Source organism: Hymenobacter jeongseonensis, assembly GCF_015694725.1.
Lineage (GTDB): Bacteria > Bacteroidota > Bacteroidia > Cytophagales > Hymenobacteraceae > Hymenobacter > Hymenobacter jeongseonensis.
Genome location: NZ_JADQDQ010000001.1, coordinates 459,478 through 517,148, shown reverse-complemented (window position 1 = coordinate 517,148; position 57,671 = coordinate 459,478). Strand labels below are relative to the sequence as shown.

The window sequence follows — 57,671 nt, the reverse complement described above, 5'->3', positions numbered from 1 at the left end:
CCGGGTCCTGGTAGGCGTCACTGCCCCATCGGCTCCGCTGTAGGTTCCACGGCGCGTTCGAAGCGCATGCGGCCGTCGGGGGCAAAGCCAACCATGGCAAATCCGTTGCGCAGCAATACCTGTTGCGAAGCCAGGTTATCGGCCGCGGTGTGGGCCACCAGATGGCGCACCATGCCGGTAGCGGCGGCCTGCTGCACCAGCCCGGCCACCAGCTCGGTAGCCAAGCCCTGCTGGCGCCAATCGGCGGCAATGGAGTAGCCAATTTCGGTTGAGCCGGCCGCGTCGGGCGGCCCCATAAAGCCACCGGCGCCGATGAGCGTGCGGGGCGTGTCGTCGGTGGCTTTGCGCAGGGCATACCAGCCGTACCAGCCGGCGGCGGTGCGCCCCCCGGCCGTGAGTTGGTCGAGAAAATAGAGCATAGCCTCGCGGTCATACTCGCCGGGTGGCCAGTCGGCGGGCAGGGCCGCGCCCAGTAGCACAGGGAAATACTGCGGCTTGTGCAGCTCGGCCGTCAGCAGCGCCCGGCTGGCGGCTAGTATCAGGAGGCGGGGCGTGTGGGTTATCAGCGGAATCATAGGGTGGGTATACGGCATTTGAGCCAGTATAAGGGGTTGGTTTGACGAAGCAAGCCTTTGCGGGCCTTGCTTCCAAAGGCAATCAGCCAATTACGTCTTTCGCATAGAAAGTTTTATAATTGTGATTTTACCATAAATAACTGAACACAAGGAGGCAATCCGTATATTTACTATTCACTCACACCTGTTGGTCCCCTGATGTCTCTTGACCTCTTGCTGACTTCTGAAGTCCTGGATGTGCACTACGATGCGGCAAAAGCGTGGCTTTACCTCGATTGGAAAGGGCCGCAAGACCTGGCCCTCGTGCAGGCGGCCTGCGCGCAATTGTCAGTACTCATCCAACAAACCGGCGCTCATAAAATCCTCAACGACAATACCCACATCACCGAAACGAGCTGGGAGCTGGCGAGATGGGTCGCCTACGACTACCTGCCGCAGGCCGCCGAAGTGGGCCTGGAGTACGTGGCCTGGGTGCACAGCCCCCTGCTCGGCTCCCGCAGCAATGTTGACCTGATGTCGGCCTTCGTTGACCGCAAGCCCCAGGTGGCCATTTTCGATGAGATGGCGGCGGCCTACGAGTGGCTCAGCAGCTTCGCCGTGCCACTCGACACCGAATCCGCCGCGGTGGACCCCGATTATATAGCCGCCACCGCGCTTCCGCTTCAGAAGTAGCTCTTCACCGCCCATGGGCTGTGAAGGGGCCCAAAGCAGCCCCGCGTTCCGCCAACCAGCGGGGCTGAAAAGCTCCTGCACCTTCTACCTTTATTGCCAGGTGCACCCCCTCGATTCAGGTTCATGTTTTCTGCCGCTCGCATTTCGGCCCTGCGCAAAAGCAAGGGCTTATCCCAGGAAGTCCTTGCCGAACAGTCCGGCGTAAGTCTGCGCACCATTCAGCGGGTGGAGCAGGGCGAAACCGTGCCGCGCGGCCACACCGTGCAGGCCCTGGCCGCCGCCCTGGAAGTGCCGCTCGAGGCCCTGCGCCACGAGCCCGAGCCAGCCGGGGCGGCGCTCCCGGCCCCGACCCCAGCCCTCGTCGTTGCCCCCGCCCTGCCCGACGACCCCGAGTTTTTGCAGCTGCTTAACCTGAGCGCGCTCAGCTTTCTCGTTCTGCCCTTCCTCAACCTGGTGGTGCCGTGGCTGCTGTGGCACGCCCGGCGCCACAGCACCGCGCACGTGGCCGCGCTGGGTCGCCGGGTGCTGGGCTTCCAGGTGCTGTGGCAGGTGGGCTGCTTCTTCGCCTTCATGCTGGCAATCGGCGCCCAGATGGTGGCCCGCCATTACTACCAAGTGGTACTGCCCGGGATGTTTCTGGGCGTGCTGGTACTGACGTATGCGGTCAATGTGCTCACCGTGGTGTACTACCAACGGCAGCTCCGCCAGGGCCGGCTTGATGTTTACCGGTTCCGGCTGTAGCGGGAAGAGTCAAATCAAATTCGCTTTCCATCAACGAGTTAAGCCAAGTGGCGGCAAAATGACGGGAAGATGACGCAGGGCTTTGGGGGAGTAGCCGGATACTTTTGGGCCATACCAAACCCCTCCGCTCCCCATCCCATGAGGCCCCTTTTCAAAGTTCTTTTTTCGGTGCTGGCGCTGTTCGTTGCCAGCGGCATTGGCGGCTATTTCTACATGCGCCAGAAGTTCATGCCGCCGCCCAATCAGCTGGTGGTAGCGGGGCTGCCTGCCTCCTGCCAGTTCACCTGGCTGGCCGATACCGCCCGGGGCCGGAACATGCCGCACGCAGTGCTACTGGTACCGGTGCAGCTGCCCGGCTGCCCGCGCACCTGCTACCTGCAGTTCGACACGGGGGCGCCCTACTCGGTGCTTTACGCCAACTCGCTGGCCGCGCTCCAGGGCCGCTACCCCGCCCTGCCTTTCGTCGGCGCCCCGCAGCTCGATACCGTGCGCAACGTCCGCTTTGCCCTGGGCCGGGGGCAGGTGCAGGCCCTCTGGATGCTGGTGCTGCCCCAGGGCCAAGCCCAACTGCCCGCCGACAGCACCGCGCCCTTCATCATCGGGACGCTGGGGGCCGATGTGCTGGCCGACCGGGCCCTGGTGATTGACTACGCCAGCCGCCGCTTCAGCCTGGCCAACGAGGTACCCGACAGCCTAGCGCGCCGGGCCATCTTCGGGCCGCTGGCGTTCACCAACCGCCGCGTGCTGCTGAACATGGGCTTGCAGGGCGAAGACCAGCAATTGCTCTTTGATTCGGGCGCCAGTGCCTTCAACCTGCTCACTAGCCAGGCCAGCTGGCAGGCCATGGCCCAGCCCGGCGCGCCCGCGCACACCGTGGGCGTCAACTCCTGGGGCAAAACCCTAACCTCGCACACGGTGGCCACGGCAGCGGCCCTGCAGCTGGGAGCCGAGGCCCTGCCGCTGCGTACCGTGACGTACATCGAGGGCACCAGCTTCATGCAAAACATGCTGATGCGCTTCTCGGGCATGGGCGGCATGCTGGGCAACGAGCCTTTCAGCGACCACACCGTCATTTTTGACGTGCGCGGCGGGCGGTTCGGCTTGGTACGGCGCTAGGGACCGGGGAAGTTCGGCCCCGCTTAAGCCTGGGAAAATACGCCCCCATTTTACCACGGCCGTCCTGGCCGCCGCGGCTACGGTTCTGGCCGCGGCGGCGGCGGCAAAGAAATCCGAGTTATAAATTTTGTGGCAGATATATTTACCCCTGTTCTCCTTATGTAGCTTTTTTCGATGCGCTCCACGCTCATTCTCTTCGCCGGTTTTCTGCTGGGTGCGGCCCAGGCCAGCGCCGCTCCTATTGGCACCATCCAAGGCACTGGCAATGAGGCCAAGGGCGGAACCCACACCATTGAGGCGGTGGTGACGGGCGTGTACGCGGGCCTGAACCCGGCCGGCTTTTATGTACAGGACGAGACGGCCACCGCCGACGGCAACCCTGCGACGTCGGATGCCATTTTTGTGGTGCAGAAGGACCCCACCGTGGCCGTGGGCGACAAAGTGCGCATCACCGGCACGGTGCGGGAAGACGCCGGCGCGCCCTCTTTCACCCAAGCCGTGCTTTTGGAGCCAGAGATTGTCGTGCTGTCGCAGGGCAATGCGCTGCCCGACTTCGTCACGCTCCAGAATGCCTCGTTTTCGGTTCGGGAGATGGAGCGCTACGAGGGCATGCGGGTGCAGTTTGCAGCGCCGCTCACCGTCACGGACAACTACAGCCTGAAGCAGCGCGGCGAACTCACGCTCTCGGCCGAGGGCGTGACGTACCAGCCCACGCAGTTCATCGACCCCAACGACGAGCCCGCCACCGGCACCAGCAGCACCGGCACCCGCAACCTGGCCGCCGTCACGGCTTACCAAACCGCCAACGACAGCCGCAGCCTCATTCTCGACGACGGCAGCGCCGCGTCCAACCCCACGCCCATCCCCTACCTGGACCCTAAATACGGCACGGTGCGGGTGGGCAGCACCGTGAGCAACCTGCGCGGCATTCTGGGCTACGGCTTTGGCAAGTGGCGTTTGCAGCCTCTGGCTGGCGCTCAGGCGCCCACGGTGCGCACGTCGCGGCCGCAGGCGCCGCCTGTTTTCGGGCCGTTGGATTTGAAACTGGCCAGCTTCAACGTGCTGAACTACTTCAACGGCGACGGCGAGGGCGGCGGCTTCCCCACCTCGCGCGGGGCCAAAACGCCGGCCGATTTTGCCCGCCAGCGCACCAAAATCATTACCGCCCTGCGCCAGATGAACGCCGACATCGTGGGCCTCACTGAAATTGAAAACGACGGCAACGGCTCCACCTCGGCCATTCAGGACCTGGTGAATGGCCTGAACGAGGCGATGGGCGCCAACACCTACATCTTCGTGAACGACGGCGACGCCAACAAGCAGCCCAACAACACCGACCAGATTCACAACGCCATCCTCTACAAGCCCGCGGCCGTGGCGCCGCTGGGCCCGCCCATGGTGGCCACGGTGCAGGGCGTGTTTGAGCGGCCGCCCCTGGCCCAGGTGTTCATCACCAAGCGCAAGGCCCGGCCCGATACGCTGGGCTTTGTGGTGAACCACTTTAAGTCCAAGGGCAGCGGCAGCGGCGACGATGCCGACCAGAATGACGGGCAGGGCGGCTCCAATGCCCGCCGCAAGGCCCAAGCCACGGCGCTGGTGCAGTTCATCAACAAAACAGTGATACCGGCCGGGGCCGTGCGCGTGGTGAGCGCCGGCGACTACAACGCCAACTACGAGGAAGACCCCATCGACATCATGCGGGCGGCCGGGCTGGTGCCCGCTACCCCGCCCACCAGCGCATCTTACGTATTCAAGGGCCTCACCGGCTCCCTCGACCACGCCGTGATTACATCCAACCTGGTGGGCTTTCTCGACGTACAGAAGTGGCACATTAACTCCGCCGAGCCCGTGATGCTGGAGTACGACCAGGCCGGCGAAGCCACCGACATAACCAACCCCTTCCGCTGCTCCGACCACGACCCGGTGCTCATCGGGGTGAATTTCGCCGGCATCAGCAACGCGGCGTCGGCGCGGGGCGGCACCCGCCTGTTTGTGTACCCCAACCCGGCGGCGGGTTCGGTGGCGTTTAGCCTCGATAAAATACCCGCTAGCGCCGGCCGGCTCACGCTGGATTTTTCGCTGCCGCAGGGTCCCCGGCTGCTGTCGCTGCAAGGGTCGGCCAGCATGCTGCAAGCCGAGCTCAACCGCTACACGACACACTTGGCGCCGGGCATCTACGTGCTGAAGCTGCAGGGCCAAGGCTTCCAGCAAACCCAGCGCGTGATGAAGGAATAAGCTCTTCCGCTTACTTTTTCGCGGCCAGCAACGCCGGCAGCACATATTTCGGCATCAGCTCGTTGGGTGGTGTGTCGCGCTCGGAGTTGTAGTTGCCGCCCGTGAACACCACCACCGCGTCGAGGGCCGGCAGCACGTAGAGCTTTTGGCCGCCGTTGCCGGAGGCCATGTGGGCCTCCACAGTTTGGCCATTTACTTGAAACTGCTGGTGCCACCACAAGTAGCCGTACGGCTTGCTGCCCAGCTGGCTGTACTTGCCAAACGACTTCGCGACCCAGGCGGCGGGCAGCACCTGCTGGCCCTGCCACTGGCCTTTTTGCAGGTACAGCACTCCGAACTTGAGGAAGTCGCGCGGGGCGAGGTAGAGCTGGGCCACGGTGGGGTTGGTATTGTCGAGGCGGTAATTCCACTGGTAGTGTTTGATGCCCAGGGGTTTGAACAGACTGGCTTCGGCAAACTGCGGCAGGGGCTGGCCAGTGGCATTTTCTACCGCCTTGCCCAATACCGCCACCGCGCCCGAGCAGTAGGAACCCTGCTTGCCAGCATCGCTGGTCAGGGGCAGGTCGAGCACGAACTTCACCCAGTCGGGCTGCGGGTACATCTTCTCCTCGTTGCCAGCCGACTTGCCCCCGTCGTTGTCGTTGCAGTCGAGGCCGGTGCGCATGGTCAGAAAATCCAGCACGGTCCAGTCCTGCTTGCGGGCGTCGGGGTGGGCGTAGCCGGGGTATTTGAAGTAGGGCAGCACCCGGTCCTGCTCGCTTTTGATGGCCCCGCGCTGCACCGCCGCCCCCACCAGCGCCGACACGAAGCTCTTCGAGGCCGAGCGCAGCTGCTGGAGCTTTTGCCGGTCGTAGCCATAGAAATACTCTTCCAGCACCAGCTTGCCGCGGTGCCAAATGAGCACGCTGTGCACGCCAGGGTATTGCCGCTCGTCAATCAGGGCCTGCACCATGTCGCGCAGCGGAACCGGGCTGAGGCCCACGCTGACGAGGCTGGCGGTGGGCAGGCCGTCGGCGGCCACGGCCGCGGGCGGCTGGTAGGTGTAGCGCGGGCGGCGGCCGTTGGGCAGGCGCCGGGCGTACATCGAGGCCGGTGCCTTGGCCGTGGTGCCAGAAAGCCGCTTGTAGAAGGTGCCGCGCTCCACAAAGCCCGCCACCGCTCCGGCCGCGTCGCGCCGAAACGGAATGGTGTCGCCCTGGCCGTTGAGAAACAGGTCCCGCCGCAGCCGGCGCAGCGGGTACTCGGCCTCGTCGATGACGGCTAGCAGCACGCTGTCGCGGGGCAGCAGTTGCAGCGTGCCGTACTGCCGCTGGTACTCGTAGGTGCCGAGGTAGTCATTGAGCGGATTGGCTGGGGCGCGGCGCGCAGTTGGCTGGGCGGCCGCGGCCGGAGCCAGCAGCAATACGCCCCCAAACCAAGCGTTGCGCAGGAGAGGTTTTAGGCGGTGAAGCAGTTTCGCAAGGGTTGGTTTCATGGGCAGCGCCTGAAGAGCAAGGCCCTAAGGTATTGGCTTCGCCCTAAAATTCTTCCCCATCGCTCTGGCACGGCACCGCCGCTAGTGAAGCGCCTTTTTGGCCACCGGCGGCTTGCCCAGCGGCCAGCGACTTCAGGCCGTAAGCTGCCGCAGGCGCAGGTGCTGCAGTAGCATAATGGTCTTGCCGTCCTGGATTTCGCCGGAAGCCACCATGGCCAACGCCTGAGCCAGGGGCAGTTCCAGCACCTCGATTTCCTCTTCCTCGATACCGCCCCCGGCCACGCGCTCGGTTTTGGGCGAGTATTCGGCTAGGTAGAAGTACAGGCGCTCGGTAACCGAGCCAGGGCTCATGTAGGCTTCCAGCACTTTCTCCACGGCGGTGAGGCGGTAGCCGGTTTCCTCCTCCGTTTCGCGAATGATGGCGGCGTCGGGATGCTCGTCGTCCAACAGCCCCGCGCAGGTTTCGATGAGCATGCCCGTGGGATTGCCGTTGACGAAGGTGGGTAGGCGGAACTGCCGGGTAAGTACCACCGTGTCGGCCGCCGGGTTGTGCAGCAGAATGGTGGCCCCGTTGCCGCGGTCGTAGGCCTCGCGCGACTGGGTTTCCCAAGTGCCATTTTTTCGCTGGTAGTCGAAAGTTATTTTGCGCAGGGTGTACCAGTTGTCGGATAAAACCTCCTGTTCGCGCAGGCGAATGTGTTCGTTGATCATGGGCACTTGTTCGTTTGTGTTCACCTCTGTTTATTTGTGATTACTTGAGGTAAGTAACACAAACAGAATGAATTTCCAATTGCGCAAGCAGCACCTGCTGGCTATTCTGGACGAGCACGGCAGCCTGGAAGTGGCCGACCTGGCCCGCCAGCTCCAGACCACGCCCATCACCATTCGGCGCGACTTGGCGCAGCTCGCCGCCAAGGGCTTGGTGGTGCGCACCCACGGCGGCGCCGTGCTACCCCGTGTGGCCAAAGACCCGGTGGCCTTCGCCCGCAAAGCCACGGCCCACTTGGCCCAGAAGGAGCACATTTGCCGGCTGGCCGCGGCCCAGATTGCCGACGGCGACACCCTTTTTATTGATTGCGGCAGCACCACGTTTCCGCTGTGCCGGCTCATTCGCCACCGCAAGCTGCGGGTGGTCACCAATTCCTTGCCCGTGCTTTTCGAGTTGGCGGGCTCCGCGGTGCAAGTGGTGGTGGCCGGGGGCGAAGTGGACGCCGAGCGGCAGGCCATGCACGGTCTGGTGGCCGCCGAGCAGCTCCGCCGTTACCAGGTCGACAAAGCTTTTCTGGGCGTCGATGGCCTCTCCCTCGCCCGGGGCCTCAGTGCCAACAGCGAGCAGGAAGCTTCCATCAGCCTCGCGGCGGCGGCGGCGGCCCGCCACGTGTACCTGCTCTGCGACTCCAGCAAACTGGAACAGGACAAATACTTTCAATTTGCACCCTTATCGCTGGTGGGCACGCTGGTCACGGACCCGGGCGCCCCCGCCGCGCTGCTGACTCAATACCGCAAAGCCGGCCTGCAGGTGCTCACCTAAACCGAATTCACCGCCACCCGTGCCCGGTGCAACGGCCGCCCCCCGGCAACTCCCGCGCCCCTACCCTGCAAACCTTGCCCGAGCCGCCGCAATAGCTGGTGTGTGCGCCGTGGCCCAATTTGTCAGTCCGATGACCACGCCGGTCAGGCTGTGGCCCAGGTCGGTGAGGCGATACTCTACCCGGGGTGGCACTTCGGCATATACCGTGCGGTCTACCAGGCCGTCGGCCTCCAGGTTGCGGAGCGTGACGGTGAGCATGCGTTGCGAAATGCCCGCCACCCGGCGCCGCAGCTCGTTGAAGCGCAGGTTTTCTTCGGCGCCCAGGTTCAGGATGATGAGCAGCGACCATTTGTCGCCGATGCGGTCCAGCACGTCGCGCACGGGGCAAATGCCCGCCCCGTTTGCTGGAAACAGCAATATTTCTTTCAGTACCTGGGCCATCGTATGCGGCTGAGGGTCAGCAATGGTTATGTTCATGTGCCTTAGGCAACTGGAGGTGCCTTCTTGTGGGTGGTAAACCGGGCCAATACTTTTGAGTTACCAAAAGTAACTACCCTTTAATTATCAACCCATGTTTGTTATCACTGGCGCCACCGGCCACCTTGGCCACGCCACCATCGAAGCCCTGCTCGCCGCCGGCGTAGCGCCCGCCAGCATTGTGGCCCTGGCCCGCACCCCCGAAAAGGCCGCCCCGCTCCACGCGCTGGGCGTGCAGGTTCGGCCCGGCAACTACGACGACCCCGCCTCCCTGGTGGCTGCCTTCCAGGGCGCCGACAAAGTGCTGCTTATTTCGAGCAGCGACCTGGAAGACCGCGCCGCGCAGCACCGCCGCGCCATCGACGCGGCGCAGCAGGCCGGCGTGAAGCACTTGCTCTACACCAGCATGCTGCGGCCTTCGCCTAGCTCGGCCTTTGCCGCCGCGGCCAGCCACTTCGAAACCGAAGCATACCTCAAGGCGTCGGGCCTCACCTACACCATTTTTGGCGTGAGCTTGTACCTCGATTTGGTGCCGATGCTGGTGGGTGACGCCGCGCAGAGTGGCCTCCTGTACTCGGCGGTGGGCGACGGCAAAGTGGCCTTCCCGCTGCGCGCCGACGTTGCCCAAGCCCTGGCCAACGCCCTCACCAGCCCCGGCCACGAAAACAAAACCTACGACATTGCCCCCGCCCCGGCCTACTCCATGGCCGACGTGGCCGCCGCCCTCGGCGCCGCCACCGGCCAGCCGGTGCGGTACGTGCCCGTTTCGCTCGAAGACATGGCTGCCGGCCTGCGCGCCCAGCACACGCCCGAACCCGTGATTCAGATGCTGGTGGGCATGACCGAAGCCATGCGCAACAACGAGTTCAACCACCCCAGCGACACCTTCCAGCAACTGCTGGGCCGGGCCCCTGTCACGCTGCCCGAGCACCTGGCCCGCGTGTATGCCCAGCCCGCTTAGCTCAACAGTAGCTCTGGCTATAGGCCGTTGTGCAATGCCTTGCGTTGCACGACGGCCTTTTTTGCGTTCGTCGCTTCCAAAACCAGATTGCCTCTAGGCCGCTCCCAGCGCAGCAGCGGCTGGTGATAATACCAAGCACGAGGCCTGCTGCCACCCGGGCGCGGTTTTGGCAGGAATGAGCTGCCCGTAGATTATGCCAAGTAGCTGCTGAGCGCGGGGATTTTCCAGAAAGGCATGTACTCTCTCCAACCCAGGAAGAAGGAAAACAGCACGTGGATAAACGGCGCGGATAAAAAGCTAAGCACCAAATAAGCCGCCGTTTTCTGCCTATTCATCTTCAACACCACGGGCGGTAGCAACACCGTGATGAGCATCGGGATGGGATAATACACCCACCAGGGCAGGCCGAAAGTGGCGCCATACTTCCCAAAGAGCATCCCAAAAACCACCACAACCAGGGCCAGCAGCCCAATCTGGGCTTGTTTGGCGCGGAACTCCTCTTGGGGCAGAATAAGCCGGACCATCAGCCAGAACACCAGCAGCGACACCAGTATCATGAAAGGGAAATGCCACGCGGTGTTCATACCAAATAAGAAAGTAGACGGCCGGGCGCACTACCTCCCGGCCGGCAAATATTGAATGGGCAGTGCGCCCCACTGCAGCTTCAGCAGCGGCTCGAAACTAAGCACGATTACGGCTGCCCCCACCCAACGCTGCCGCTCCCAACGCGGGACCAGCCACTTAAGGAATGCGAAAAGCCAGCCGGACACGCAGGTATTGCTGGAGCCACATCGGGTATAGATTATACCCAACGTTGGTGAGCACGAACAGCAAACACCAGCCCGCCTGCCCCTGGAGTGCCGCGTACAGGCTGGCAAACAGAAAAAACAGGAACAACACCAAATGGAACCGCTCCTGATGATAGGTATGGCGCTTCAACGATGCCAATGCGGCCCGGGAGCGCACATGCCGGTAGGCCGGGTAGCGGAATCGAAGGAGCCGATTCACGAAGTCGCCGTTCTGCGTTAGGCGGTTGGCCAGCGCCACCCCCAGCCGGCGGTACGGGGCCGCCCGGTGGCTCAGCTGCCAGTAGCCGAACCACGCCGTGGGCACTCCAAAAGCCAGCGCACTGACGGCCAGGCCGCCATACAGCCACGGCCGCGCCATGTGCTGGTAGCAATACACGCTGATGGGCACCAAACTCAGCGCCGACCACAGCACGTTGGGAACGGCATTGGCCAGGGCCAGCAGCGCGGGCGGTGGTTCCGCCGGATTCTTTCGGGAAGATGGCATGAACGCAACGGAGGCAAATGGAGGGCCCGGTTGCCAAAGTACGACCAGCCCCCCAAACACCCCAGCCGCTCCCGCAGGGGCAGCGACTGACTGACAGCTCCGTTTCTCAGGCCACATGCCACGTGATGGCACATTCCTCACCCCATCCCAAAACCTCTTCCTTCTAATTCAAACCGAGCCCGTGGCCTACTCGCACCCGTGGCGCTTGATGCGGTTCCAGTCGACGGGACGGGGGTGAAAACCAGAGCGCCGGAGGTAGGCGCGCCAGGCAGCATCCAGTTGCTCGGGCGTGAGGCCCGTGGCCGCGGCCGACGCGGCCAGCCCGCCGCGCCACAAGCACCGCACGGCCGCTATGCCGTAGGTGTCGTGCACGTATTGCACCACGCTGCCGCTCTGCAGGTACGCCACAATATCGTTCACGCCGTGAAAGTTGGTGGACAGCTCCCGGAGCGGCACGGCTCGGTGCTCGCGCAGCAAAGACGCAGCAGCTTCGTGCAGCGAATAGTGGGCGCAGTGGCCCGCGCCAAAGGTGGCCACGCCCTCCTTCAGCCAGAACTCGGGCTCCAGGCCCCACGTGGCCCGCGACACCCGGTGTATCAGCTCGTGGCGCAGCGCGGGCCTGGCCTCGGGGGTGGCCACGTAAAAGACGCCGTCGTTGTGCGGCGTCACAAACCCGCCCCAGGCGTAGCCGGTGAGCAACTTGAGCCGCGCCCGCGACCGCACGAAAAACAACGGCACCCGGTCGGACATGGGCGGCGCGCCCAGTAGGGCCAAATGGTCGCGCAAGGCGCGTTCGGCCCGCGCCCCCAGGCCCGGCATGTCCGCCGCCGTGTACCGGCTGGTTTCGGCATACAGGTCGAAGTGCGGCGTGCGGGTGTGCGCCCAGGCAAATGCCGGGTGGTTCGGCGCCGTGGCCACCACTTGAGTCAGGCGTCTGGCTTCCGCTTCCTCACGCGGGTCTTCCGGGCGGGACACAGGTTCGGGGTGGTGCGCAGGAACTGCCAGCAGGCTGAGCAGCAAGCACGCAACGCGAATTTCCATGACGCCACCGGTTTAGTTTGTCAGGCAAAGACCGTTGGCGCCAGCAACCGCTGCACCTGCCTTACTTACGCCCCAAGTAGCTGTCGGCTTCCACCAGCCGGTAGGCCGGGTCGGTGCTGAAAATGCCCTTGAGCGAGCCCACGTGCCGCACCCCAATTATCAGCAGCTGGCGGCGCTGGCGCGTGGCCAGCTGCGTGGTCACGATGTTGGAATAGATTTTCAGGTCGCGGTTGTAGAACACCGAAATGAACTCGGCGCCCACGTACTGGGGGTTGACGAAGGCCGCGTCCACCATGGCGTCGGGTTTGAGGGTGCCGTTGGTGACGCGGGCCGGCGTGCGGTACACCAAGGCGTGCAGCTGCTGCACCACGGCCGGGCTGTTCAGGCTACGCAGGTACTGCGGCACGGTGGAAGTACCGGCCAGCAAGTCCTTGTCGATGGGCGCCGCGAAGGTTCGCCAGCGGGTGGTGGCCTGCTCGTACAGCTCAATGTTCTGGCCCTGGTTCAGGATGCTTTGGGACGTGCCGCCCGGCGCGTTCACGCACTGAATGCGCGCCAGCCCCAGCCGCTTGCCCAGCGCAAACCCCAGCTGGTACACTTCGGAGCGCCCACCGGGCAGCGTGTTCAGGTCCAGCTTATCCTGCCGGTAGAGCTGGTACAGGCTGTCGACCTGGCCCTGGCGCTCGGGCAACTCCTCCACCAGAATGCCGTCGGGCTGGTACCGCTGCAGCTGGTCGAGGGCCGCGGCTATTTCGGCCTGGCGCTTGGCCGTGAGCATGTCCGAGTTCGGATTATCGACCTTGTAGAGGCCCGCCAAGTGGTTGCAGCCCAGCAGCAGTATCGAAGTCGGGGCCGGACTGGCCGCCAGGTCGGCGGCGGGTTGGTTTTTGGTGGCGGTGCAGGCCGTCAGGCCTAGTAGCAGCCCCAGCAGGCCAGTGAGGCAACGCGGGTGGTTGCGTCCAAATAGATTCATTCGGATAAAGCGAAGTAGTGCCGGTCAAAAGTAGCACGCTGGCCTAAAAGCAGAGCCCCAAAAACACACCAGCCGCTCCCGGGGCGGAAGCGGCTGGAGAAGCTTATAAGGAAACTATTCCTCAAAAATTATCTTGATTAATTGATACATTCCTTCCATATTTAAGAAAGTCATATAGCCCGACTGCTTTTATATAGGAAGTCCTATAAGGAGAGTTCTTCCCTTCAAGTACACTTATATTCTCTTGCAAAAAGCTGTGTAAGACATCAAGCTTAATCAGTTCTTTACCGATATACTCAATACCGTTAAGCACTTGGTTCATTGCGGTTGATGTCATCCATTCATTAAAGCCTTCACTATTTGTTGGCAATCGAGCCCTTTCCACCCTTGAGATATAATGCTCTGGCTGGTCAGTATGCAACTTAGAGAGGAAGGCAAAGGAATCCATTACTCGCTCATCAATAGCTACATCTTTCAAACAGCCATCATCCTCCAAAAAACCACCGCATCGCAGAAACCTAAAAATTGGTATGTGAGTGACGTTTTTGAGCAAAGTTGGCAATGTACCTTCTATAAGAGACTGGCAATGTTTAGTGTTAGTCGAAATTGCTTCGTCTACCATATACTCCTTTACCAATTCTGCTTGAGAATATGTCTGATAACCTCTAGCTGTTATTTCAGCTTCTTCAGCTTCTAACCCTTTTTTAAAAGTAGATACAGCACCTATCCCAATTACAATTTCTGTCTCCGAGAGGTCAGTATCGTCTTCGATATCCCTGACATATACCGTAGAAACAGCCTCAGTTGTCTTAACCAGCTCGTATACGCTTTCACGTAAGTGCCTTAATAACTTAGGGGGCATTTTCCTCTTGATTTGAGCCAGAGCCTCAAAAAGCCATAGAAAACTAGAACACTCTATCCTTTTGTAAGGAACGGCTTTACCGTTAAAAGAGAAACTATGACTGCTCAATATTGGGTCAGTAGCGTCTTGCTTCCACTGCACCATAATTAGACGATTCGACAATTTGTCCAATCCCACCTCATCCAAGCAGTAAACTATTGATTCTAAAATAGCTTGGACATTATCATCATTCACAGAGTACCCCATAAAGATTACTGGATGCTCTGTGAATATTGTTAGCATTTTAGCTGCTAAGTATGGATTGCGCCGATTAAAATCGGCATAATCTGCTTTAGTTAAAACCAGCGATTCTGGCTTTGAACAACAACCATGAATCTTATAAATTTCTCCTATCCCGAGCGGGTCTGAGAAAAGCAGGTCGCTTTGACCAATATAGGGCTTGAAATCCGGGAATATTCTTTCAAGAAATTGGTCATAGTTAGTGGTGATAATTCCATCAACTACAATTTTAGCAAAAGCCGCCATTTCAGCTTGAAGTGCTACATCTTCAACTTCTGCTGAACTGATTCCTTGCAAATGCTCTGCTATTTCAATCTTAAGACATGACTCTCGTTTTAAATTAGAACCTTCATACTTTTTCTTATGCTCTTCAAACTGAGCATCTTTCCACCAGGGGTCAAACATTTTATCAGCTAGCTCGCTAGCCACAGCAGGTAAAACCCCATTTGCAGAAGCCTTTAGCTGATTGTAGTTCTCACCTATCACTGTGCAGAACCTTTTGAGAAGTTCCTCCCAATTCTCCGCGTTGATATATCGACGGGATACTCCTGAACCTACAAATAGAAAAGGAGCCCTGTGAAGGGCTCCTAATTCTTGTAAAAAGTCTTCTTGAAACTTTGTCATAGTTACTAGTTCTCTATGACCCGCAGGCCTCGCAGCCCTCCGGGTTATCCAGCGAGCAGCTCATGTCGCTTTGGTTCTGCTCGACCAGGGCCATGGGCTCCAGGGTTTCGGCGGCTTGCTTTTCCACCGTGAACTTGATGGCGTCGGCGGCGGCTTTGGTGCGCAGGTAATACATGCCGGTTTTCAGGCCGCGCTTCCAGGCGTGGAAGTGCATGCTGGTGAGCTTGCCGAAGTTCACGTTTTGCACGTGCAGGTTCAGGCTCTGGCTCTGGCAGATGTAGGCGCCGCGGTCGGCGGCCTGGTCGATGATGCGGCGCTGCGAAATCTCCCACACCGTCTTGTACAGGTCCTTGATGTGCTGCGGAATGCGGGCAATGCCCTGCACCGAGCCGTTGGCCGCGATGATTTCCTGCTTCATCGCGTCGTTCCACAGGCCCAGGGCCACCAAGTCCTTCAGCAGGTGCTTGTTCACCACCATAAACTCGCCGCTGAGCACGCGCCGCACGTAAATGTTGCTCGTGTAAGGCTCAAACGACTCGTTGTTGCCCAGAATCTGGGCGGTGCTGGCGGTGGGCATGGGCGCCACCAGCAGGGAGTTGCGGGCGCCGTGCTTCACCACCTCGGCGCGCAGGCTTTCCCAGTCCCAGCGGCCCGAATCGGGCGTCACGCCCCAGAGGTCGAACTGGAATTTGCCCTGGCTCAGGGGCGAGCCGGGGAAGGTTTCGTAGTGCCCGTCCTTGATGGCGAGGTCCTTCGAAGCCGTCATGGCCGCGAAGTAGATGGTTTCGAAAATGTCCTTGTTCAGGCCCGAGGCTTCGTCGCTCTCGAAGGGCATGCGCAGGGCAATGAACGTATCGGCCAGGCCCTGTACGCCCAGCCCGATGGGGCGGTGGCGGAAGTTCGACTTCTGCGTTTCGGGCACCGGGTAGTAGTTCACGTCAATCACCTTGTTCAGGTTCAGCGTGGCCTGGTAGGTCACCTCGTACAGCTTGTCGTGGTCGAAGGTGGTGTTGCCCTTGGCATCGGTCACGAGGTAGCGGGGCAGCGCCAGCGAGGCCAGGTTGCACACCGCAATTTCGTCGGCGTCGGTGTACTCGATAATCTCGGTGCAGAGGTTCGAGCTCTTAATCGTGCCCAGGTTTTGCTGGTTCGACTTGCCGTTGGCCGCGTCCTTGAACAGCATGTAGGGCGTGCCCGTCTCCGTCTGGCTTTCCAGAATGGCAAACCACAGCTCCTGTGCCTTGATGGTCTTGCGGCCGCGGCCTTCGCGCTCGTACTTGGCGTAGAGCTTCTCGAACTCGGGGCCCCAGGTGGTGTCCAGGCCGGGGCATTCGTGGGGGCACATCAGCGTCCAGTCGCCGTTTTCCTCCACGCGCTTCATGAACAAATCGGGCGTCCACAGCGCGTAAAACAGGTCGCGGGCACGCATTTCCTCCTTGCCGTGGTTCTTCTTCAAATCCAGGAATTCGAAAATGTCGGCGTGCCAGGGCTCCAGGTAAATGGCGAAGGCGCCCTTGCGCTTGCCGCCGCCCTGGTCCACGTAGCGGGCCGTGTCGTTGAACACCTTCAGCATGGGCACCAAGCCGTTGGAGTTGCCATTCGTGCCCTTGATGTAGGAGCCTGTGGCCCGCACGTTGCTCACCGAAAGGCCGATGCCGCCGGCCGACTGCGAAATCAGCGCGCAGTTCTTCAGCGTGTCGTAAATGCCATCAATAGAGTCATCCTTCATCGTCAGCAGGAAGCAGCTCGACATCTGCGGCTTCGGCGTGCCCGCGTTGAACAGCGTGGGCGTGGCGTGCGTGAACCACCGCTCGCTCAGCAAGTTGTAGGTTTTGATAACCGAGTCAATGTCGTCCTTGTGGATGCCCACTGACACGCGCATCAGCATGTGCTGGGGCCGCTCCACCACCTTGCCCTCCAGGCGCAGCAGGTAGCTCCGCTCCAAAGTTTTGAAGCCGAAGAAGTCGTAGTTGTAGTCCCGGTCATAAATAATGGCCGAGTCCAAGGTAGCGGCGTTCTTATGAATCACCTCCCACACGTCGGTCGCCAGCAGCGAAGCGTTGTCGCCGTTCTTGGGGTCTTCGTAGGTGTAGAGCCGCTTCATCGTGCTCGAGAAGGACTTGCTGGTCACCTTGTGCAGGTTGCTCACCGCAATGCGGGCCGCCAGAATGGCGTAGTCCGGGTGCTTGGTGGTGAGCGAGGCCGCCGTCTCGGCGGCGAGGTTGTCCAGCTCGATGGTCGTCACGCCATCATAAATGCCGTCAATCACCTTCATGGCCACGGCAATCGGCGACACGAAATCCATGTGCAAGCCGTAGCACAGCTTCTCAATGCGCGCCGTGACTTTGTCAAACTTCACGGATTCGCGGCGGCCGTCGCGTTTAATTACTAGCATACCAGTAGTGTTTTGGTGTGAGTTTTTTCGTATAAAAAGAAGCCGGCTCCGGAGGGCACGGATACAAGTTGCTAAGTCAGATGTGAAAGAGTAGCGCAGAAGCCGCGGTAAACCGAGGCCTTCGTTTCATTCAATCCCGGAAATTACCGGTTGAGGTTTGGGGGGGCAAGGAAAAAATATAGAAGTTTTCCACATTGGGCCCGCATGCGTTGTTAGGCAGCTTTTCGGGACGCCCGAGCCACAAATGCGACATAGGGTATAGTAAGTATCTGATTTCAGGCGAGGGGCAAGTACCATGCCCGCCACTCAAGACGGCGGCAATAGCCCCTTGTGCGGCCGCGCCGTTCCACCGAGCTGCGCCATGGCCTGCTCTATGCGCGCGACCTTCTCCTCGTCCGCCTCGGCGTGGCTCACCCAAGCCAGCCACGCCTGCTGCTCCGCGGCGGTCAGTTGTTGGAAAGCCCCCAGCGCCGCGGGCACTTCGGCCAGGCACTCCGTGAAGTCCGCCAAAGACACAGCCAGCGCCGAAGGTGCTTCTATTGCAAACAGTTGCAGGTGCACCACGTCGCCGGCCTGCTTGCCCAGCCGCTTGCGCAGTTCGGCGTTCACGGGCAGCAACCGTAGGCCTTTGCCCATCGGCATCAGATGAGCCTCTGCCAGCACCACCTCGTCCAGTTGCCCCCTCACTTTCAGGTTCCCAAAATGCGTCTTGACCTTGAAGGGCAACTGGCCCACCGGCGCGTACGTCCAGCCGCCTTTGCCGGGAAATCGCTCCAGCGTCACCTCCGCATTGAACAGTTCCAGCATATGCCACCAGCAGAAATGGGTTGATGCACTCAAGGTAACAAAAGAGAAACCCATACAGTGTGGGCAGCGACCAATGAATTTGCCTTAAACGTCTTCTGAACGTCATGCTGAGCGCAGCCGAAGCATCTCTACCGCAGTAGTAATTCAATCGAAATGTCTAGTTGCGCAGTAGAGATGCTTCGGCTGCGCTCAGCATGACGTTCTTTTCATCCAAATATTCGCCGCTCCTAAGGCAATGTCGCCACCCGCTTAGTTGGGCGCCGCAACTGCCACAGCAGCCCGAGCGCCACCACGCTTACGCCCGCTGCCAACGCTGCAATAGTCACACTACGGCCGTGGTTGAGGCACGAGCAATCCGTAAAAATCGGCTGGCCGTTCCAACGCAGCCGACGGCGGCACGCCACGCAGGGCGAAGTGAATGCAAGGTCCGGATTCATGGAGAAGAATGAGTTAAAAAGAAGAGCCGAAGCTTAATGCTGCGGCTCTCACTTTGGTAACCTGAACCACTGCACCGCTGGCACTGCGTCGGGAACTCGTGGCTTAGAAGTCTTCGTCGAGCGAGAACATGTTGTCGTTGCGCTCGCTCATCACGCCGGCCTTCTGGTACTCGGCCACGCGCTTCTCGAAGAAGTTGGTTTTGCCCTGTACCGAAATCATTTCCATGAAGTCGAAGGGGTTGGTCGTGTTGTAAATCTTGCCGCAGCCCAACGATACCAGCAGGCGGTCGGCCACAAACTCGATATACTGCGCCATGGTCTTGGCGTTCATCCCAATCAGGCTCACCGGCAGCGCGTCGGTCACAAACTCCTGCTCGATGCGCACGGCATCGGCAATGATGGCTTGCACCCGCGCTTCGGGCAGCTTGTTTTGCAAGTAGCTGTAGAGCAGGCAAGCAAAATCGCAGTGCAGCCCTTCATCACGCGAAATCAGCTCGTTTGAGAACGTAAGGCCGGGCATCAGGCCGCGCTTCTTTAGCCAGAAGATGGAGCAGAACGAGCCCGAAAAGAAGATGCCCTCCACGGCGGCAAAAGCAATGAGGCGCTCAGCGAAGTTCTCGGAGTTAATCCACTTCAGGGCCCACTCGCCTTTCTTCTGCACGGCGGGCACGGTTTCGAGAGCATTGAAGAGGTAGTCCTTCTCCTTGGGGTCTTTGATGTAGGTGTCAATCAGCAGCGAATAGGTCTCGCTGTGAATGTTTTCCATCATAATCTGGAAGCCGTAGAAGCAGCGCGCCTCGGGCATCTGCACTTCCTGCATGAAGTTCACGGCCAGGTTCTCGTTCACGATGCCATCGGAGGCGGCGAAGAAGGCCAGCACGTGCTTGATGAAGTGGCGCTCGTTGTCGTTCAGGTTGTTCCAATCCTTCTGGTCCTGCGAGAGGTCAATTTCCTCGGCGGTCCAGAACGAGGCCTGCGACTTCTTGTAGTACTGCCACACCTCATCGTTTTGGATGGGAAATAGCACGAAGCGGTTGGGGTTTTCGGCGAGGAGCGGCTCCATAAATAATGCGGGACTTAGTGGCGGATTTCGGCGAGGAAAGTGGAAAGTCAACTGCGAAGAGTCGTCCGTTGTTTGGCTGACGGCGCAGAAAAGCTACTGGGCTTCCAGCACCAAATATAGCCCAGCCCGGCAGGGGGATTGCCACCCTTTTTAGCTTTTTTATTCGTTAATTTTTCGTTACGCCGTGCTGCCTTCGCCAGCGCCCATCCGAATTTTTACGCACCTCTACGGCCCAGCTATTCGCCCAAATCACCCTCTAAATCAGGCCCTTTTCTCTTAGTTATCCACATTTCATCTGTGGATAAGCGCGCTTGTCCCCAAAACCGAGGGCTGTACGTACGTATTCCCGAAATTTCTTAACCCAGCCGTAATCAGTCCGTCATCCACCTGAAGGCCGTTCTGAAGGGTGATATCGCAAACAGCCAATGACGATTAACAACTTAGGCTTGGAAATCCCAAACCAAAGTCGTACTTTTGCCTTCCCATTTCAGAAAAACCCGCGAAAGCTGATGTACGCAATTGTCAACATAGCTGGCCAGCAGACCAAGGTTGAGGCCAACAAATTCGTTTACGCTCACAAACTAGCCGGCAACGTCGGTGACGTCGTAACGCTGGGCAACGCCCTGCTGACCGATGACAACGGCACCATCACCATCGGCGCGCCCGAGTTGAAGGTGGCCGTAACCGGCACCATCCTCGCTCACGTGAAGGGTGACAAGGTTCTCGTCTTCAAGAAGAAGCGCCGCAAGGGCTACCAGAAGATGAACGGCCACCGCCAGTCGTTTACCAAAGTAATGATTAACAGCATCGGCTAGTTTGAGCTTTTGGCTCACGCTACTGATTCCATCCTTAAACCAGCCGCTACAGGCCATTTGCCGGTAGCATTAGCTTAAATAACATGGCTCACAAGAAAGGTGTCGGCTCGTCCAACAACGGCCGCGAATCGCATTCCAAACGTCTCGGCGTAAAAATCTTCGGCGGCCAGGCCCTCGTAGCCGGCAACATCATCGTGCGTCAGCGCGGCACCAAGCACCACGCCGGCGAGAACGTAGGCATGGGCAAGGACCACACGCTGTTCGCTCTCGTTGATGGCGAAGTTCAGTTCAAGAAAGGCCGCAAGGACCGTTCTTTTGTAACGGTTCTGCCCCGCGAAGTATTCTCGGTACCAGTTTAATTGCTGCTACTCTAGCACAAAAAAGGCTGCTCCTCACGGGGCAGCCTTTTTCGCATTGTGGCTACCCCACGGCTATCGCCCGAAGTAAATGCCGAGGTTGAGTTGGGTGGTGACGGTGAGCGGCGACGGATTATAGCCGTTATAGCCAGACTTTTGCTGATTGGCGCCGATGCCCACGCCGGCATTTAAGTCAAAAAGGAAGTTGCTGCCCAGCCGCCGCTGCATCCCACAAATCAAGTTGAGCGTGGGATTGGCCCGGGTGTTCAGGCCGTAGGCTCGGCGCAGCTCCGTGTGAATTTCGGCCCCCAGGTAGTAGCCCTCAAACGGGTTGTGCACTTGGTTGCCGTAATAGCGCACCCCCACGCCAATGGCGCCGCTCGAAACCAGCGGGTTCCGCAGGCCGGGGTATGGCTCGCGTTCAAAAAAGTTAAAGTCCGTGTCGGCCTGGCCGAATATCGTGAACTTGGAGTTCAGTAGATATTCGGCGCCCACCGTCACGGGCAACCGAGAATTCAGTCCGAAAGCTCCGCCGGTTCGGAAGGCCCGGCCCGCGTTCAATCCCACCTTCAACAATACTTTACGGGCCGGGGCATCGGCTGGAGCAACGGTCAGGGCGGGCTGAGCCTCCGGAGTAGCGGAGGGGCCCGGAGCTGTTTGAGCCTTACTCAAGGTGACACTGGACAGGAGCAGCAGGCCAGACAGAAAGGAACCAGAAATGTGCATATAGCTGAAAGGATGAAGTGAAATTCATCCTCTAGATTCTCCCGTTGCGGCGACGGTTGCACGGCGGCATAAGGTCAGCCGGTAGGAAGCGCCCGCAGGGCGTAGAGCACGGGCTTGCTCGGGCTGGCATCCAGCTCAAGGCTAGTAATTTGAATATTGAGCAAATACAGTTCGTCGGGGACTTCGTCGGGCACAAAAATCAGCTCGGTGATGGTGGCGTTGTAGCGAGGCTGACTGGGGTATTGCCAAAAGGCGTGGTGGGCCAGCAGCTGCCCGGCATCTTCTTCGCGGTCTACGCTGGGCAGGTCGAGCAGAAAATGCTGGACGCCGTGCTCAACCAAAAACTCGGCTAGCGCGGGCTCAACGTACGTGGGGTTGGTGCCGGAGTAGTGACGGCGGCGCTTGGCGGGGTCGTTGGGCAGGGTGCGCAGAACGAGGGCTTCGGGAATGGAGCGGTCGGGCTGCGCGGCGAGGGCGGCTTGCACGTCGGCCAGCAGCACCACCAAGTCGCCGTTAGGCTGCGGGCGCGGGGCCACGCTCACCAGCCGGGCCACGAACATAAAGCGGCGCAGGCACTGGTTGAGGGTCACGGCCGGGTCGGGCGAGATGTGGCCGTAGCATTCGGTGTGGGTGCCATTGCCGTGGGGCGTGACGTGGATGCGCTGGTAGTTGGTGCTGCCGCCCAGCGCCACGCTGCCCACAAAACTGCCCACCCGGATGGTGTCGAATTGCACGGGCTCGGCCCAGAAGCAGTTTACTTGGTCATCGCCGGGGGCGAGGGGCAAGGAAATGTCAATGGGCGCGGCGGGGTCGAAGGCGTAGGTGCGGCCGGCGTAGGGATAGGTGGGATACAATGGACAGCGAGGAGTTAATAGAAGGCAACGCTCAACTTATTGGCGGCGGCGCAGCTTCTGCGGCAAGGCGGGTGAGAATGCGGCTAATTTCGGCGGCCTGGCTCACAATAATGAGGTGGCCGCCCGGCAGCCGGTGTTGGCTGTGCATGGGCCCGGCGGGCAGCAGGCGGTCGGCAGTGCCGTGGATGCGGACAACGGGCGCCCCGGGCCGGCCGGGCCACTGCACGAGCTGGGCGATGGCCCAGCGCGTAAAATCAGGGTCGGTATCGCGCAGAATCTGCCGCAGCAGCCGATACTCGCTTTCCTTCTTCACGCCAAAAAACCACTGCGCCACCCGCGGCAGGCGCGGCAACAGCTGCGGCGGCAGCAGGCGATGCAGGCCCGTGGCCCGCGCCAAACCCGCCACCCACGGCAACTCGCCGGGTCCCGCAAAGCTCGACACCAGCACGACCCGGGCCAGGGGGCGCAGTTGTGCGACTTCCAGCGCCAAAATCCCCCCAAACGAAACGCCCACCAGCCAGCACATTTGCTCCTCCGGCACGGCCGCCGCGAGGCGGGCAGCGTAGTGCGTCAGCGGCTCGCGCAGGGTTTGGGGAGGCAGCCAGCGCAGTACGTGCACCGCGCCCGGCAGGCGCAAAAACTGAAAGACCCGCTCGTCGGCCCCCAGCCCGGGAATCAGGTAAAATACGGCGGCGGACGGAGCCATGAGCAGGGCCTAAGTTGCAAACAAAGTAGCGCGGGCGGCTACGAATCGAGCCGCACAAACACGCCTTCCAGGTAAAAAATATTATGCGGCTGCGGGTCATCAGGGGCTTCCCCGTCGTCGGTTTCCTCGTCTTCCGTCACGGGGTAGGTTACCGATAATTTCAGGGCCACGCTGGGCAGCAGCACCGGCGGCTTTTCATCGGAATTGTACTCGAGCAAAGCGGGCCAGTCGGAGGCCGCCAAGGCATCGGCCACTTCCTCTTGGAGGTCTTCGGCACGGGTGTGTGCTAGGCCCAGCAGGGTATCCAAGGACTTGAACGGCAGGGCCAGGTGAAAGAAATGCGTGTCGTTGTCGAAAAACGTGGTGGCCCACACGGTCACGTCGTCGGTGTTGTCGAAGACAATGGCCACGAGGTGAATTTGCTCCACAAAAAAGTCGGCATCGTCGGCAATGCTGTCGCTCAGTAGCTTCATATATTACGGATTTAGACAGATTTTTCGAAATTCCGGCCCCCTCCTTCGGCCTTCAGCAAGGCGGGAAGGCCAAAGATGGCGAAACGAGCGGAGCACGCCAGCACTTGCGCTAAGGTATCCGTGAATTTCGGGTAATCGGTGCTTAATCCGTGGTAAAAAGCTCCAGGGTGATGTGGTCGGCGAGGAGCTTGCCGGCATCGGTCAGGGTTAGTACTTCGTGCTGGAGACGCGCCCAGCCGTTGGCTTGCAGTTCGGCGAGGTAGCCGGCGCGGGTGGCCAGCAAGTCGAGGCCGAGGTGGGTGCGCAGGTGGGCCAGGTCGCAGCCGCGCGCCGTGCGCAAGGTGGTGAGCAAGTACTCGTTGGCACGGTCAACGGCGCTGAGAGCATCAATCGTCACGGGCACTTCGCCGCGCTCGAGCACGGCGGCCACGTACTGCGGGTTGTTGGCCAGCGTGAACTGGCGGTTGTGGCCGTCGTAGCTGTGGGCGCTGGGGCCCAGGCCGAGGTAGGGCACGCCGCGCCAGTAGTTGCCATTGTGGCGCGACTCGCGGCCGGGCTGGCAGAAATTGCTGATTTCGTACTGCTCGTAGCCGTGGGCGCGCATGGCAGCCAGCAGCATTTCGAATTGCGTGGCCACAAACTCGTCGGGCGCCGCCTTGAAGGTGCCTTTTTGCAGGCGGTGGCCGAAAGCCGTGCCCGGTTCAATGGTTAGCGCATAAGCCGAGACGTGCGACACGCCCAGCGCAAAGGCATTGGCCAAGTCCGCCTCCCAAATGTGGTGGCCGGGCGCGGGCACGCCGTAAATCAAGTCGATGGAAAGGTTCTCGAATCCTGCGTCCTGCGCCCGGCGCACAGCCGTGGTCGATTCTTCGGCGGTATGGGCCCGGTTCATCATCCGCAGGTGCGGCTCATAAAAGCTTTGCAGGCCGATGCTGAGGCGGTTGACGGAAGCGGCGCGCAGTTCCTGCAGCTTGGCGGCGCTTAGGTCGTCGGGGTTGGCTTCGAGGGTGATTTCGGCCTGGGGCGCCACCGCAAAATGGCGGTGGATGGCCGCGAAAATCTGGTCTAACTCGCCGGCCGTGAGCAGCGACGGCGTGCCGCCGCCGAAGTAAATGGTTTCCAGCACCGTATCGACCCTGAGATAGTCACGGCGCAGCGCCACTTCGCGCACAATGGCCTCTACTAATTGGCTTTTCAGTCCCAGCGACGTGCTAAAGTGAAAGTCACAGTAATGACAGGCTTGCTTGCAAAACGGAATGTGGAGGTAAAGGCCAGCCATGATAACACCAACGCGGGAATGCTTGTCCTCGAACGCAGGACCACAGAACAACCATTCTATGCCGGCCGTGCAACGCCGGGCCCACAAAGATGGGGGCCTCAACAGAAACCGGCGCGCCGCAGTTGCTCGCGCATGGCGCCAGCTTGCATTTTTAACAGGCGCACATGAAGTGGCCACCAGGCAATTTCACCCGGTCATAATACCCTGACGCTATTGTCAAACGGCAATAGTGATACAGTTAAATACTGCCGGCGCTTTCGCCCATTGAATCTTCGTATTCAATCTACCAAAAGCCCTCCTTTTGTTTGGTTATTTGTGCAATAACTTCGGCGCCGACGTGCCGACGGCATTTCTTATTCGGACGCCCATTTTAGAATCCGCAGCTGCTTGAATACACTTTCTACCTCCATTTTTAGGCCGCGCATCCGGCCCTTATTCGTCCGCTTCACCCATTTTTTGCAGTGGAGCTGCCTACTGGCTTTTTCCGGGATGCTGCTCAGCGGAGCAGCCCAGGCACAAGTCACGGTTACGAGTCGGCAGCCGATGGGCAACGCCGTGAGCGCGCCCCGCAATGCGGCGGTTACGGTGGGCTTCTCTCAGCCCATATCGGCCGCTACGGCCCCCAACCTGCGGGTGTACGGCGCGCAACGCCGGGGCAAGCTCGCGGGCGGCGTGGCCGGCGGGGGCACCGCGGCCCTCACGTTCACGCCCGCCCATGCTTTCGCGCCCGGCGAAGTGCTGAGCGTGAGCCTCCCCGCCTCCCTCACCAGCACGGGCGGCACGGCACTGGCCCGGCACGTGTACCAGTTCACGGCCGCCACGGGCGGCAGCGGGCGCGGCTTTTTCGGCGACACCACCGTGGTGGGCAACACCGGCAACCGCGACCAAGTGCTGGGCGACCTCGACAACGACGGCGACCTGGATTTGGTCACGACCGGCGCGCTCTACGGCTGCCGCATTTTCCTGAATAATGGCGCCGGGCGCTACCGCTTTTACACCGGCCTGATAGCGGCCGAAACGCCCAGCGGCGTGGCCCTGGCCGATGTGGACGGCGACGGCGACCTCGACCTGCTGGTGGGCGATGCCGAAAATGCGCTGGTAGCCGTGTGCCTCAACGACGGAACAGCCAACTTCACCGGCTCGATAACGGGCGCACAGAATACGCCGGTGGGCGCCCGCCCCACAAGCATCGCAGCCGGCGACGTGGACGGCGACGGCGACCTGGATTTCGTGACGGCCAACAACGCCGGAAACTCGGCCACGGTGCGCTACAACAACGGCACGGTGCCGCTGCTTTACACCACGGCGGCGACGGTGAACGTCGGCGCCGGTCCCACGTCGGTGGCCCTGGCCGACATCGACAACGACGGCGACCTGGACCTGCTCACCGCCAACGCCGGCTCTTACACCAGCCCCGTTGGCACGGTGAGCGTGAGCCGGAACTCCGGCGCCGGCTCATTTGGCGCGGCCGTCAGCATCGCGGTAGGGCTCCAGCCCGCAGAACTGGTGGTGGCGGACGTGGATGGCGACGGCGACCTGGACCTGCTCACGGCCGATGCCGGGGCCGCGTCCATCAGCCTGCGCACGAACAACGGCACCGGCACTTTTGGCACCCTTGCTACTTTTCCCCTGCCCCCGGGCAGCACGCCCAGCGGCCTGCGCACCGGCGACGTCGATGCCGACGGCGACCTAGACGTGCTAGTGGCCCAGGGCACAGGTGGCCGGGTCTTCACCTTTCTGAACACCGCGGGCACGTTTACCCCGCAGGACCGCCCCCTGCGGCTGAGCCGGAACGCAGCGAATCCCCTCACTTCGACGGGCGTCACGCTGGGCGACGTAGACGGCGACGGTGACCTCGACCTTATTACCTCGGATGGGCAGGGGCACGTGCTGCTGAGCCTGAACGTGGGCGCTTTGCCACCGCTGCCCATTCCCCTCATTGCCAGTCTCAACCCTGATACCGGCCCCAGCACCACAGCCATCACCATCACCGGCACCGCCCTGACGGAGGTAGTGGCCGTGTTTTTCAATGGAACGGCAGCCCCCGGTTTTGTGCTGAATGGCACCGGCACTGCCCTGGAAGTAACGGTGCCCACCGGCGCCACCAGCGGCCCGGTAACCGTGGTGACGGAAGAGGCCGGCACGGCCACATCGCCCGCGCCATTCACCGTCACCGCCCTGGTGCCGGTGCTGCTGACGGGCATTGCCCCATCACGCAACGCCGCCAGTGCCCCTCGCGCCAGCAACGTTGCGGCCACTTTCACGGTCCCGATTACGGCGGCCACGGCCGGCAACGTGCGGGTATTTGGCAGCCAGCGGCGGGGCAACCGGTCGGGGGTGCTCACGGGGGGCGGCACAACCACCCTCACATTCAACCCTGCTCAGGACTTCGCCCCCGGCGAGCTGGTGAGCGTGAGCCTGCCCGGCAGCCTGCGCGCCGCCGATGGCAACCGCGTGAGCAAGCAGGTGGTGCAGTTCACGGCCGCCGTGGGCGGTACGGGCCGTCACGATTTCATTACGAACGCCACCCTAACCATGGCCGGCAACGAGCGATTCCGCCTCGGCGACCTCGACAATGACGGCGACGTGGACCTGGCGGCGCCCGGTGGTTCGCAGGGCGTGCTGCTGCGCCTCAACAACGGCGCGGGCACCTTCAGCACCGGTCCGACGCTCACCGGCCCAAATAGTGCGGATTGGCTGGCGGTGGGCGACGTGGATGCCGATGGCGACCTGGATATTGTGAGCAGCAAGTTCGATGGCACTGCCACGGTATGGCTCAACAATGGCAGCGGGGCCTTTACCAATTCCAGCACCTTATCGGCCTCCGGCTCCAGCACCCTGACTATGCTGGCGCTAGCGGATGTGGATGCCGACGGCGACCTGGACTTGCTGGCCGTGAGCGACGGTCTGGCAAGCACCCTGTTCAACAACGGCAGCGGCTCTTTTGCCGGACCGCAATACTCTTACCTCGACGTGGCGGCGTTCGATACCGCCATTGGCGACGTGGACGGCGACGGCGACCTGGACTTGGTGATGACGGGCCGATACAGCGGCCCGGGTTACAGCGTGGTGGCTATCAAGCTCAACAACGGAGCAGGCGCCTTCGTCGACGCGCCCGCCCTGGCACTGACTTCGAACGCCGCCCCCAAAATAGCCCTGGGCGACCTCGACGGCGATGGCGACCTGGACATGGCGTTGACAACTACCTTGAGCGGCTTTGTTGATGGAATTATCATCCGGCTCAACGACGGCACGGGCCGCTATGGCAACGTGGTGGCGACGCTAACGATGGCCGGCCCCGGCCTGGCCCTGGCCGATACCGACGCCGATGGCGACCTCGACGTGGTAACGCACGCGGGCGTGGGCCTCAACGACGGCGCCGGCGGCTTCCCGGAAGTGACCACCGCCACGGGCGCAGGCACGTCTGCCTCCGTTGTCGCTCTGGCCGATGTGGACGGCGACCTGGACCTGGACTTGCTGACCAACGACCAAACCGGCGCGGTACGCGTGAAGCTCAACCGGCCCGGCCCGCCACCGGCCCTCACCGGCCTCACCCCCGGCAGTGGGCCCGTGGGCAGCCACGTGCTGCTGACGGGTTTGCATCTAAAAACGACGACCGGGGTCACGTTCAACGGGATGCCCGTTGTCACCTTTTCGGCTATTTCGAACACCCAACTGGTGGCGACCGTGCCCGCTGGCGCCACCAGCGGCGCGGTGGCGATGACCAGCCCCGCCGGCACGGCCACCGCCCCCACGGCCTTCACCGTGACCCAGTTGTTGGCGGCCACCGTGGTGAACCCAGCGCGCAACACCGCCAATGTGGCCCGCCCGGCCACGGCCAGCGTCACCTTTGCGCGGCCGGTGAGCGCGGCGACTGCCCGCGAGCTGCGGGTATTTAGCAACCGGCGGAGCGGCCCGGCCGCGGGCACCGTCACGGCCAACGGCAGCACGCTCACCTTCACCCCGGCCCGGCCTTTTGCGGCGGGCGAGCTGGTGAGCGTGAGCATTCCGGACCGCCTGGCCGGCACCGATGGCAGCCGGGCCCAGCGCCAGAGCTTCCAGTTTACGATGGCGGCGGGAGGCACCGGCACCGGCCTGCTGCTGCCCGTCACCAACGGGCAGCCATTTGCCACGTACCGTTCCGGCTACGGCTATGCCGTGGGCGATATCGACCAGGACGGCGACCTCGACGTGGTTTCGAATAGTGGAATGCTACGCTTCAACGACGGAGAAGGGGCCTTTCCGGACAGCACAAACACGGCCGAAGGCTTCCTGGCAGGCACTAACCCGCGTGAGGTTGCCCTCGCTGACCTCGATGCCGACGGCGACCTCGACCTAGTTTCTACGAATGGCCAGTTGTACCTGAACGCCGGCCAAGGCAGGTTCACAGAACAGCCGCTCATTCAAAAACTTGATGACGATACGCACGACCTGGCGCTGGGCGACCTGGATGGCGACGGGGACCTTGACGTGGTGGCTCCGAACTACGCCCTCGACAGCGTGCGTGTGCTGTTCAATGACGGCACGGGCCACTTTCCCCGCCGGCTATTGGTGGCCGTGGGCAGCCACCCCACCGGCATTGCCCTGGGAGATGTGGACAACGACGGCGACCTGGACTTCGTCACGGCCAATGCGGGCGACGTGGCCGGCGCGGGCAGCACCATCAGCGTGGGCCGGAACAACGGCATCGGCTGGTTTCCCAGCGTGCAGACCACGGCCGCGGGCACCGGCCTAACCCAGGCCGTGCTCGGCGACCTGGACGGGGACCACGACCTGGACCTCGTGACCAACAACGGATTCGTTCGGCTTAACAACGGGGCCGGAACCTTTGCCGGCAGCCAAACCACGCCGGCCGGCACCGGCGTTGCGCTGGGCGACCTGGATGGCGACGGCGACTTCGACCTGATAGTGAGCGGCGCGGGCACCGCCGCCGTGCGGCGCAACAACGGCTCGGGCCAGTTCAGCGGCACCGAAACGGTGAGCTTTGGCAGCACCAGCCAGGGCCACGACCCCGTGCTGGCCGACCTCGACAACGACGGCGACATGGACCTGCTCATGGCAAACAGCACCAACGAAGCAGTACACGTATCGCTCAACCAGCGCCTAGCCGCGCCGGCGCTGCTCAGCTTCACGCCCGCCAGCGGCTTACCAGGCGCTACCGTGGTGGTCACCGGCACCGACTTTGTGGGCACCACCGGCGTGACCTTCAACGGCACGGCGGCAACTGACTTCACCTTGCTCACGGCCTCGCGGCTGGAAGTGAAGGTGCCGGCCGGAGCCAGCTCGGGCTTGCTGCAGGTGGCGAATGCCAACGGCCGGGCCAGCTCTGCCACCGCATTCACCGTGTTGCAACCAATTGCCGTGACGACGACCAGCCCGGCGGCTAATGCCGTGGTGCTCCGCACCACACCGGTGGCAGTTGGTTTTGGGCAGCCCATCACCACCAATACCAGCGCCAACCTGGCCGTATTCAGCCAGCAGCGGGGCGGACGCCTGGCAGGCAGCCGCACGGGCGCGGGCAGCGCAACGCTAACCTTTACGCCCACTCTCCCCTACCTACCGGGCGAACAGCTGAGCGTGAGCATTCCGGCTTACACCACGGCCAATCAGAGCCGGGTGCAGAAGCGCGTGTATCAATTCCGCGCGGCCGTGGGCGGTACCGGACGGGGCATCATGAGTGCTCCAACCCCGATTCGGAACGGCGGACGACAAACCGCACTGGGCGACGTGGACGGCGACGGCGACCTCGACGTGCTCCAAATCGATGACTACAACGCCACGGTCATATTGCAGCGCAGCACCGGGGCGGGCACCTTCGCCACCGGTGTTGCGCTGCTAACGAGCAGTGGGGGCGACATCCTGAACTCCGTGGCGCTGGGCGACGTGGACGGCGACGGCGACCTCGACCTCGCCGTTACCAACTCCACTGATAACGTGGTGCAGCTGCTCGTTAATAACGGGACGGGCACGTTTGCCGCGGCGCCGGATGCCCCCGTGGGCGACTACCCGCAAGCGGTAACGCTGGCCGACTTCGACGGCGACGGCGACCAGGACCTGCTCACCGCAAACGCCGGCGAGTTTGCCTCCAGCACCAGCCTGCGCTACAACGACGGCAACGGTCATTTCAGCGGCACTACCAACGAAGTGCTGTACCCGGCCGGTTACCTTTCGGTTGGGGCCCTGCGAGTGGGCGACCTGGATGGCGACGGCGACCTGGACCTAGCGATGGCCTACAGCGGCTACAACGAAGTGCGACTCAACGACGGCCACGGCCATTTTTCAGCGACGGCCCGCCTGCCGTTCTCGCAGGATATTGGCTCAACATTTGAGCTGGCCGACGTGGACGGCGATGGTGACCTAGACGCGCTGGGCCTAAGCTGGCGCGACCCGACGGGCAACGTCGGCTTCGGCGCCTGGGTGAACGTGGCCCTGAACAACGGGGCCGGCGTGTTTGCTCCCGGCGGCTTCTGGAGCAGCCGGGGTGGCGACAGCCTGACCGCCGGCGACTTGGATGCCGACGGCGACGTGGACCTGGTACTCAGCAGCTCTAACTACAACTCGGGGCAAGTACTAATTAATAACGGCCAAGCCAATTTCGCCGCGCTGCAGGACTTAACCTTTCCCAGCAACCGACCCTTCCGGCCCACGCTGGGCGACATGGACGGCGACGGCGACCTCGACGTGGTGGCCACGTATCCGCATCTGTCGATATTTTTCAACAACCCGCTGCCGGTGCCGGTCATCAGCGGCTTCACCCCGGCCACCGGCCCCGAGGGCACCACGGTGCGCATCACCGGCACCGGTTTTAGTATCGGCTTTATTACGACCACGGCCGTGCGCTTCAACGGCACCAACGCGCCGGGCTTCGTCGTCAATTCGGCCACACGCATTACCGTGAACGTGCCCGCAGGAGCCACTACGGGAACCATTTCGGTGACGACTCCCACCGGCACGGCTACTTCGGCCACGGCCTTTACGGTGGCGCCGCAGGTGCTGCCCACGCAATTTACCCCAACCGCCAATGCCACGTCGGTGGCCCGCAATGCGGCCATCAACGTCACCTTTCCCACGGCCATCACGGCGGCTTCGGCGGGCAACATGCGGGTGTTTGGCAACCAGCTGCGGGGCCGGCGGGCGGGGGTGATGAGCGGAGGCGGCACGGCTTCCCTCAGCTTCGACCCCGCTCAGGATTTCGCGCCCGGCGAGCAAGTCAGCGTGACTTTGCCCCGCTCCATGCAGTCCACAACCGGCGCCTTGGCGGGGCCGCAGGTATATCAGTTCACGGCCGCCACGGGCGGCAGCGGGCGCGGCGGGTTTGTGCCAGGCCCCACCGTGGCCATGGGCCAGTACGCCTCCTCCCTGGTGCTGGGCGACGTGGACAACGATGGCGATTTGGACATGCTCACGGCCATTGAGTTCGGACAGTCGTATTCGCCGGCTCGGATTGGCGTGCGGCTCAATAACGGGCAGGGGCAATTCAGCGCCGGGGCCACCATCACGACCAACATATACGGAATAAACAAGTTGGTGCTGGCCGATGTGGACGCCGACGGCGACCTGGATGTGGTGGCAGGCGCGGGTAGCCGGGGCGTAAACGTGTGCCTCAACAACGGCAACGCGACGTTTGGCACCGGGCGCTATGTGGGCTTGATTGCCGACCGGCTGGCCGTGGGCGACATGGACGGCGACGGCGACCTCGACATCGTAGTGGGCGACAACTCAAACACCGGGCTGGTCACCATCGCCGAGAACGACGGGCAGGCCAACTTCATTTACACGTCGCCAAACTACAGCTACTACTACCCCATTACGGACCTGGTGCTGGGCGATGTGGACGGCGATGGCGACCTGGACGCCGTGACGGCCAACGACGACGATGGGGCCCGGATACTGCTCAACGTTGGCACCAACATCCTCACCCTGGGCACCACCATCCCAATCACCGATTACATCCCGAGCCTAGCTCTTGCTGACATTGACGGCGACGGCGACCTGGACCTGACCATCGGGATGTTGGATGCAACCCACGACTCCTGGGTGACCACCATGACCAACAATGGCACCGGCGTATTCACCAGCTCCGGCCCCCGGGTGCCGGTGGACAAAGGCCTCAAGCAGCTGACCCTGGGCGATGTGGACCACGACGGCGACCTCGACATAGTGGCCCTGAGCAACTACGACGTGTACACCTACCCCAGCGTCAACGTCCGGCTCAACAACGGCGCCGGCCGCTTTGCGCGCACCGCCAGCCTGATGTTGTTCGGCAACCCGTCGCAACCGACGCTGGGCGACGTGGACGGCGACGGCGACCTGGACCTCACCATGGTCCAGTTCAACGGGGTGAGTGCCTACATCGACGAGCGGCTGAACAACGGCTTGCTCTTGGCCGCCACGGCCGTCACGCCCACCGGCCCGCAAGTGACGCTGTATCCCAACCCCGCGCCCGGCCGCTTCGCCGTGGCCGTACCGGCCGAGCTGCGGCCCATTACCGCCCGCGCTCCGCTCCGCCTCTACAACGCGGTGGGGCAACTGGTGCTGGAGCAGCCCTGGCAGCTTTCGGCCAGCGGCGAGCTGACGGTGGATGCCACCCGCTTGCCGGCCGGCGTATACACGCTCCGGCTGGAGCTGAAAAATGGCCCGGCGAGCTACAAAGTCGTGTTGCAATAACTACCTGAGCGGCTTCAAGCGGCTGTTGGTTATTGCGGAAAAGTCCGCCCGGTTAGCCGGGCGGACTTTTTCAGTTCTGGCGGTGGGAGTCGTTTTCAGGACGCTGTACCCCGGCGTTTATCTTCGGGAAATTAAACGCCGCCTTTCGCGTTAAGGCTTCCGAATGACTACCCGGTTTCTGCTGTGCTTTTGGGGACTGTTGCTGCTGGCCGGACTGGCCGGGCTTCGGGCGGCCCGCGCCCAAACACCCACGCTGGACCCCAACGCGCCCAATCAGCCCGGCCTGGCTACCCCACCCCTGCCGCCCGCCGCGAGCCCGGCCCCGGCTCCCGCGCCGCGCCGGGTGCTGGCCCGGCCACGCATGCTGCTCTTCGATGCGGAAGCCGCCGACCGGACGGTGCTGCGGCGCTACAAAGTGCGGGCCACCGTGCCCGATTCCCTTAGCGCCCTGCGCGAGGTGCGCGAGCTGGTGCTGGCCCTGCAGGGCGCGGCCTACCTCACGGCCTCGGCCGACGAAATGCGCTGGAGCCGCGACACGGTGCGCGTGCGCCTCTACGTGGGCCAGCCGTTCCGCTGGGCCTACCTGCGCAACGGCAACCTCGGCGATGGGCTGCTCACGCGCGCTGGCTTCCGCGAAAAGCTGTTTCGCCAAACGCCTTTTTTACCGGCCGACTGGGCGAAACTGCAGGAGCGAATTTTGGTAGAAGCCGAAAACCAGGGCTTTCCCTTTGCTACCGTGGGCTTGGATTCCATTCAGCTGACCGACCAAGACATTGCGGGCCGGGTGGTGCTGAAACGCGGGCCCGCTGTGGTGTTCGATTCGCTGCAGATTGTGGGCAACACCAAAACCAAAAAGCGCTTCCTCACCAAGTACCTGCAGATTTTCCCCAACCAGCCTTTTAGCCAGCAGCGGGTGGCGGCGGCGGCCCAGCAGCTGCGCCAGTTGCCCTACCTGCGCCTGCGCGCCGAACCCGAAATCCGGTTTGCCAAAGGCACGGCGCGGGTGTACCTGCTGCTCGACGACCGGGCCTCCAACCAGTTCGACGCCATTGTGGGAATTTTGCCCAACGCCGACGCCAACAAAACCGGCGTGCAGTTTACCGGCGATGTTACCATCAACCTGCGCAACATCAAAGGCGGCGGCAAGCAGGTGGGCCTGCAATGGCGCAAAACCGATGCGCTTTCCCAGCTGCTTGATATCCAGTACGTGCACCCCAACTTCCTGGGCTCGCCGTTGGAAGTTTCGGGCACGTTCAATCTCTACAAGCAGACCAACGATTTCACCACCATCCGGCCCCGGCTGCAAGTGACGTACCCCACCATCCGCGCCGGGCGCATCAGCTTTTTTGCGGAGCAGCGCGGCTCGTTTATCGACGTCTTGCAGGATACCACGGTGCTGCCCCAGAACCTGGATTCGCAGTACAATTCCTACGGCCTGGGCTATGCGTTCAATAGCCTCGACGACCTGTTTTTTCCGCATCGCGGCACCTTGGTGAGTAGCCAGGGCGCGGTGGGCACCAAGAACATCACCCGAAATTCGCAGCTGCTGCCCGAACTCTACAACGGGCTGCAATTGCGCTCCACCCAATACACGTTTGGCCTGCGCGCCGAGCGTTACTTCCCGGTGAAGCGGGCGGGCGTGCTCATGCTGCGGCTGCGCGGCGAAGGCCTGGTGAATCCGCGCCTGTTCACCAACGACTTGCTGCGGCTGGGCGGGCTGAACTCGCTGCGGGGCTTCAACGAAAACCAGTTTTACACCAGCTCTTACGCGGTGGCCACGGCCGAATTCCGCCAATTCATCGGCGAGGATTCCTACGTGTTTGCGTTTGCCGACCAAGCCTACCTGCGCCACGACATCGTGGCCGACCGCTACGCCGACCAGCCCACCGGCACGGGCGCGGGCCTCAGCTTCCGCACGCCGGCCGGGCTGTTTCAGTTCGTGTATTCGGTGGGGCGCTCCCGCGACCAAGCATTTGAAATCAGGACGTCGAAAATCCACTTTGGCCTGACCAGCCGCTTTTAATCAAGCTCCCGCCTGCGGGCCATCTACCGGGCGGCCATGCGCCATTTCGTCTGCAATCCGGGGCCGTAAGAATGAGCTTGCGCCACACTGACCGAAAGCCTCGAAACCGGGCAAGAGACCGCGTCAATACGGCTGATATTCAGCGGAACTGGGACTTGATTCAGATTGGTACATCATTTGTCATAGAGGGAACGAAGCCGCTCATTAAACCGGCTCCCTGCCATGAAATTTATCAGCCCGAAATTCATCCGGACCATTGCCCCGCAGCTTGACTTGCTCAACACCATCGGCGGCGGCGTGGCCCAGCCCCAGCTGCGCGTCGACCAGCGTCCCAAAGGCGTAATTCTGCGCGTGGCCATGCCCACCGTGCCCGCCGACAGCTTCCGCGTGGTGCTTAATCAACAGAAACTAACTGTGTTTGGCGAGTACCGCCACCAGCCCGACGACCCGCTGGCCGCGCCCCTTTTCGTGCAAACCCTCGACCTGCCGAACAACCTTGACCTCGCGCGCATCGATGCCGTGCACGAAGGCAACGAGCTGCGCGTGCGCATCCCCTTCTTAAATCCCAGCGACCAGGAACGCGAAATCGACATTCGCCACAACTAATGCGGCAAGTTTCTGCTCGCTAATCCTATCCATTATTTAGTTTGATAACGCCGGGACCGACCGGCACCGCAGTCCATTAATAACGCCGGGGCCGACCGGCCGCTTCCCCCTTTGGATTTCACTCTTGAGCCACCGCCCACAGCGGTGGTTTTGTTTTTGTGCCTCTACCCAAACAGCGGAATAATGAGCACGAAACTCATCACCAGCGCCAGGTAGAACCAGCCCATGACTTGGCCCCGGTAGCGGCGCGGCATTTGGTTGCTGAGCACCAGCATGGCCGCAATCACCAGCACCAGGTGCGCCACAAAAAACACCATAGTCTTCACCCAATTGCTCACAATGGTGTTTTCCTCCTGGTATTGATTGGATTCGCCCAGGCCCGACGTGAGGTACTGCAGCCCGTAAAAGGCCACGGTTTCGAAGGCCACGAACAGCAGCAAGCCCGCCAGCAGCGCCGGTTTTGAAGACTTCTCGGATACGTCAGCCATGGGCGCTACGGGCGGGGACGGCCCTGCACCTCGGCGGTACGGGCCTTGATGTACAGTTCTTCGACCTTGGCGCGGGCCCAAGGCGTGCGGCGCAAAAAACTCAGGCTGGACTTGATGCTCGGGTTTTCGGCGAAGCAGTTCATGCGCAGGCGGGCATCCAGTTCGGGCCAGCCGTAGGCGGCCACGAGGTACTCGAGAATTTGGGCGAGCGTGACGCCGTGCAGCTCACGAATGAGGTGGCCGGCTTCGTCGCGGGCATCGGCGGCGCGGAGGAAAGACATAGGGAGAAAAGGCAGCTGAAAGTGTAAAGTTCGCGAAAACACCGGGCCCGACGCACGATGGGACCGGGCCCGGCGTTATTTTTGGGCCAGTCCGCCTTATGCCCGCTTCCCGCCTCACCCGTCAGCCAGCCAAACCAGCCCCGCGCTCCGTTCGCCGGCGGCAGTGGCGGCGCGGCGTGCTGGCGCTACTGCTCCTCGGGTTAGTGCTGGGCCTGACGTACTACCTGCGCCACCGCGTGCAGGTGAACCGCTACGCCCGCCGCACCTGGGCCACGCTTACCAAAGGCGGCCTGACCGGCCGCGAAAAAACGCCGCTGCTCGCGGGTTATTCGGTCCACGGCATCGACGTGTCGGCTTATCAGGGCCGCATCGACTGGCCCGAAGTGGCCCGCCACGGCGTCCGTTTTGCGTTCATAAAAGCGACGGAAGGCGGCACCATGCGCGATGCCCGCTTTGCGCGCAACTGGCGCGAGGCCCGCAAGGCCGGCGTGCTCTGCGGCGCTTACCACTACTTCCAACCCAAGCGCGACGGCAAGCTACAGGCCGACCTATTTGCCCGCACCGTCCCCATCGGCCCCGGCGATTTGCCGCCAGTGCTCGACATCGAAGCGCCAAATTTTCACGACGTGGCCGTGCTGCGGCGCGAAGTGGGGCGCTGGCTGCGCCTCATGGAGGCACATTACGGGGTACGGCCCATTCTCTATTCCAACTACAGCTACTACAAGCGCTACCTGGCGGGTCATTTCGACGACTACCCGCTCTGGCTGGCCCACTACGAAGTCGAACGCCCATCCATGCCGGCCAACAAGTGGATAATTTGGCAGCATTCCGACGAAGCCTACGTGCCGGGCATTCGCGGCGTGGTGGATTTTAACGTGTTTCAGGGCAACTTCAAAGCCTTGCAGGCCCTGCGTGTGCCCGCTGCCACTGCCCGCCAGCCCAAGGCAGCCAAGGTTCCACAGGGAAAGCCAACCAGCCCCAGCCGTTGATTTTCAGAGCCATTGCAGGCACACAGCGGCTGTGTACGCGCTGCCAACTAATTTCCCAAGAATGCAGGTTAAGACGGTCGCCAGCGTTTATTGCTAATTTTGAGGCCAATGGAAATGACTCTGAACGCCACTTTTTTGCGCGGCTACTGGTGGCGCACCTGGCTGCTGCCGCTGCTGGTGATGGGACTGCTGGCCTCGTGCAGCAGCAGCCGGAGCGTGAGCAAAGACGCCCCCGGCCGCAGCAAAAGCACTGCTGCTCCCCGAGGGGCCTCCACCCAAAAAGGCCTGGGCTCCTACTACGCCAATAAGTTTGCCGGCCGGGCCACGGCCAGCGGCACCATCTACCGGCCGGGCGAAATGACGGCCGCTCACAATACGCTTCCCTTTGGCACCCTCATCCGGGTGACCAACACCCGCAACGGCCGTTCGGTGGAAGTTACCGTGACCGACCGCGGGCCGCACACCAAGGGCTACATCGTGGACGTGTCGCGCCGCGCCGCCGTGCAGCTCGACATCATCGAGGCGGGCGTTGTGCCCGTTGTGGTCACCGTGCTTAAGGCGGCTAAATAACCATTCGAGTTAACTCAACAAGCCGCTTTTACTTCCCTTCTTATGAATATCCGCAAAAAAGTACGCTGGGCCCTGCCCCCCGGCACGGGCCGCTACGCCGCCATCGACCTATGGGTGCAAGCCGCCGAAGACGAGGGCTGGAGCGAAGCCGAAGTGCAATACGTCATCGACGAAGTAGTGGAAGCCGCCGATGACGCGGCCGGCCTGGAAGTGCTGGACTGGTATACGTACAAATAGCCGCCGCCAAGTCAGAAGGCAATTCCGTTTTTTGGCGCCTCAAACCGTTATTGGTTTCGTTGCAGGGCCGGTTGCAGGGCTTGGCGCAGCCAGGTTCCGGCCAGAGCTGCCATTCCTCCAACCAAGCCGGCAACCAGAGCCGTAACCAGCAGCAAGGCCACGGGCGAGCCCCCCAGCGGCAGCAGCTGCGCCACCCGCCCGGCCAAGAGGCCCTCGTTTTGATACGACAGCCACGCGGCGGGTAGCAGCCAGCTCAGGCCAGCGCCTCCAAAACCGGCCCCAAAAGCGACCCAGCCCGACGGAGCCAGCAGCAAGCCCACGCCAAACGCGACCACGGCCAGGCTCCACCACGGCAGGTCGAGCTGCACGGCCGCAGCCAGCACTAAAATAAGAAGCAACAAAAGCCAGGGGTTACGCCAATTCATGCGGGCAAAGTAACATGAACTGCCCCACTAAGCTGCCGCTAATACCTCGGCATCGTTGTTGGCGGGCGAGTTCACGCGTTTGCTGATGACGTATTCTCGCATGGCGGCCGCATCGTAAGGCACTAGGAGGTGCTGGTGGGCGGCCAGGCCCAGGTCATTGTCCAGCCAGGCTTGTTCGGCGCGGCGGGTGGGCAGAATGACGGGCATGCGGTTATGAAGCTTGGCCATCAGCGCATTGGGCTCTGTGGTGATGATGGTGAAGGTGGGCATTAGCTCGCCGGTACTGCGGTCGAGCCACTCGTCCCAGAGGCCGGCAAAGGCAAAGGGCTGCTCGTCGCGCAGCAGAATGCGGTGCGGCACCTTGCCAGCGGGCGTGGCCTCCCACTCGTAGAAACTATCGGCCAGCACCAGGCAGCGCCGCCGCCCCAGTAGTTGCCGAAACGAAGGCTTTTCGGCCAAGGTCTCGGCGCGGGCGTTGATGGGCTTGGGGCCGCCGGCCGGGTCTTTGCTCCAACTGGGCACGAGGCCCCAGCTCAGCAGTTGAATCTGGCCGGGGGCGGCGTTGGTAATCACGGGCAAGCGCTGCGAAGGCGCGGCGTTGTAGGTCGTCGGCGCGGGTTCGGCAAATTTGGCGTCGAAGCGCTGCTCTACCGCGGGCGCGGGGGCGATGAAAGTGTAGCGGCCACACATGGCAGAATGGGAATGAAGGAGGAGAACCAAAAACGTCTGCCATCCCGAACGCAGTGAAGGACCTTATCACGCTGGGACGACTCGTTAATACGACAATCGTTCAAACTTGATAAGGTCCTTCACTGCGTTCAGGATGGCAGACGACTAATTCTGGCCCATTTTTGCCACCTAAACCACGCCCTACTTATACAGCAGCTCGTAGTATTCTTTGGCCATGCGGCCCGACTCAAATTCGGGCTCTACGTCCTTCATGGCTGTTTTCACCACTTTCAGGAAGTGCTTGGGCTGGTCGTAGTACATCGGCACCACGGCCTTTTCCAAGACGTCGAGCAGGGCCGTGGCCTCTTGGTCGTCTTTCACATTTTCGGGCAAATGCTCGTCGGAATGCGGGATGAGGAAGCCGTTTTCGCCGTTGCGGCAGAATTCGGGAATCCAGCCGTCGGCAATGCTGAGGTTGACGCTGGCGTTCATAGCAGCGGTCATGCCGCTGGTGCCGCTGGCTTCGCGGGGGAAGCGCGGCGTGTTCAGCCAGATGTCAGAACCCTTTTTCAGGGCCGCCGACAAGCCCAGCTCGTAGCCGGTGAGCACGGCACAGTTTTTCAGATGGGCCGTGCGCTGGATGATTTCATTGAACATGTCAATCGCACCGAAATCCTTCGGATACGGCTTGCCGGCCCAAATCATTTGAATCGGCCGCTTGGCATCGGTGGCGAGCTGCACGAAGCGGTCGAAGTGGCGCAGAATGAGGTCGGCGCGCTTGTAGCCGGCGAAGCGGCGGGCCCACACGATGGTCAGCACTTCGGGGTCGAAAATGTTGCCGGTCTGGTCGGCTACGATTTTAAACAGGTCCTTTTTCAACTCCTGCTTGCGGGCCAGCAGGGCCGCATCGTCCTTGGCCTTGTGGGCGGCGGCCAGCGGCTGGTCGCGCCAGTACAGGCCGTTCTGGCTGTTGGTGATGGGAATGATGGGACAAATGCCTTCGTAGTGGCCCCACATTTCCAAGCTCACGATGCCGTGCACCTTGCTCACGGCGTTGGCCTTGCGGGCAAAGCGCAGGGCGGTGAGCGTGTAGTTCAGCGCATCGTTCTCGATGCGGGCCACGCGGCGCACTTCTTCTTCGGGCACGCTGCCGAAGAAGCTCATGTCGGTGAGCAGCTTCATGGGGCGCTCCTCGTTGCCGGCGAGCTCGGGGGTGTGGGTGGTGAACACCAAGCGTTTCTGCACCTCGGCCAGGTTGCGGCCGTGCTGCTCGTAGAGGTAGAAGGCCAGCGGCAGGCCGTGGCCTTCGTTGAGGTGGTACACGTCGGTTTTGCGGCCGAGCAAGTCGAGCATTTTGCCGCCGCCCACGCCCAGCAGGATGCTTTGGGCCACGCGGGCCGCCGCGTCCGGGTCGTAGAGGTGGTGGGAAATGGTGCGCGAGATGTAGTCATTCTCGGCGATGTCGGTGGTCAGGAAGAACATCGGCACCGTGCCAAACACTTCCGGGGCCAGGTACAGCACCTTCACAAACACATCGGCGCCGTGAATGGTGATGGGGAACAGCAGGCCAGTGTCTTCCAGAAAAGAGTAATGCTTCTGGCGGAAGTCGGCGCGCATGGTCTGGTCCTCGTTGCGGCCCTGGTCGTAGTAGCCAAAGCTCCACAGAATGCTGATGCCGACCAGGTTTTGCTTCAGCTCGTAGGCCGAGCGCATGTGGGAGCCGGCCAGAAAGCCCAGGCCGCCGGAATAGGTTTTCAGGGCTTGGTCGATGCCAAACTCCATGGAGAAGTACGCGGCGGCCGTCTTGAATTTGGCCGCGGGCGCGTAAGGTTTGAAGGTGAACGCCATAGAAATACAATGCACTGGCAATGGCCGGTGCTTTCGAGAAAAATCAAATTAAAAAGTACCCGTCAGCCTGAACAGTAGGCCAATAAGCGTGCAAGGTCCGACGCTTTTGGCCAATAATGCAAAAGGCTGCCCGGAGTGAGCGGGCATCGGAACGGCGCGGAACCCGGGTGTTAGCCCACGCTGGCCACAGCTTTGAGCTGCTGCAGCTTACGCAGGGTTTGCTGTGCGGCTTGGTGCTGGCGCTCCACGGCTTGGCGGGCGGCACCGGTCAGGTCCGCGGCGGCGAGGGCTTCGGCGTAGGCCTTGAGGGCCCATTCTTCGCCGTAAATGTTGGAATCGAGAATGCTGCTTTCGCTGCGGTTGGTCACGATGGCTTTGGCATCCATGAAGCCCCGGTAAAACTTGCCTTTGAGGGTGGTGCTGCTTTCGGCATTGCCTCCGGCGGCGCGGGCAAACCCATTCAGCTCGCTCACAAACTGCTCGCTCTGCTGCACCAACTCTTGGTAATACGCTTGGTTTTGCGGGTCCTTGGTTTCAGCGGCAGCGGTTTTATAACCCTCAATTCGGTCGTTAACAAATAGAGTTAATTCGTTGAGCGTGTCGGCAAGCTTGGAAGTATCGGCCATGGGATAATGAAGCTAAATGAGCTAAAAGGAGGAGGCTAGATGGATAGGCCCTGCAACTGCTGGCAGGTTACCAAAACGTAACGGTCAGGACACAGACCAGGTTGGGAATTGCCATTATTTATAAAATAAATTTAATTTATTCAGCAGTGCTTCCTAATTAGAAAATCTAAATGACACAATCTTATAACCTAAGCGGTGGCTACGTAAGTGGTTAATCAACCTAGCTTTGCCTCCTTCTTATCCACCTCACAACCTTAGTCGAAGCGTATGCGCATGTCGTTTTCTACCCGCTACCTAGTAGCCCCGCTGCTAGGTGCAGTACTATTTGTTAGTTGCTCAAAATCGGAATACCGCCCCGAAGTGCCGACCGCGGCCCCCGCGGCGCAGCAAGTAGCTGCCGCTGGCTTCCCCGAGGGCTTCGAAACCGGCACCAAAACAGCTTACACCACCGGCAGCGTGGCCTTGGGCTCGGGTTCCTGGACCCTGAACGACGCGCTGATTGGCAACACCACCGCCGACCGCAAAACCGGCGCGCAGTCGGTGCGGGTGCGCAACCTGGGCGTGGTGGGCATGAACTTTAACACCACCACCGGCGCCAGCACCGTGAGCGTGAGCCACGCCGCATACGGCACCGACGGCGCCAGTACCTGGGAGCTGTGGAAATCGGCCGACAGCGGCGCCTCTTACGCCAAAGTGGGCAGCACCGTCACGACTAGCAGCACCGCGCTGGCCACCGCCACCTTCACCGTGAACCAGAGCGGCAACCTGCGCTTCCAGCTGCGCAAGGTGTCGGGCGGCACCAACCGCATCAACTTCGATAACGTCGCCATTGAACAAAACGGCACCACGCCGCCCCCCACGGGCACCGGCAAGAAGTTCCTGTTTGACGCCTCGCACGCCGAAACCGCCGGCAACGCCGACTGGGTGCTGGACGTGGACGCCGGCGTAGTGCCGCGCTACCCCACCCCGGCCGCGTCGGGCATCACCAGCAGCACGCCCGAAACGTATTGGACGGCCGCCATCTCGGCCTGGGGCGTAGCCCTCGTGAAATTGGGCCACTCGGTGGAGCAGCTGCCCAATGGCACGGCCCTGACCTACGGCAACGCCTCGAACCCCCAGGACTTGGCCAACTACAGCGTATTTGTGGTTGATGAGCCCAACACGCTGTTCACGGCCAGCGAGAAAACGGCCATTGTGAACTTTGTAAAAAACGGCGGCGGTCTGTTCATGATTTCCGACCACGACATCTCGGACCGCAACAACGACGGTTACGACTCGCCCGACATCTGGAACGACCTGATGGCCAACAACTCGGTGCAGGCCAACCCGTTCGGCTTCAAGGTAAACCTCGACAACATCGTGGAAAACAGCACCAACGTGCGCACCGGCACCAACCCCATCATGAACGGCACGCAGGGCCAGGTAACGCAGCTCGCGTTCTACAACGGCGCCACGATGACTCTGAACCCCACCCAAAACAGCACGGTGCAAGGCCTGGTGTGGCGCAGCACGGCCACTCAGGGCAATAGCCTGGCCATGGCCGCCAGTTGCACCTACGGCACCGGCCGGGTGGTGATTATCGGCGACTCTTCGCCGGCCGACGACGGCACCGGCTCGCCTGGCAACACCGTGTACGACGGCTGGGGCGAAAACCTGAGCCACCCGCGCTTCCACCTCAACGCCTCGCTCTGGCTGGCCAAGCTGCAGTAAGGCCGGGCCCTGCGCCGGATTTTGTTTCCAAAAAGCCCCGTTGCGTAAGTAGCGGGGCTTTTTGCATTTGGCTTCGGCCACCTGTTCTTTTCGGCGGGGCCCGCCCCGAAATTCTTGGATGCCCCAACTGCCTAGGTTACCTTGCCGGTTCTCACCCACGCCGCTTCGTTCACCCATGAGAATTTTCCGCTTTTTTCCGCTGCTTGCGGTGTCCCTGCTGCCAGCGCCTTTGTTGACTAACACGGCCAGCGCCGCACCGACTGCCGTGGCCGAGCCCCTGGCTAAAACCGCCGCCATCAGCCGCATCGACCCCACGTTTTGGTGGGTGGGCATGAAGAATCCCAAGCTCCAGCTGCTGGTGCACGGCCCGGGCATCGGGAGCAGTACCGTGACGCTGAACTACGCCGGGGTGACGCTGGACGGCGTGCAGAAACTGGAAAGCCCGAACTATTTGCTGGTGAATCTGACCGTCTCGCCCGCGGCCAAGCCCGGCAAGCTGGCCTTGCAGTTCCAGGGAGCCAAAAAGGTGAAATATGAGTATGAGTTGCGGGCCCGCAACACCGACCCCGCCCGGGTGCAGGGCGTAACCAGCGCCGACTTTGTGTACCTGCTCATGCCGGACCGGTTTGCCAATGGCGACCCGAAGAACGACATCATCAAAAGCACCAACGTTTCCCGCATAGCCCGCGACTCGATGTACGCCCGCCACGGCGGCGACCTCAAGGGCATCGAGCAGCATTTTGATTACCTGAAGGAACTGGGCGTGACGGCCATCTGGCCCACGCCGGTAGTCGAGAACAACCAGCCCAAGGCCAGCTACCACGGCTACGCCCTCACCGACTATTATACCGTGGACCCGCGCTACGGCACCAACGCCGAGTACATCGGCTTTGTGAAAAACGCCCATGCCAAGGGCCTGAAGGTGATTCACGACGTGGTGCTCAACCACATGGGCTCGCAGAACTACCTATTCAAGGACCAGCCGGCCAAAGACTGGTTTCATCAGTGGCCGGGCTACACGCGCAGCAATTTCCGCGACGCGGCCTTCAACGACCCCTACGCCGCCACTCAGGACCGGAAGCTGTTCGGCGAGGGCTGGTTTGATAAGCACATGCCCGACCTGAACCAGACCAACCCGCTGGTGGCGACTTACCTGATTCAGAATTTCCTGTGGTGGGTGGAAAACACCGGCCTCGACGGCTACCGCATTGACACCTACAGCTATTCGGACCGCAGCTTCCTGATGCAGTGGGGCGCGGCTATTCTGGAAGAATATCCCAAAATCGGCATGTTTGGCGAAACCTGGGTGCAGGGCACGGCCCAGCAGGCGTATTTCGCCCAGAACATTTTTCCGGAGGTGCAGGGCTTCAAATCGAACCTGCCGGGCGTGACGGACTTCCAGATGTACTACGCCATCAACGAAACGCTGACCAAGGACGCGGGCTGGACCGAAGGCATCAGCAAACTCTACTACACCCTGCAGGCCGACTGGATGTACCAGGACCCCATGCGCAACGTGCTGTTTCTCGACAACCACGACCTGAGCCGCTTTTACTCGGTGATTGGTGAGGATTTTCAGAAGTACAAGATGGGCTTGGCGTGGCTGCTCACCAGCCGCGGCATTCCGCAGCTGTACTACGGTACCGAAGTGCTGATGAAGAACTTCACCGACCCCGACGGCAAGGTGCGCGAAGACTTCCCCGGCGGCTGGCCCGGCGACAAGAAAAACCTGTTTGTGGCCGCCGGCCGCAACCCGCAGGAGCAGGAAGCTTTCCGCTACGTGAGCACCCTGGCTACCTACCGCAAAAGCCACCCCGTGCTACACAGCGGCAAGCTCATGCAGTTTATCCCCGACGGGGGCGTGTACACTTACTTCCGCTACAACGACCAGGGCGAGGCGGTGATGGTGATGATGAATTCCAACAAAGACGAAAAAACCGTGGACACTGCCCGTTTTGCCGAGCGGATGGCCGGCTTTTCGTCGGGCCAGGAAGTGACGAGCGGCGCGCCGATTGCGGACCTGAAAACGCTGAAAATCCCGGGTCGGACCGCCTGGGTTGTAGAATTAAAGCGGTAACTTCCGCCTAGCACCTGTTTCTACCGCTATGACCGACCTCACCGACCAAGTTGCCATTGTGACCGGCGCAAGCCGTGGCATTGGCAAAGCCATTGCCATTATTCTGGCCTTGCAGGGAGTTAAAGTCGTGGCCGTGGCCCGCAACGAAGACGAGCTGGCCGAACTCACCCACAAAACCAAGGGCTTGAGCATCGTGGCCGACGTGACGATGGAGTCGGACGCCCAGCAGGTCATCGAGGGCACGCTGCTGCACTACGGCCGGCTGGACATTTTGGTGTGCAACGCGGGCGTGGGCTCGTTCAACGAGCTGGAAAATTTTACCAGCACCGAATGGGACCGGATATTCGACACCAACGTGAAGGGCACGTTTCTGCTTTGCAAGGCGGCAGTCCCGTACTTTAAAGCCCAGAAACGGGGCCACATCGTGGGCATTACCTCCGACGTGGCCAAGCGCACCTTTGCCCACGGCACGGCCTACGGAGCCAGCAAATTTGCCCAGGAAGCCCTGCTGGCCAGCCTGCGCAAGGAAGTGCGCCCGCACGGCATCAAGGTGACCTGCATTTACCCGGGGCTCGTTGATACCTACTTCAACGACACCAAGCCGGGCGGCGCGGAGGCCGAGAAAACCCACCTCCGCCCCAGCGACATTGCCCACGCCGTGCGCTATGTGCTCGAAGCCCCGCCCCACGTGGTGGTGGACGAGCTGATGCTGCACCCCCTCACCCAGGAATGGTAGGATTTGCGGCGTCCGGCGGCGGGCATTAGCAACTAAATAGCCTACTTATTTGGGAACGGCTGACTGATAACTGGTAACAGAACTATTATCTTGCCGCACCATGAAAAAACTGTTGCTGGCCGGCGGGCTCCTCACCTTGGCTGCTTTCTCTTTGCCCACCCCACCCGTGCACGACAAACGCACCACCGATAACGACCCCAATACCACCGCGGAAACCCCTCAGGACCACAAGCTGGTTATCTACCAGCTGCTGCCCCGGCTGTTCGGCAACAAAGTGGCCCTGAACAAGCCCTACGGCACCATTTCGGAGAACGGCTGCGGCAAATTCAACGACATTTCCGACAAAGCCCTCGCCGAAATCAAGAAGATGGGCGTGTCGCACGTGTGGTACACCGGCGTGCTCGAGCACGCCACCATGACGGACTACAGCTCCCAGGGCATTCCGGCCGACGACGCCGACGTGGTGAAAGGCCGCGCGGGCTCGCCCTACGCCATCAAGGACTACTACGACGTAGCCCCCGACCTAGCCGTGGTGGTGAAAAACCGCATGCCCGAGTACGAGGCCCTCATCAAGCGCACCCACGACCAGGGCCTGAAAGTTCTCATGGACTTCATTCCGAACCACGTGGCGCGGTCGTACCGGTCCGACGCCAAGCCCCAAGGCGTGGTGGACTTGGGCGCGATGGACGACAAAACCAAAGCGTTTGCGCCCAATAACAACTTCTACTATTTGCCGGGCAAAAGCTTCGTGGTGCCCGCCGACTACAACCCGCTCGGCCCGCTGAAAGGCCCGGCGGAAGACAAAAAATACGCCGAAATACCCGCCAAAGCCACCGGAAACGACGTTTTCTCGGAAGCGCCCAGCGTCAACGACTGGTTTGAAACCACCAAGCTCAACTACGGCGTGGACTACCAGAACGGCCGCAAGCCCTACTTCGCAACCGTGCCCGACACCTGGAAAAAGATGCGCGACATTCTCGTGTACTGGGCCGGCAAAAACGTGGACGGTTTCCGCTGCGACATGGCCGAAATGGTACCCGTCGAGTTCTGGGCCTACGTCATTCCGGAAGTAAAAAAGGTGAACCCCAACATCGTGTTCATTGCCGAGGCCTACGACCCCAAGGTGTACAAAACATACCTGGACCAGGGCAAATTCGACTACCTCTACGACAAAGTAGGGCTCTACGACGGCCTGCGCCGGCTTATGCGCCAGGAAGGCACCACCGAGGAAATTACCAAGGTGTGGAAAGAGGAAAGCAACGGCTTTTCGTCGCGGATGCTGCGATTTCTGGAAAACCACGACGAGCAGCGCATCGCCTCCAAGGACTTTGCCACCGACCCACGCCGCGCCATTCCGGCCATGACCGTGACGGCCACGCTGGCCTCGGGTCCGGTGATGCTCTACTTCGGGCAGGAGGTGGGCGAGCCCGCCCACGGCAGCGAAGGCTTCAGCAGCGAAGACGGCCGCACCTCCATTTTCGATTATTGGGGCGTACCCGAACACCAAAAGTGGCTGAACCAAGGCAAGTTCGACGGCGCAAGGCTCGGCTTGGAGCAGAAAAATCTGCACGATTTTTACTCGCGCCTGCTGAACGTGGCCAGCTCCAGCGAAGCCATCCGCAAAGGCCGCTTCTACGAGTTGCAGGACGCCAACAACTTGGGCAAAGAATACAATCAGCGCCACCTCTACACCTACTTGCGCTACACAGATAAGCAGCAGCTGCTGGTCGTGGTCAATTTCAGCGCCGACAAAACCTACCGGCCCGTCATCACCATTCCCGCTGAGGCCATGACGGCCATGGGCCTGAACAATAAAAAATTCTATAACTACACCGACCTGCTCAACCCGGGCGAGCCGCGCAACACCCTCAAGCTCACCCTAGCCCCCCTTTCGGCTTATATATTTGAGCTAAAGCCCCAGTAAGGTGCCGTAGTACGCCCCGGAATTAGTAAGTTTGAAGGCCGCGCCGCCCCCACTATTCTGGCGGGCCGCGCGGCCTTCACTTTCTCCTCCTGCTTCAATGGCTGCTCCCACCGCCGCTTCCTCGGTTAGTACCCGCGAAAAACCCCGCCTTAGCTTCTGGCAAATCTGGAACATGAGCTTCGGCTTTTTGGGCATTCAGTTTGGCTTTGCGTTGCAAAACGCCAATGTCAGCCGAATCTTCGAAACCATGGGGGCCAATACCGACGATATTGCCTTCCTATGGTTGGCCGCACCTACCACGGGCTTACTAGTGCAACCCATTGTGGGCTACATGTCTGACCGCACTTGGAGTCCTCGCTGGGGCCGTCGACGCCCCTTCTTTCTGGTAGGAGCTATTCTCGCATCCATTGCACTATTGGTGATGCCCAATGTAACAGCCCTGTGGATGGCAGCCGGAATGCTCTGGATTATGGATTCTAGCATTAACATTTCTATGGAGCCTTTTAGAGCCTTGGTAGGCGATGTGTTGCCATCCGAGCAGCGCACCACGGGCTTCGCCGCCCAAACTTTCTTCATCGGGGTTGGTGCCATTGTGGCGTCATCTCTGCCTTGGATGTTCACTAACTGGTTTAATGTAAGCAATACAGCTGGTCCAGGCCAGATTCCCTTGTCTGTTAAGTACGCATTCTACATTGGCGGCGTGGTATTTCTCTTAGCCGTACTCTGGACGGTGATTCGAACTAAAGAGTACCCGCCCGAAGACATGGATGCCTTTGAAGAAGAAAAGCGGCGCACTGCCGGTTTCTGGAACGGTGTACGCGAGTCGTTCATGGGAATTTTTAATATGCCCAAAACCATGAAGCAACTGGCCGCAGTGCAATTCTTTTCTTGGTTAGCGCTGTTCGCGATGTGGATTTATATGACTCCGGCAATTACCAGCCACATTTACCACACCACCGACACTACTTCAAAGCTTTACAACGAAGGCGCCGATTGGGTGGGCGTCTGCTTTTCTGTTTACAACGGGGTTTCGGCCGTTTTTGCGCTTCTGCTTCCCAGTATCGCCCGGCTCACTAATCGCCGCCTTACCCATATGCTCTGCCTCACGGCTGGCGGCTTAGGCCTGATTTCTATCTACTTTGTGCAGGACCCCAAAATGCTACTGCTATCGATGGTGGGTGTGGGTATCGCTTGGGCCAGCATCCTGTCGGTTCCTTATGCGATGCTCGCTGGTGCATTGCCGTGGAATAAGATGGGCTATTACATGGGTGTCTTCAACTTCTTCATTGTAATTCCTCAGATGGTGGCCGGCGTTACCCTCGGCTTTTTCACCAAAAATGTTTTTCATGGCGCGTCGGTATTGACTTTGGTGCTGGGTGGTATCTCCATGATAATTTCCGGACTACTCACCCTCCGCGTTGACGATGCCGACGATGTTCGTTCGGTCACCACGGATGAACCCGCCGATACTTTGGGTTACGAGAAGCTAGCCCCGGCCAACCCAGAAGTATAATCACCCTTACAATTCTCCGTATTTGTAGCACTTAGCAATTGTAAAAACCAGCATTTATCCGATAGCAGCCATTGGGGCGGCCTGCGTATTCAAAGGATTCACCTTATGAATAGTGCATGCTGGCGGCGGGTATTTTCTTCGGGCTGTTTTTTGTGGTTTGCCTTGGGTTGCTGGTGCTGCTGTCCAGGCGCCAGCGGCCACGGCGGCGGGGAGTGCGGGCGCCCCGGCCGCGGGTGAGCATTCTGGTAGCGGCCCGCAACGAGCAGGCGTCCATTGAGCGCTGCCTGCGCTCGTTGGCGCAGCAGAAGTACCCGACCGGTCGCCTCGAAATCATCATTGCCGACGACCACTCCACCGATGCCACGGCCGCAGTAATAGAAGAATTCATCCGGGACAAGCCCCAGTTTCGACTGCTGCGGGTGCGCGAGCGACTGGGCTGCACCAAAGACAAAAGCAACGCGCTGGCTCACTTGTGTCGGGCCGCTACCACCAACTATCTGCTGTTTACGGATGCCGACATGGCCTTACCGCCCGATTGGGTGGCTACCATGCTGGCCGCCTTGGAGCCCGGCGTAGGCGTAGTCACGGGCATCACCACCGCCGAAGGCAATCTTTTTGGACGCTTGCAGGGGCTCGACTGGCTGTTTGGCCTCAATGTCATCCGGGTGCTGGCCGAACGGGGGCTGCCCACGTCCGCCATCGGCAACAACATGCTCCTTACCCGGGCCGCTTACGAAAGCATTGGCGGCCTGGAGAACATGCGGTTCAGCGTGAGCGAAGACCTCCAGATTTTTCAGAAAGTAGTGGCCCGGGGCTGGGGGTTCCGTCACCTGTGCGAGCCCCAGGCCCTTGGTATTTCGGAAGCCCAACCCAATTTTTCCGCCCTACTAAAGCAGCGCAAACGGTGGCTGAAATCAGCCAGCGGCCTGCCCTGGTACCTGACGGGCCTATTCGGGATGTACGCTACATTCTACACGGTGCTGTGCTGGCCGGGGCTGTTTCCGCTTTCCATTATTACCGGAATTTACCTGGCCAAAACGGGCTTTCAAACCTTGTTCCTGGCCATTACCCTGCGGCAAACCGGCCGGCGCGAGCATGTGGCCGTCCTGCTGCTCTACGAGTTGTACCTCTGCATCATGTCGGTAGCCGTGCTGGCCTATACACTCTGGCCCACCCGCCTGGAATGGAAAGAGCGGCGCTACACGCTAGCCGAAGCGTGAGCAGCCACGGGGCGAAGCAACCCTTTGCAAGCAAACAGGTCGCTACTATGCCAACAGCATTTCGGCAACCTCGCGGCCGGTGGCCAGCGCCGCGTTCAACGACGGATAAGCGGCCCAGTCGCCACAGCGGTACAGACCGTCGGCCAGTTTGAGAGACTGCCGCACAGGCTGGCCGGGCAGGTACACGGGCAGGGCCGCCGGGATGCGGTAGCTGCGCACATGTTCCCACTGCCGGGCGGCCGGCCCAAACCAAGCGGCCAGTTCGTCGCGCAGACCGGCTGTGAGCTCGGCTTCGGTCAGGCTGCGTTCGCCGTGCGTGCTGACGGAAATCAGGCTCCGTCCACTTGGCGCGTAGGCGGCACTCACATCGGCTGGAAAGCTTACGTTGTGGGCCAATGCCCCCGGCGTGGCGTTCAGGCGCAGCAGCTTATCGCCGCGGCCCGGCGAATTGCCATCGGCCGCAAAGTAGGTGCAAGTGGTGAGGCGCGCCGCTGTCGGAAAGCCGGTGGCCTGCACCATGCAGCCGTCGTCGGCATTGCCGCTGCGGCCGGCCAGAAGGCGCAAGGCGGTCAGGCCGTCGGTAGCCACCACCACGGCCGCGCCGTCCAGCACTTGGCCGGACTTGAGGCGCACCCGCGTGCCCTCCACCGCGGCCACCGGCGTGTTCAGCTGCACAGAGTTGGCGGGCAAGCGGCTCGCCAACTGCTCCGGTAGCTGCTGCATGCCCAGCGCGGGCACCGCGGCTTCGCCGGTCACAAACTGCTGGAACACGAATTCGAAAAAATTGCTGGCCGTGCTCAGCTCCCTGTCCAGAAAAACACCGCCAAAAAAGGGCTTGAAGAAGGTATTTATCATCTGCTCGCTCCAGCCGTAGCGTTGCAGAAAGGTGAGCGTGTTGGTAGCGGGGCGGGCCAGCAGCGCTTCGGGCGTGTGCTTGAGCACATGCCGCACCAGACTCACGATGCGCAGCTTATCCGGCAGGCTGCCAATGGGTGAAGTCAGCGCCGAAAAGGCGGATAGCGGGCGCTGCAAGGGGTTTTGCAGCGTGGTTTCGTGGCCATTGGCCAGGCGAATAACCGCTCCGGAGCGAAAGGATTTCAGCTGCAGGGCGCCGTAGTCAAAAATGCGCCGGGCTTCTGGGTAATTGGTGAGTAGCACCTGAAAGCCGCGGTCGAGCCGGAAGCCATCGGGCGTGGTGTCGGTGCGCACGCGGCCACCCACGGCATCGGCGGCATCGAGAATTAGTACAGGTCGGCCGGCCCGGTGCAGCCACGTGGCGCAGGCCAGGCCCGCCATGCCGGCCCCAACGATGATGATGGGTTTAGAGGAAGAAGTCATTCGTGGATTATGGGCGTGCAGAAGTTCACCCGTGAGAAGTCAATTATTTACCTACCGAACTGTTGCACCCTATTGGGGCGATAAACATTCCAATCTAGCCATACGTAGCCGACGGCCCAGCTGCTGAGCGAAGGTTAAAACAGCTTGGGCATTTTATGCTCCTTCCATTTTTTGCGCGTCTTCATGGTCCAGAATTCGGCCACGCCGTTGCGGCGCAGGCTCACCTGCCAGGCCCCCATTTGCTGGCCCATGCGGTAGCCCGTGGCCTGGTCCTGCGGAAACTGCTTTTTGATAACTGCGTAATCGGCCGCGGCAATGTCCTTGCCCACCTCGCCGTGGCAGCGCAGGCACAGCGCGTTGTTGAGCACAATGGGGCGCTGATAGAAGAAGACCTCCTGCGACTCGCGCCGGACGGTGCGCGTGGTGTCGGTACGCGTGGCCTCGGCGCTGAGGGCCATTTGTTGGGCTGCGTTGCGCGGCCGGGCACTCACGCGGCGGGGCGTGGCTTTCATCACCCCCGCCAGAGAGTCGACCAGTCGATATGTTTCGGGCCGGCAAAATTTGGCCGCACCGGCCACCCCGCCGGCCGCCAGCTCGCGGGCCAGCGTGCGGCGCAGCAGCGTATCGGCCGTGGCCGTGAGCGAGTCGCCGGCCCAGCGCGTGGCGCGCAGCAGGTCTTTGGGCATGATGCGCTTCACCTCCCAGTTGGCCGTTTCGATGCCGATGCGCTTGCTGTCCTTGAGGTGTTCGATTTGGTCGGGGCGGCAAGCGGTGGCGGCCGTTGCCACGGAGGCCACCAAGTAAAAGCGCGCGGCTACGCGCCGAGCACCAGCGGGCGTGGAGAGCAGACAAAAAATGCGATTGAACATCAAGGGGAGCATGCAATACAGACTGCAAACGTACCGAAGCACGTTTCTATTTCATCAGATAGGCTTTCAACTGTTCGTAATCAACCGCTAACGGCACACTTCGTTTGAGCCGATTTTGGAGTTGCGCCACCGCCTCCGGCATTGGAACGGCATGGCCCAGAATGGGCTCGACTACCTCGGGAAACTTGACGGGGTGGGCCGTGGCCAGAATCAGCCCTTCGGCCGCCGCGTGCCGGGCCTGGTAGCGGCGCAACGCCGTGTGGGCAACGGCCGCGTGGGGCTCCAGCAAGTACCCCTCCCGGGCCCACACCTCCCGGATGGCCGCCACGGTTTCCGCATCGGTCACGGTGTCGGCGCTGAGGGCGGCCCGCAGCTTGCCCAGGTCGTTTTCAAACAGCTCCAGGATGCGCACAAAGTTGCTGGGGTTGCCCACGTCCATGGCGTTGGAGAAGGTGGGCACGGCCGGGCGGGGCGCGTAGCTGCCCGTGCGCAGGTACACCGGCACGGGGTCGTTGGCGTTGCAGGCGGCAATGAAATGGCCCAGTGGCAGGCCCGATGCCTGGGCTAATAGCCCGGCGCACAAGTTGCCAAAATTGCCGCTTGGCACCGCCACCACCGGCGCGGGCGCTTCGGCGGGCCACTGCTGCCAGGCAAAGCAGTAATAAACCTGCTGCGGCAACCAGCGCGCCACGTTGATGGAATTGGCCGAGGTGAGGAAACGGTGCCGGGCAATTTCCCGGTCCTGAAACGCCTGCTTCACCAAGGCCTGGCAGTCGTCGAAGGTGCCGTTCACTTCCAGCGCCGTAATGTTCTGGCCCAGGGTGGTGAGCTGCTGCTCCTGCACCGGGCTCACCTTGCCGGAGGGATAGAGGATGACGACTTCTACCCCCGGCACGCCTAGGAAGCCGCTGGCCACGGCCCCGCCCGTATCGCCGGAAGTGGCTACCAGCACGGTTACAGGCGGTGTGTCGCCCTGCCGGGCAAAATAGCTCAGGCAACGGCTCATAAACCGCGCCCCCACGTCTTTAAAAGCCAACGTAGGCCCATGAAACAGCTCCAGAACCGATATGCCCGCCGCCATTGGCACAAGCGGAAACGCAAAGTCCACCGCCTCGGCACAAATGCGCTGCAACTCGCTTTCCGGAATGGTAGTGCCCACGTACGGCCGCATCACGTTCAGGGCCACAGTGGCTTTGCTCAGGTGGCGCAGCTCCCGCAGGAAACCTGGCTGAAACCGGGGAATGGTTTCGGGGAAGTACAAGCCGCCATCCGGCGCCTGCCCGGTAACGGTAGCCGTGCGAAAATCAACCAGCGGCGACTGGTGACGGAGGCTGTAGTATTTCATTGGGGGCTCATGAGTTGCAAAAGAACGTCCTGCTTACGCTTCCGAAATAACCTTCGCGCCTTCCGTGGCCACGGGCCCTACATACGTGTTGAACGCGATGCCCAGTTCGGCAAAAACGCTGCCCATCGCTTCTCCTACGGCCTGCGCGCTGGCCTCCGTCCTGTTCAGCATAAAAACCGACGGCCCCGAACCCGAAATACCGCCTCCAATGGCGCCGGCCGCCAGGGCACCCTTCCGTGCTTCGGCCAGGCCGGGAATGAGCGGCAGCCGCGCCGGCTCCACAATGTAGTCTTCCATCGAGCGGCCAATCAGGTCGTAGTCGGCCGTGAGGAAGCCGGCCACGAGCCCGGCCACGTTGGCCCACTGCCGCACGGCCAGGCCCAGCGGCACGGTCGCGGGCAGCACCTTTCGGGAATCGCTCGTTTTCACCTCAATCTGGGGGTGCACCACGGCCACCCACAGCGGCGGCGCCGGCAAAGCCAGGATATCCAGCACCGGCTCGAGGGCCCGCACCACGGTGAAGCCGCCAAAAATGGCGGGCGCGATGTTGTCAGCGTGTCGGGCGCCGGAGGCCACCAGCTCGCCGGCCATCGCAAAATCCACCAGCTGCATTTTCGTAAAGCGGTGGCCCAGCAAGGCATTGGCCCCCACCACCGCTCCCGCCGCGCTGGCCGCGCTGCTGCCTACGCCGCTGCCGGGTTTGATGCCTTTGATGATTTCTACATCGAAGCCAATTTGCTCCGGCACCTCCGCCAGCAGGGCCAGCAGCGCTACCCCGGCTACGTTTTGGGCCGGGTCGGTAGGCAGTCGGTACTGGTCAAGGTGTTGTATGCGCACGCCCGGCTCGGCGGTGCGGCAGATGCGAATAGTGTCGTACGGAGCGGCCAGGGCCAGGCCAAATACATCGAAGCCGCAGCCCAGGTTGGAGAGCGTAGCGGGCGAGTGAACCAGAACGGAATTGGGCATGAAGTAGCGCGGACTTTTAGTCCGCGAGTGAACAAATAAGTTAAAAGATGCGGTCACAAGCGCAAGGGTGGCGCAGACTAGCAGACTGAATGTCTGCGTTACAACCGCGCGGCCCGAACAATGTCGGCGAATACCCCCGACGCCGTGACTTCGGCGCCCGCGCCGGCTCCTTTCACCACGAGCGGCTGCTCCACGTAGCGGTCGGTGTAGAACAGCACCACGTTGTCTTTGCCGCGCAGGTCGTACAAATCGTGGCCGGGCGGAATTTGTTGCAGGCCCACGGCGGCGTGTCCGTCGGCATAGCGGGCCACAAACTTAAGGCGCGTGCCGGCGGCCGTAGCGTCATCGTAGAGCGCGCGGAAGTGCGCTTCGTGCGCCGCCAGCTGGGTGTAGAACGCTTCTACATCGCCCTCCAGGCAGGCGGGCGGCAGGAAGGAGTCGATTTCAATGTCGCTCATTTCCATCACCTGGCCGGCTTCGCGGGCCAGAATCAGGATTTTGCGGGCCACGTCGCTGCCGCTCAGGTCGAGGCGCGGGTCGGGCTCGGTGTAGCCTTCGGCCTGAGCCTGGCGCACCACATCGGCAAAAAGCCGGCTGCCGTCGTAATTGTTGAACACGAAGTTGAGCGTGCCCGAGAGCACGGCCTGCATGCGCCGCACCACGTCGCCGCTGCGCGTGAGGTCGTTGAGCGTGCCGATGACGGGCAGGCCCGCACCCACGTTGGTTTCAAACAAGAAGCTGGCGTTGAACTCCTTGGAAAGGCTTTTTAATTGAGCGTAGCTGGCGTAGTCCGACGACGCCGCCACCTTGTTGCAGGCCACCACGGCCACGCTTTTTTCCAACAGCCGGGGGTAGCAACGGGCGGCGGCGGGGTTGGCCGTCACGTCCACAAAAATAGAGTTCCGCAGGTTGCGCCCGATGATGAGCTGCGTAAACTCTTCCAGACTTTGGGCGGGCGCACCGGCCAGCTCTTCGGGCCAGGCCGTGAGGTCCAGGCCTTGCTCGTTCACCACGCAGTGGCGGCTGCTGGCAATGGCCACCACGCGCACCTGCAAGCCCAGGTTTTCGAGCAGGTGAGCCTGTTGCTTGGCCAGCTGCTCCAGCAGTTTGCTGCCCACGTTGCCGGGCCCGAGGATGAACAGGTTCACCTGCTTGTAAGTCGCCTCAAAAAACGCCTCGTGCAGCACGTTGATGGCTTTGCGCACATCGGCGGCCCGAATCACCGTTGAGATATTCTTCTCCGAAGCGCCCTGCGCGATGGCCCGGATGTTCACGCCGTTCTGCCCCAGTGCGCCAAATAGCTTGCCGCTGATGCCGGGGTGGTCCTTCATGTTGTCGCCCACCAGCGCCACAATGGCCAGCCCGCGCTCGGGCCGCAGCGGCTCGATGCGGCCGGCGGCAATTTCCCCGGCAAACTCTTCGTCTACCGCCACTTGCGCTGGTGCGGTGTCGGCTTCGTTCACGCCCACGCAGATGGAGTGTTCCGACGAGCTTTGGGTGATGAGTACCACGTTGATACGCTCCCGGGCCAGCGCCGCAAACAGCCGCATCGAGAAGCCGGGAATGCCCACCATGCCGCTGCCTTCCAGGTTGAGCAGCGTGAGGCTGCCGATGCTGGAAATGCCCTGCACCACGGCCGCCGTGTGGGGCGGCGTTACCTCCACCAGTGTGCCGTAATCGTTTGGCGCGAAGGTATTTTTAATCCACAGCGGAATGCCGCGCTTCATTACGGGCTGGATGGTAGGCGGGTAGAGCACCTTGGCACCGAAGTGCGAGAGC

48 protein-coding genes (1 of these 48 running past the window's edge) are annotated in these 57,671 nt (G+C 61.6%); 20 read left to right on the top strand and 28 right to left on the bottom strand.

Annotated elements, in window-relative coordinates; genetic code table 11:
* Positions 1–17: 17 nt before the first annotated feature.
* Positions 18–575 carry a GNAT family N-acetyltransferase gene (locus I2I05_RS02205; RefSeq protein WP_230688084.1) on the bottom strand — a complete coding sequence of 186 codons (558 nt, stop codon included), beginning with the start codon at positions 573–575 and terminating at the stop codon, positions 18–20.
* Positions 576–773: 198 nt separating this feature from the next.
* Here I2I05_RS02205 and I2I05_RS02200 point away from each other — a divergent pair, with 198 nt between their 5' ends.
* The 4 genes from I2I05_RS02200 to I2I05_RS02185 all read left to right on the top strand — a co-directional run bounded on the left by I2I05_RS02200 (position 774) and on the right by I2I05_RS02185 (position 5,339).
* Positions 774–1,247, top strand: a complete 474-nt coding sequence (locus tag I2I05_RS02200; RefSeq protein WP_196280562.1) for a hypothetical protein — start codon at positions 774–776, stop codon at positions 1,245–1,247.
* Positions 1,248–1,370: 123 nt separating this feature from the next.
* Positions 1,371–1,988 carry a helix-turn-helix domain-containing protein gene (locus tag I2I05_RS02195; protein WP_196280561.1) on the top strand — a complete coding sequence of 206 codons (618 nt, stop codon included), beginning with the start codon at positions 1,371–1,373 and terminating at the stop codon, positions 1,986–1,988.
* Between the two features lie 138 nt (positions 1,989–2,126).
* Positions 2,127–3,104, top strand: coding sequence for a hypothetical protein (locus I2I05_RS02190; protein WP_196280560.1), 978 nt, complete (start codon positions 2,127–2,129; stop codon positions 3,102–3,104).
* A gap of 174 nt (positions 3,105–3,278) precedes the next feature.
* A complete protein-coding gene (locus I2I05_RS02185) occupies positions 3,279–5,339 on the top strand; it encodes an ExeM/NucH family extracellular endonuclease (protein WP_196280559.1) in 2,061 nt (686 codons plus the stop codon).
* A gap of 10 nt (positions 5,340–5,349) precedes the next feature.
* Here I2I05_RS02185 and I2I05_RS02180 read toward each other — a convergent pair whose 3' ends face one another.
* Positions 5,350–6,813, bottom strand: coding sequence for a serine hydrolase domain-containing protein (locus I2I05_RS02180; protein ID WP_196280558.1), 1,464 nt, complete (start codon positions 6,811–6,813; stop codon positions 5,350–5,352).
* 132 nt (positions 6,814–6,945) lie between these two features.
* Entirely contained in the window at positions 6,946–7,524 is a 579-nt protein-coding gene (nudK, locus tag I2I05_RS02175; protein ID WP_196280861.1) for a GDP-mannose pyrophosphatase NudK, read from the bottom strand.
* A 67-nt stretch (positions 7,525–7,591) separates the two neighbouring features.
* Between nudK and I2I05_RS02170 the strand changes: the two genes are divergently transcribed.
* Positions 7,592–8,344, top strand: a complete 753-nt coding sequence (locus I2I05_RS02170) for a DeoR/GlpR family DNA-binding transcription regulator (RefSeq protein ID WP_196280557.1) — start codon at positions 7,592–7,594, stop codon at positions 8,342–8,344.
* A 60-nt stretch (positions 8,345–8,404) separates the two neighbouring features.
* Here I2I05_RS02170 and I2I05_RS02165 read toward each other — a convergent pair whose 3' ends face one another.
* Positions 8,405–8,821: a winged helix-turn-helix transcriptional regulator gene (locus I2I05_RS02165; protein WP_196280556.1), complete on the bottom strand. Its 417-nt coding sequence runs from the start codon at positions 8,819–8,821 to the stop codon at positions 8,405–8,407.
* A 94-nt stretch (positions 8,822–8,915) separates the two neighbouring features.
* Between I2I05_RS02165 and I2I05_RS02160 the strand changes: the two genes are divergently transcribed.
* Positions 8,916–9,782 (top strand): SDR family oxidoreductase, encoded by an 867-nt coding sequence (locus tag I2I05_RS02160; protein WP_196280555.1) that lies wholly within the window; start codon positions 8,916–8,918, stop codon positions 9,780–9,782.
* Between the two features lie 191 nt (positions 9,783–9,973).
* Here the strand turns inward: I2I05_RS02160 and I2I05_RS02155 are convergent, their stop codons facing one another.
* The 8 genes from I2I05_RS02155 to I2I05_RS02120 all read right to left on the bottom strand — a co-directional run bounded on the left by I2I05_RS02155 (position 9,974) and on the right by I2I05_RS02120 (position 19,556).
* Positions 9,974–10,366: a hypothetical protein gene (locus I2I05_RS02155; protein ID WP_196280554.1), complete on the bottom strand. Its 393-nt coding sequence runs from the start codon at positions 10,364–10,366 to the stop codon at positions 9,974–9,976.
* Between the two features lie 157 nt (positions 10,367–10,523).
* Positions 10,524–11,075: a glycosyl-4,4'-diaponeurosporenoate acyltransferase CrtO family protein gene (locus I2I05_RS02150; RefSeq protein WP_196280553.1), complete on the bottom strand. Its 552-nt coding sequence runs from the start codon at positions 11,073–11,075 to the stop codon at positions 10,524–10,526.
* A gap of 186 nt (positions 11,076–11,261) precedes the next feature.
* Positions 11,262–12,116, bottom strand: a complete 855-nt coding sequence (locus I2I05_RS02145) for a hypothetical protein (protein WP_196280552.1) — start codon at positions 12,114–12,116, stop codon at positions 11,262–11,264.
* 61 nt (positions 12,117–12,177) lie between these two features.
* Complete coding sequence (locus tag I2I05_RS02140; RefSeq protein ID WP_196280551.1) at positions 12,178–13,089, bottom strand: DUF5694 domain-containing protein; 912 nt, start codon at positions 13,087–13,089, stop codon at positions 12,178–12,180.
* A 121-nt stretch (positions 13,090–13,210) separates the two neighbouring features.
* Complete coding sequence (locus tag I2I05_RS02135) at positions 13,211–14,854, bottom strand: SIR2 family protein (RefSeq protein WP_196280550.1); 1,644 nt, start codon at positions 14,852–14,854, stop codon at positions 13,211–13,213.
* Positions 14,855–14,867: 13 nt separating this feature from the next.
* The gene (locus I2I05_RS02130; RefSeq protein WP_196280549.1) at positions 14,868–17,249 is read right to left on the bottom strand and encodes a ribonucleoside-diphosphate reductase subunit alpha; all 2,382 of its coding nucleotides are present in this window, start codon (positions 17,247–17,249) and stop codon (positions 14,868–14,870) included.
* A 306-nt stretch (positions 17,250–17,555) separates the two neighbouring features.
* Positions 17,556–18,056 (bottom strand): YdeI/OmpD-associated family protein, encoded by a 501-nt coding sequence (locus tag I2I05_RS02125; RefSeq protein ID WP_196280548.1) that lies wholly within the window; start codon positions 18,054–18,056, stop codon positions 17,556–17,558.
* A gap of 540 nt (positions 18,057–18,596) precedes the next feature.
* Positions 18,597–19,556, bottom strand: a complete 960-nt coding sequence (locus I2I05_RS02120; protein WP_196280547.1) for a ribonucleoside-diphosphate reductase small subunit — start codon at positions 19,554–19,556, stop codon at positions 18,597–18,599.
* 509 nt (positions 19,557–20,065) lie between these two features.
* Between I2I05_RS02120 and rplU the strand changes: the two genes are divergently transcribed.
* Both rplU and rpmA read left to right on the top strand, forming a co-directional pair.
* The gene (rplU, locus tag I2I05_RS02115) at positions 20,066–20,371 is read left to right on the top strand and encodes a 50S ribosomal protein L21 (protein WP_196280546.1); all 306 of its coding nucleotides are present in this window, start codon (positions 20,066–20,068) and stop codon (positions 20,369–20,371) included.
* Positions 20,372–20,454: 83 nt separating this feature from the next.
* Entirely contained in the window at positions 20,455–20,730 is a 276-nt protein-coding gene (gene rpmA, locus I2I05_RS02110; RefSeq protein ID WP_196280545.1) for a 50S ribosomal protein L27, read from the top strand.
* A gap of 72 nt (positions 20,731–20,802) precedes the next feature.
* Here the strand turns inward: rpmA and I2I05_RS02105 are convergent, their stop codons facing one another.
* From I2I05_RS02105 to hemW, 5 genes are all read right to left on the bottom strand, one after another.
* Complete coding sequence (locus I2I05_RS02105) at positions 20,803–21,453, bottom strand: hypothetical protein (protein ID WP_196280544.1); 651 nt, start codon at positions 21,451–21,453, stop codon at positions 20,803–20,805.
* Between the two features lie 74 nt (positions 21,454–21,527).
* Positions 21,528–22,307: a cyclase family protein gene (locus tag I2I05_RS02100; RefSeq protein ID WP_196280543.1), complete on the bottom strand. Its 780-nt coding sequence runs from the start codon at positions 22,305–22,307 to the stop codon at positions 21,528–21,530.
* A 31-nt stretch (positions 22,308–22,338) separates the two neighbouring features.
* Entirely contained in the window at positions 22,339–23,013 is a 675-nt protein-coding gene (locus tag I2I05_RS02095) for an alpha/beta fold hydrolase (RefSeq protein ID WP_196280542.1), read from the bottom strand.
* Between the two features lie 38 nt (positions 23,014–23,051).
* Entirely contained in the window at positions 23,052–23,486 is a 435-nt protein-coding gene (locus tag I2I05_RS02090; protein ID WP_196280541.1) for a hypothetical protein, read from the bottom strand.
* Positions 23,487–23,628: 142 nt separating this feature from the next.
* On the bottom strand, positions 23,629–24,765 hold the full coding sequence (gene hemW, locus I2I05_RS02085; protein ID WP_196280540.1) for a radical SAM family heme chaperone HemW: 1,137 nt from the start codon (positions 24,763–24,765) through the stop codon (positions 23,629–23,631).
* Positions 24,766–25,152: 387 nt separating this feature from the next.
* On the opposite strand from hemW, the gene I2I05_RS02080 reads away from it, so the two are divergent.
* From I2I05_RS02080 to I2I05_RS02070, 3 genes are all read left to right on the top strand, one after another.
* Entirely contained in the window at positions 25,153–33,432 is an 8,280-nt protein-coding gene (locus tag I2I05_RS02080; RefSeq protein WP_196280539.1) for an FG-GAP-like repeat-containing protein, read from the top strand.
* Between the two features lie 163 nt (positions 33,433–33,595).
* Positions 33,596–35,455, top strand: a complete 1,860-nt coding sequence (locus tag I2I05_RS02075) for a BamA/TamA family outer membrane protein (protein WP_196280538.1) — start codon at positions 33,596–33,598, stop codon at positions 35,453–35,455.
* A gap of 222 nt (positions 35,456–35,677) precedes the next feature.
* On the top strand, positions 35,678–36,061 hold the full coding sequence (locus I2I05_RS02070) for an Hsp20/alpha crystallin family protein (protein WP_196280537.1): 384 nt from the start codon (positions 35,678–35,680) through the stop codon (positions 36,059–36,061).
* Between the two features lie 164 nt (positions 36,062–36,225).
* On the opposite strand, the gene I2I05_RS02065 is transcribed toward I2I05_RS02070, so the two are convergent.
* Both I2I05_RS02065 and I2I05_RS02060 read right to left on the bottom strand, forming a co-directional pair.
* On the bottom strand, positions 36,226–36,549 hold the full coding sequence (locus I2I05_RS02065) for a hypothetical protein (protein ID WP_196280536.1): 324 nt from the start codon (positions 36,547–36,549) through the stop codon (positions 36,226–36,228).
* A 5-nt stretch (positions 36,550–36,554) separates the two neighbouring features.
* Positions 36,555–36,830 carry a VF530 family protein gene (locus I2I05_RS02060; protein WP_196280535.1) on the bottom strand — a complete coding sequence of 92 codons (276 nt, stop codon included), beginning with the start codon at positions 36,828–36,830 and terminating at the stop codon, positions 36,555–36,557.
* A gap of 98 nt (positions 36,831–36,928) precedes the next feature.
* Here I2I05_RS02060 and I2I05_RS02055 point away from each other — a divergent pair, with 98 nt between their 5' ends.
* The 3 genes from I2I05_RS02055 to I2I05_RS02045 all read left to right on the top strand — a co-directional run bounded on the left by I2I05_RS02055 (position 36,929) and on the right by I2I05_RS02045 (position 38,626).
* Positions 36,929–37,819 carry a glycoside hydrolase family 25 protein gene (locus I2I05_RS02055; protein ID WP_196280534.1) on the top strand — a complete coding sequence of 297 codons (891 nt, stop codon included), beginning with the start codon at positions 36,929–36,931 and terminating at the stop codon, positions 37,817–37,819.
* 108 nt (positions 37,820–37,927) lie between these two features.
* Positions 37,928–38,389: a septal ring lytic transglycosylase RlpA family protein gene (locus tag I2I05_RS02050; RefSeq protein ID WP_230688083.1), complete on the top strand. Its 462-nt coding sequence runs from the start codon at positions 37,928–37,930 to the stop codon at positions 38,387–38,389.
* Between the two features lie 42 nt (positions 38,390–38,431).
* Positions 38,432–38,626, top strand: a complete 195-nt coding sequence (locus I2I05_RS02045) for a hypothetical protein (protein WP_196280533.1) — start codon at positions 38,432–38,434, stop codon at positions 38,624–38,626.
* 47 nt (positions 38,627–38,673) lie between these two features.
* Here I2I05_RS02045 and I2I05_RS02040 read toward each other — a convergent pair whose 3' ends face one another.
* From I2I05_RS02040 to I2I05_RS02025, 4 genes are all read right to left on the bottom strand, one after another.
* Positions 38,674–39,024 carry a hypothetical protein gene (locus I2I05_RS02040; protein ID WP_196280532.1) on the bottom strand — a complete coding sequence of 117 codons (351 nt, stop codon included), beginning with the start codon at positions 39,022–39,024 and terminating at the stop codon, positions 38,674–38,676.
* A 54-nt stretch (positions 39,025–39,078) separates the two neighbouring features.
* A complete protein-coding gene (locus I2I05_RS02035; protein WP_196280531.1) occupies positions 39,079–39,741 on the bottom strand; it encodes an SOS response-associated peptidase in 663 nt (220 codons plus the stop codon).
* 180 nt (positions 39,742–39,921) lie between these two features.
* A complete protein-coding gene (gene glgP / locus I2I05_RS02030; protein ID WP_196280530.1) occupies positions 39,922–41,568 on the bottom strand; it encodes an alpha-glucan family phosphorylase in 1,647 nt (548 codons plus the stop codon).
* 170 nt (positions 41,569–41,738) lie between these two features.
* Positions 41,739–42,194: a PA2169 family four-helix-bundle protein gene (locus I2I05_RS02025; RefSeq protein ID WP_196280529.1), complete on the bottom strand. Its 456-nt coding sequence runs from the start codon at positions 42,192–42,194 to the stop codon at positions 41,739–41,741.
* A gap of 273 nt (positions 42,195–42,467) precedes the next feature.
* Here I2I05_RS02025 and I2I05_RS02020 point away from each other — a divergent pair, with 273 nt between their 5' ends.
* The 6 genes from I2I05_RS02020 (at position 42,468) to I2I05_RS01995 (ending at position 51,374) form a co-directional block, all read left to right on the top strand.
* Positions 42,468–43,904 (top strand): hydrolase, encoded by a 1,437-nt coding sequence (locus I2I05_RS02020; protein ID WP_230688082.1) that lies wholly within the window; start codon positions 42,468–42,470, stop codon positions 43,902–43,904.
* 175 nt (positions 43,905–44,079) lie between these two features.
* Positions 44,080–45,981, top strand: a complete 1,902-nt coding sequence (locus tag I2I05_RS02015) for a glycoside hydrolase family 13 protein (protein WP_196280527.1) — start codon at positions 44,080–44,082, stop codon at positions 45,979–45,981.
* 28 nt (positions 45,982–46,009) lie between these two features.
* On the top strand, positions 46,010–46,717 hold the full coding sequence (locus I2I05_RS02010) for an SDR family oxidoreductase (RefSeq protein WP_196280526.1): 708 nt from the start codon (positions 46,010–46,012) through the stop codon (positions 46,715–46,717).
* 100 nt (positions 46,718–46,817) lie between these two features.
* Positions 46,818–48,641, top strand: a complete 1,824-nt coding sequence (locus I2I05_RS02005; protein WP_196280525.1) for an alpha-amylase family protein — start codon at positions 46,818–46,820, stop codon at positions 48,639–48,641.
* Between the two features lie 97 nt (positions 48,642–48,738).
* On the top strand, positions 48,739–50,154 hold the full coding sequence (locus I2I05_RS02000) for an MFS transporter (RefSeq protein ID WP_230688081.1): 1,416 nt from the start codon (positions 48,739–48,741) through the stop codon (positions 50,152–50,154).
* A gap of 116 nt (positions 50,155–50,270) precedes the next feature.
* The gene (locus tag I2I05_RS01995; RefSeq protein ID WP_196280524.1) at positions 50,271–51,374 is read left to right on the top strand and encodes a glycosyltransferase; all 1,104 of its coding nucleotides are present in this window, start codon (positions 50,271–50,273) and stop codon (positions 51,372–51,374) included.
* 45 nt (positions 51,375–51,419) lie between these two features.
* Here the strand turns inward: I2I05_RS01995 and I2I05_RS01990 are convergent, their stop codons facing one another.
* The 5 genes from I2I05_RS01990 to thrA all read right to left on the bottom strand — a co-directional run.
* A complete protein-coding gene (locus I2I05_RS01990; protein ID WP_196280523.1) occupies positions 51,420–52,712 on the bottom strand; it encodes a protoporphyrinogen/coproporphyrinogen oxidase in 1,293 nt (430 codons plus the stop codon).
* A gap of 134 nt (positions 52,713–52,846) precedes the next feature.
* On the bottom strand, positions 52,847–53,581 hold the full coding sequence (locus I2I05_RS01985) for a c-type heme family protein (RefSeq protein WP_196280522.1): 735 nt from the start codon (positions 53,579–53,581) through the stop codon (positions 52,847–52,849).
* A gap of 46 nt (positions 53,582–53,627) precedes the next feature.
* Positions 53,628–54,926, bottom strand: a complete 1,299-nt coding sequence (thrC, locus tag I2I05_RS01980) for a threonine synthase (protein ID WP_196280521.1) — start codon at positions 54,924–54,926, stop codon at positions 53,628–53,630.
* Between the two features lie 33 nt (positions 54,927–54,959).
* Positions 54,960–55,892, bottom strand: a complete 933-nt coding sequence (locus tag I2I05_RS01975; RefSeq protein ID WP_196280520.1) for a homoserine kinase — start codon at positions 55,890–55,892, stop codon at positions 54,960–54,962.
* Positions 55,893–55,990: 98 nt separating this feature from the next.
* Positions 55,991–57,671, bottom strand: partial view of a bifunctional aspartate kinase/homoserine dehydrogenase I gene (gene thrA, locus I2I05_RS01970; protein WP_196280519.1) — the 3' portion only. Its footprint extends 764 nt past the window's final position; the window shows 1,681 of its 2,445 coding nt (coding positions 765–2,445); its start codon lies off the right edge, out of view; the stop codon is at positions 55,991–55,993.

What these genes read in the sequence shown, in the direction of transcription:
- I2I05_RS02205 (WP_230688084.1), bottom strand. Translation starts at nt 575, where the DNA reads ATGATTCCGCTGATAACCCACACGCCCCGCCTCCTGATACTAGCCGCC.
- I2I05_RS02200 (WP_196280562.1), top strand. Translation starts at nt 774, where the DNA reads ATGTCTCTTGACCTCTTGCTGACTTCTGAAGTCCTGGATGTGCACTAC.
- I2I05_RS02195 (WP_196280561.1), top strand. Translation starts at nt 1,371, where the DNA reads ATGTTTTCTGCCGCTCGCATTTCGGCCCTGCGCAAAAGCAAGGGCTTA.
- I2I05_RS02190 (WP_196280560.1), top strand. Translation starts at nt 2,127, where the DNA reads ATGAGGCCCCTTTTCAAAGTTCTTTTTTCGGTGCTGGCGCTGTTCGTT.
- I2I05_RS02185 (WP_196280559.1), top strand. Translation starts at nt 3,279, where the DNA reads ATGCGCTCCACGCTCATTCTCTTCGCCGGTTTTCTGCTGGGTGCGGCC.
- I2I05_RS02180 (WP_196280558.1), bottom strand. Translation starts at nt 6,813, where the DNA reads ATGAAACCAACCCTTGCGAAACTGCTTCACCGCCTAAAACCTCTCCTG.
- nudK (WP_196280861.1), bottom strand. Translation starts at nt 7,524, where the DNA reads ATGATCAACGAACACATTCGCCTGCGCGAACAGGAGGTTTTATCCGAC.
- I2I05_RS02170 (WP_196280557.1), top strand. Translation starts at nt 7,592, where the DNA reads ATGAATTTCCAATTGCGCAAGCAGCACCTGCTGGCTATTCTGGACGAG.
- I2I05_RS02165 (WP_196280556.1), bottom strand. Translation starts at nt 8,821, where the DNA reads ATGAACATAACCATTGCTGACCCTCAGCCGCATACGATGGCCCAGGTA.
- I2I05_RS02160 (WP_196280555.1), top strand. Translation starts at nt 8,916, where the DNA reads ATGTTTGTTATCACTGGCGCCACCGGCCACCTTGGCCACGCCACCATC.
- I2I05_RS02155 (WP_196280554.1), bottom strand. Translation starts at nt 10,366, where the DNA reads ATGAACACCGCGTGGCATTTCCCTTTCATGATACTGGTGTCGCTGCTG.
- I2I05_RS02150 (WP_196280553.1), bottom strand. Translation starts at nt 11,075, where the DNA reads ATGCCATCTTCCCGAAAGAATCCGGCGGAACCACCGCCCGCGCTGCTG.
- I2I05_RS02145 (WP_196280552.1), bottom strand. Translation starts at nt 12,116, where the DNA reads ATGGAAATTCGCGTTGCGTGCTTGCTGCTCAGCCTGCTGGCAGTTCCT.
- I2I05_RS02140 (WP_196280551.1), bottom strand. Translation starts at nt 13,089, where the DNA reads ATGAATCTATTTGGACGCAACCACCCGCGTTGCCTCACTGGCCTGCTG.
- I2I05_RS02135 (WP_196280550.1), bottom strand. Translation starts at nt 14,854, where the DNA reads ATGACAAAGTTTCAAGAAGACTTTTTACAAGAATTAGGAGCCCTTCAC.
- I2I05_RS02130 (WP_196280549.1), bottom strand. Translation starts at nt 17,249, where the DNA reads ATGCTAGTAATTAAACGCGACGGCCGCCGCGAATCCGTGAAGTTTGAC.
- I2I05_RS02125 (WP_196280548.1), bottom strand. Translation starts at nt 18,056, where the DNA reads ATGCTGGAACTGTTCAATGCGGAGGTGACGCTGGAGCGATTTCCCGGC.
- I2I05_RS02120 (WP_196280547.1), bottom strand. Translation starts at nt 19,556, where the DNA reads ATGGAGCCGCTCCTCGCCGAAAACCCCAACCGCTTCGTGCTATTTCCC.
- rplU (WP_196280546.1), top strand. Translation starts at nt 20,066, where the DNA reads ATGTACGCAATTGTCAACATAGCTGGCCAGCAGACCAAGGTTGAGGCC.
- rpmA (WP_196280545.1), top strand. Translation starts at nt 20,455, where the DNA reads ATGGCTCACAAGAAAGGTGTCGGCTCGTCCAACAACGGCCGCGAATCG.
- I2I05_RS02105 (WP_196280544.1), bottom strand. Translation starts at nt 21,453, where the DNA reads ATGCACATTTCTGGTTCCTTTCTGTCTGGCCTGCTGCTCCTGTCCAGT.
- I2I05_RS02095 (WP_196280542.1), bottom strand. Translation starts at nt 23,013, where the DNA reads ATGGCTCCGTCCGCCGCCGTATTTTACCTGATTCCCGGGCTGGGGGCC.
- I2I05_RS02090 (WP_196280541.1), bottom strand. Translation starts at nt 23,486, where the DNA reads ATGAAGCTACTGAGCGACAGCATTGCCGACGATGCCGACTTTTTTGTG.
- hemW (WP_196280540.1), bottom strand. Translation starts at nt 24,765, where the DNA reads ATGGCTGGCCTTTACCTCCACATTCCGTTTTGCAAGCAAGCCTGTCAT.
- I2I05_RS02075 (WP_196280538.1), top strand. Translation starts at nt 33,596, where the DNA reads ATGACTACCCGGTTTCTGCTGTGCTTTTGGGGACTGTTGCTGCTGGCC.
- I2I05_RS02070 (WP_196280537.1), top strand. Translation starts at nt 35,678, where the DNA reads ATGAAATTTATCAGCCCGAAATTCATCCGGACCATTGCCCCGCAGCTT.
- I2I05_RS02065 (WP_196280536.1), bottom strand. Translation starts at nt 36,549, where the DNA reads ATGGCTGACGTATCCGAGAAGTCTTCAAAACCGGCGCTGCTGGCGGGC.
- I2I05_RS02060 (WP_196280535.1), bottom strand. Translation starts at nt 36,830, where the DNA reads ATGTCTTTCCTCCGCGCCGCCGATGCCCGCGACGAAGCCGGCCACCTC.
- I2I05_RS02055 (WP_196280534.1), top strand. Translation starts at nt 36,929, where the DNA reads ATGCCCGCTTCCCGCCTCACCCGTCAGCCAGCCAAACCAGCCCCGCGC.
- I2I05_RS02050 (WP_230688083.1), top strand. Translation starts at nt 37,928, where the DNA reads ATGGAAATGACTCTGAACGCCACTTTTTTGCGCGGCTACTGGTGGCGC.
- I2I05_RS02045 (WP_196280533.1), top strand. Translation starts at nt 38,432, where the DNA reads ATGAATATCCGCAAAAAAGTACGCTGGGCCCTGCCCCCCGGCACGGGC.
- I2I05_RS02035 (WP_196280531.1), bottom strand. Translation starts at nt 39,741, where the DNA reads ATGTGTGGCCGCTACACTTTCATCGCCCCCGCGCCCGCGGTAGAGCAG.
- glgP (WP_196280530.1), bottom strand. Translation starts at nt 41,568, where the DNA reads ATGGCGTTCACCTTCAAACCTTACGCGCCCGCGGCCAAATTCAAGACG.
- I2I05_RS02025 (WP_196280529.1), bottom strand. Translation starts at nt 42,194, where the DNA reads ATGGCCGATACTTCCAAGCTTGCCGACACGCTCAACGAATTAACTCTA.
- I2I05_RS02020 (WP_230688082.1), top strand. Translation starts at nt 42,468, where the DNA reads ATGTCGTTTTCTACCCGCTACCTAGTAGCCCCGCTGCTAGGTGCAGTA.
- I2I05_RS02015 (WP_196280527.1), top strand. Translation starts at nt 44,080, where the DNA reads ATGAGAATTTTCCGCTTTTTTCCGCTGCTTGCGGTGTCCCTGCTGCCA.
- I2I05_RS02010 (WP_196280526.1), top strand. Translation starts at nt 46,010, where the DNA reads ATGACCGACCTCACCGACCAAGTTGCCATTGTGACCGGCGCAAGCCGT.
- I2I05_RS02005 (WP_196280525.1), top strand. Translation starts at nt 46,818, where the DNA reads ATGAAAAAACTGTTGCTGGCCGGCGGGCTCCTCACCTTGGCTGCTTTC.
- I2I05_RS02000 (WP_230688081.1), top strand. Translation starts at nt 48,739, where the DNA reads ATGGCTGCTCCCACCGCCGCTTCCTCGGTTAGTACCCGCGAAAAACCC.
- I2I05_RS01995 (WP_196280524.1), top strand. Translation starts at nt 50,271, where the DNA reads ATGCTGGCGGCGGGTATTTTCTTCGGGCTGTTTTTTGTGGTTTGCCTT.
- I2I05_RS01990 (WP_196280523.1), bottom strand. Translation starts at nt 52,712, where the DNA reads ATGACTTCTTCCTCTAAACCCATCATCATCGTTGGGGCCGGCATGGCG.
- I2I05_RS01985 (WP_196280522.1), bottom strand. Translation starts at nt 53,581, where the DNA reads ATGTTCAATCGCATTTTTTGTCTGCTCTCCACGCCCGCTGGTGCTCGG.
- thrC (WP_196280521.1), bottom strand. Translation starts at nt 54,926, where the DNA reads ATGAAATACTACAGCCTCCGTCACCAGTCGCCGCTGGTTGATTTTCGC.
- I2I05_RS01975 (WP_196280520.1), bottom strand. Translation starts at nt 55,892, where the DNA reads ATGCCCAATTCCGTTCTGGTTCACTCGCCCGCTACGCTCTCCAACCTG.